The 57,671-nt window shown below is 35.7% G+C and carries 50 protein-coding genes and 4 pseudogenes (2 of these 54 only partly in view); 38 read left to right on the top strand and 16 right to left on the bottom strand.

The features are described 5' to 3' along the window. The 7 genes and pseudogenes from JI665_RS20115 to JI665_RS20080 all read left to right on the top strand — a co-directional run. Positions 1-607, top strand: partial view of a murein hydrolase activator EnvC family protein gene (locus JI665_RS20115; protein WP_206843079.1) — the end only. The gene continues 647 nt to the left of window position 1, outside the view; the window shows 607 of its 1,254 coding nt (coding positions 648-1,254); its start codon lies off the left edge, out of view; it ends in the stop codon at positions 605-607. A 642-nt stretch (positions 608-1,249) separates the two neighbouring features. Continuing rightward, entirely contained in the window at positions 1,250-1,957 is a 708-nt protein-coding gene (locus JI665_RS20110) for a cytochrome c biogenesis CcdA family protein (protein ID WP_206843077.1), read from the top strand. Between the two features lie 34 nt (positions 1,958-1,991). Next, the gene (gene resA, locus JI665_RS20105) at positions 1,992-2,522 is read left to right on the top strand and encodes a thiol-disulfide oxidoreductase ResA (RefSeq protein WP_206843068.1); all 531 of its coding nucleotides are present in this window, start codon (positions 1,992-1,994) and stop codon (positions 2,520-2,522) included. A gap of 12 nt (positions 2,523-2,534) precedes the next feature. After that, positions 2,535-4,197 (top strand): annotated as a pseudogene (gene resB, locus JI665_RS20100) (cytochrome c biogenesis protein ResB). A 9-nt stretch (positions 4,198-4,206) separates the two neighbouring features. Continuing rightward, positions 4,207-4,921, top strand: a pseudogene (gene ccsA, locus JI665_RS29265) (cytochrome c biogenesis protein CcsA); the annotation flags it as partial. A gap of 73 nt (positions 4,922-4,994) precedes the next feature. Then, positions 4,995-5,723, top strand: coding sequence for a sulfite exporter TauE/SafE family protein (locus tag JI665_RS20085; RefSeq protein WP_206843063.1), 729 nt, complete (start codon positions 4,995-4,997; stop codon positions 5,721-5,723). A 538-nt stretch (positions 5,724-6,261) separates the two neighbouring features. Continuing rightward, positions 6,262-6,645 carry a DUF302 domain-containing protein gene (locus JI665_RS20080; RefSeq protein WP_206843062.1) on the top strand — a complete coding sequence of 128 codons (384 nt, stop codon included), beginning with the start codon at positions 6,262-6,264 and terminating at the stop codon, positions 6,643-6,645. A 183-nt stretch (positions 6,646-6,828) separates the two neighbouring features. On the opposite strand, the gene JI665_RS20075 is transcribed toward JI665_RS20080, so the two are convergent. Beyond that, positions 6,829-8,376, bottom strand: a complete 1,548-nt coding sequence (locus JI665_RS20075; RefSeq protein ID WP_206843060.1) for a multicopper oxidase family protein — start codon at positions 8,374-8,376, stop codon at positions 6,829-6,831. Positions 8,377-8,570: 194 nt separating this feature from the next. Beyond that, positions 8,571-8,756, bottom strand: coding sequence for a hypothetical protein (locus tag JI665_RS29135; RefSeq protein ID WP_206843050.1), 186 nt, complete (start codon positions 8,754-8,756; stop codon positions 8,571-8,573). Positions 8,757-9,464: 708 nt separating this feature from the next. On the opposite strand from JI665_RS29135, the gene JI665_RS20065 reads away from it, so the two are divergent. The 12 genes from JI665_RS20065 (at position 9,465) to hutH (ending at position 25,085) form a co-directional block, all read left to right on the top strand. Next, on the top strand, positions 9,465-11,534 hold the full coding sequence (locus JI665_RS20065) for a heavy metal translocating P-type ATPase (protein WP_206843136.1): 2,070 nt from the start codon (positions 9,465-9,467) through the stop codon (positions 11,532-11,534). Positions 11,535-12,328: 794 nt separating this feature from the next. Then, the gene (locus JI665_RS20060; RefSeq protein ID WP_206843047.1) at positions 12,329-13,489 is read left to right on the top strand and encodes a D-alanyl-D-alanine carboxypeptidase family protein; all 1,161 of its coding nucleotides are present in this window, start codon (positions 12,329-12,331) and stop codon (positions 13,487-13,489) included. 54 nt (positions 13,490-13,543) lie between these two features. Beyond that, positions 13,544-14,155, top strand: a complete 612-nt coding sequence (locus JI665_RS20055; protein WP_206843045.1) for a hypothetical protein — start codon at positions 13,544-13,546, stop codon at positions 14,153-14,155. Continuing rightward, a complete protein-coding gene (locus JI665_RS20050; RefSeq protein WP_206843044.1) occupies positions 14,152-14,757 on the top strand; it encodes a redoxin domain-containing protein in 606 nt (201 codons plus the stop codon). The genes JI665_RS20055 and JI665_RS20050 overlap by 4 nt, the downstream gene beginning before the upstream one ends. Positions 14,758-14,976: 219 nt before the next feature. Beyond that, the gene (locus JI665_RS20045) at positions 14,977-15,834 is read left to right on the top strand and encodes a D-alanyl-D-alanine carboxypeptidase family protein (RefSeq protein WP_206843042.1); all 858 of its coding nucleotides are present in this window, start codon (positions 14,977-14,979) and stop codon (positions 15,832-15,834) included. Positions 15,835-17,102: 1,268 nt separating this feature from the next. Then, entirely contained in the window at positions 17,103-18,758 is a 1,656-nt protein-coding gene (locus JI665_RS20040; RefSeq protein WP_206843040.1) for a peptide ABC transporter substrate-binding protein, read from the top strand. Between the two features lie 131 nt (positions 18,759-18,889). After that, a complete protein-coding gene (locus tag JI665_RS20035) occupies positions 18,890-19,819 on the top strand; it encodes an ABC transporter permease (RefSeq protein ID WP_206843038.1) in 930 nt (309 codons plus the stop codon). A 3-nt stretch (positions 19,820-19,822) separates the two neighbouring features. Then, positions 19,823-20,740, top strand: coding sequence for an ABC transporter permease (locus tag JI665_RS20030; protein WP_019380921.1), 918 nt, complete (start codon positions 19,823-19,825; stop codon positions 20,738-20,740). A gap of 44 nt (positions 20,741-20,784) precedes the next feature. Further along, complete coding sequence (locus JI665_RS20025; protein WP_206843035.1) at positions 20,785-21,807, top strand: ABC transporter ATP-binding protein; 1,023 nt, start codon at positions 20,785-20,787, stop codon at positions 21,805-21,807. A gap of 116 nt (positions 21,808-21,923) precedes the next feature. After that, complete coding sequence (locus JI665_RS20020; RefSeq protein ID WP_019380923.1) at positions 21,924-22,874, top strand: ABC transporter ATP-binding protein; 951 nt, start codon at positions 21,924-21,926, stop codon at positions 22,872-22,874. 102 nt (positions 22,875-22,976) lie between these two features. Beyond that, complete coding sequence (hutP, locus tag JI665_RS20015) at positions 22,977-23,429, top strand: hut operon transcriptional regulator HutP (RefSeq protein WP_026041640.1); 453 nt, start codon at positions 22,977-22,979, stop codon at positions 23,427-23,429. A 150-nt stretch (positions 23,430-23,579) separates the two neighbouring features. Further along, positions 23,580-25,085: a histidine ammonia-lyase gene (gene hutH, locus JI665_RS20010; protein ID WP_019380925.1), complete on the top strand. Its 1,506-nt coding sequence runs from the start codon at positions 23,580-23,582 to the stop codon at positions 25,083-25,085. Positions 25,086-25,392: 307 nt separating this feature from the next. On the opposite strand, the gene JI665_RS20005 is transcribed toward hutH, so the two are convergent. Beyond that, positions 25,393-26,265, bottom strand: coding sequence for a LysR family transcriptional regulator (locus JI665_RS20005; RefSeq protein ID WP_019380926.1), 873 nt, complete (start codon positions 26,263-26,265; stop codon positions 25,393-25,395). Positions 26,266-26,396: 131 nt separating this feature from the next. On the opposite strand from JI665_RS20005, the gene JI665_RS20000 reads away from it, so the two are divergent. The 13 genes and pseudogenes from JI665_RS20000 (at position 26,397) to hepT (JI665_RS19940) (ending at position 37,530) form a co-directional block, all read left to right on the top strand. Continuing rightward, positions 26,397-27,554 carry a threonine synthase gene (locus tag JI665_RS20000; RefSeq protein ID WP_033196524.1) on the top strand — a complete coding sequence of 386 codons (1,158 nt, stop codon included), beginning with the start codon at positions 26,397-26,399 and terminating at the stop codon, positions 27,552-27,554. A gap of 56 nt (positions 27,555-27,610) precedes the next feature. Beyond that, complete coding sequence (locus tag JI665_RS19995) at positions 27,611-28,894, top strand: dicarboxylate/amino acid:cation symporter (RefSeq protein WP_019380928.1); 1,284 nt, start codon at positions 27,611-27,613, stop codon at positions 28,892-28,894. Positions 28,895-29,372: 478 nt separating this feature from the next. Further along, complete coding sequence (locus JI665_RS19990) at positions 29,373-30,779, top strand: fused MFS/spermidine synthase (RefSeq protein WP_019380929.1); 1,407 nt, start codon at positions 29,373-29,375, stop codon at positions 30,777-30,779. Positions 30,780-30,976: 197 nt separating this feature from the next. Continuing rightward, entirely contained in the window at positions 30,977-31,690 is a 714-nt protein-coding gene (locus JI665_RS19985; protein ID WP_026041641.1) for a response regulator transcription factor, read from the top strand. Further along, entirely contained in the window at positions 31,687-32,751 is a 1,065-nt protein-coding gene (locus JI665_RS19980; protein WP_019380931.1) for a HAMP domain-containing sensor histidine kinase, read from the top strand. Before JI665_RS19985 ends, JI665_RS19980 begins: the two co-directional genes overlap by 4 nt. 213 nt (positions 32,752-32,964) lie before the next feature. After that, positions 32,965-33,186, top strand: coding sequence for a hypothetical protein (locus JI665_RS19975; RefSeq protein ID WP_019380932.1), 222 nt, complete (start codon positions 32,965-32,967; stop codon positions 33,184-33,186). Next, positions 33,183-33,695 carry a DUF2269 family protein gene (locus JI665_RS19970; RefSeq protein ID WP_019380933.1) on the top strand — a complete coding sequence of 171 codons (513 nt, stop codon included), beginning with the start codon at positions 33,183-33,185 and terminating at the stop codon, positions 33,693-33,695. The genes JI665_RS19975 and JI665_RS19970 overlap by 4 nt, the downstream gene beginning before the upstream one ends. A gap of 192 nt (positions 33,696-33,887) precedes the next feature. Continuing rightward, the gene (gene mntA / locus JI665_RS19965; protein ID WP_019380934.1) at positions 33,888-34,295 is read left to right on the top strand and encodes a type VII toxin-antitoxin system MntA family adenylyltransferase antitoxin; all 408 of its coding nucleotides are present in this window, start codon (positions 33,888-33,890) and stop codon (positions 34,293-34,295) included. After that, positions 34,285-34,688, top strand: a pseudogene (gene hepT / locus JI665_RS19960) (type VII toxin-antitoxin system HepT family RNase toxin). Before mntA (JI665_RS19965) ends, hepT (JI665_RS19960) begins: the two are co-directional and overlap by 11 nt. Positions 34,689-35,061: 373 nt before the next feature. Next, a complete protein-coding gene (locus JI665_RS29010) occupies positions 35,062-35,301 on the top strand; it encodes a glutaredoxin family protein (protein ID WP_081757328.1) in 240 nt (79 codons plus the stop codon). A 600-nt stretch (positions 35,302-35,901) separates the two neighbouring features. Continuing rightward, complete coding sequence (locus JI665_RS19950) at positions 35,902-36,237, top strand: (2Fe-2S) ferredoxin domain-containing protein (RefSeq protein ID WP_019380938.1); 336 nt, start codon at positions 35,902-35,904, stop codon at positions 36,235-36,237. A gap of 491 nt (positions 36,238-36,728) precedes the next feature. Continuing rightward, positions 36,729-37,136: a type VII toxin-antitoxin system MntA family adenylyltransferase antitoxin gene (gene mntA / locus JI665_RS19945; protein ID WP_019380939.1), complete on the top strand. Its 408-nt coding sequence runs from the start codon at positions 36,729-36,731 to the stop codon at positions 37,134-37,136. Beyond that, positions 37,126-37,530 carry a type VII toxin-antitoxin system HepT family RNase toxin gene (gene hepT, locus JI665_RS19940; RefSeq protein ID WP_019380940.1) on the top strand — a complete coding sequence of 135 codons (405 nt, stop codon included), beginning with the start codon at positions 37,126-37,128 and terminating at the stop codon, positions 37,528-37,530. The genes mntA (JI665_RS19945) and hepT (JI665_RS19940) overlap by 11 nt, the downstream gene beginning before the upstream one ends. A 644-nt stretch (positions 37,531-38,174) precedes the next feature. Here the strand turns inward: hepT (JI665_RS19940) and darG are convergent. Together darG and JI665_RS19930 are read right to left on the bottom strand one after the other, a co-directional pair. Next, positions 38,175-39,215, bottom strand: coding sequence for a type II toxin-antitoxin system antitoxin DNA ADP-ribosyl glycohydrolase DarG (darG, locus tag JI665_RS19935; protein ID WP_019380941.1), 1,041 nt, complete (start codon positions 39,213-39,215; stop codon positions 38,175-38,177). A 32-nt stretch (positions 39,216-39,247) separates the two neighbouring features. Beyond that, positions 39,248-39,841, bottom strand: coding sequence for a DarT ssDNA thymidine ADP-ribosyltransferase family protein (locus JI665_RS19930; protein ID WP_019380942.1), 594 nt, complete (start codon positions 39,839-39,841; stop codon positions 39,248-39,250). Between the two features lie 464 nt (positions 39,842-40,305). Here JI665_RS19930 and JI665_RS29315 point away from each other — a divergent pair. Further along, positions 40,306-41,502, top strand: a pseudogene (locus tag JI665_RS29315) (IS110 family transposase). Between the two features lie 292 nt (positions 41,503-41,794). Here JI665_RS29315 and JI665_RS19920 read toward each other — a convergent pair. The 8 genes from JI665_RS19920 to ccsB all read right to left on the bottom strand — a co-directional run bounded on the left by JI665_RS19920 (position 41,795) and on the right by ccsB (position 49,143). Beyond that, complete coding sequence (locus JI665_RS19920) at positions 41,795-42,166, bottom strand: DUF6527 family protein (RefSeq protein WP_019380943.1); 372 nt, start codon at positions 42,164-42,166, stop codon at positions 41,795-41,797. After that, positions 42,156-43,322, bottom strand: a complete 1,167-nt coding sequence (locus tag JI665_RS19915) for a ThiF family adenylyltransferase (protein WP_019380944.1) — start codon at positions 43,320-43,322, stop codon at positions 42,156-42,158. The genes JI665_RS19920 and JI665_RS19915 overlap by 11 nt, the downstream gene beginning before the upstream one ends. After that, complete coding sequence (locus tag JI665_RS19910) at positions 43,297-43,542, bottom strand: multiubiquitin domain-containing protein (protein WP_019380945.1); 246 nt, start codon at positions 43,540-43,542, stop codon at positions 43,297-43,299. The genes JI665_RS19915 and JI665_RS19910 overlap by 26 nt, the downstream gene beginning before the upstream one ends. Before the next feature lie 227 nt (positions 43,543-43,769). Continuing rightward, positions 43,770-43,910, bottom strand: a complete 141-nt coding sequence (locus JI665_RS19905) for a hypothetical protein (RefSeq protein ID WP_019380946.1) — start codon at positions 43,908-43,910, stop codon at positions 43,770-43,772. 206 nt (positions 43,911-44,116) lie between these two features. After that, the gene (locus JI665_RS19900; RefSeq protein WP_019380947.1) at positions 44,117-44,695 is read right to left on the bottom strand and encodes a MarR family transcriptional regulator; all 579 of its coding nucleotides are present in this window, start codon (positions 44,693-44,695) and stop codon (positions 44,117-44,119) included. Between the two features lie 63 nt (positions 44,696-44,758). Then, a complete protein-coding gene (locus tag JI665_RS19895; RefSeq protein ID WP_019380948.1) occupies positions 44,759-45,631 on the bottom strand; it encodes an ATP-binding protein in 873 nt (290 codons plus the stop codon). A gap of 1,580 nt (positions 45,632-47,211) precedes the next feature. Next, complete coding sequence (locus JI665_RS19890; RefSeq protein ID WP_019380950.1) at positions 47,212-47,838, bottom strand: cytochrome (ubi)quinol oxidase subunit III; 627 nt, start codon at positions 47,836-47,838, stop codon at positions 47,212-47,214. A 129-nt stretch (positions 47,839-47,967) separates the two neighbouring features. Further along, positions 47,968-49,143, bottom strand: a complete 1,176-nt coding sequence (gene ccsB / locus JI665_RS19885; RefSeq protein ID WP_019380951.1) for a c-type cytochrome biogenesis protein CcsB — start codon at positions 49,141-49,143, stop codon at positions 47,968-47,970. 976 nt (positions 49,144-50,119) lie between these two features. Between ccsB and JI665_RS19880 the strand changes: the two genes are divergently transcribed. After that, positions 50,120-50,671, top strand: a complete 552-nt coding sequence (locus JI665_RS19880; protein ID WP_019380952.1) for a zinc dependent phospholipase C family protein — start codon at positions 50,120-50,122, stop codon at positions 50,669-50,671. Between the two features lie 119 nt (positions 50,672-50,790). Here the strand turns inward: JI665_RS19880 and JI665_RS19875 are convergent, their stop codons facing one another. From JI665_RS19875 to JI665_RS19865, 3 genes are all read right to left on the bottom strand, one after another. Next, positions 50,791-51,663, bottom strand: coding sequence for a peptidylprolyl isomerase (locus tag JI665_RS19875; protein WP_019380953.1), 873 nt, complete (start codon positions 51,661-51,663; stop codon positions 50,791-50,793). A 548-nt stretch (positions 51,664-52,211) separates the two neighbouring features. Beyond that, on the bottom strand, positions 52,212-54,338 hold the full coding sequence (locus JI665_RS19870; protein WP_206843022.1) for a heavy metal translocating P-type ATPase: 2,127 nt from the start codon (positions 54,336-54,338) through the stop codon (positions 52,212-52,214). Continuing rightward, on the bottom strand, positions 54,316-54,714 hold the full coding sequence (locus tag JI665_RS19865; RefSeq protein WP_019380956.1) for an ArsR/SmtB family transcription factor: 399 nt from the start codon (positions 54,712-54,714) through the stop codon (positions 54,316-54,318). Before JI665_RS19865 ends, JI665_RS19870 begins: the two co-directional genes overlap by 23 nt. Before the next feature lie 156 nt (positions 54,715-54,870). Between JI665_RS19865 and JI665_RS19860 the strand changes: the two genes are divergently transcribed. The 4 genes in view from JI665_RS19860 to JI665_RS19845 are tightly spaced (at most 52 nt apart) and all read left to right on the top strand, a layout consistent with a single transcriptional unit that may run on beyond the window. Beyond that, complete coding sequence (locus tag JI665_RS19860) at positions 54,871-55,434, top strand: copper resistance CopC family protein (RefSeq protein ID WP_019380957.1); 564 nt, start codon at positions 54,871-54,873, stop codon at positions 55,432-55,434. Between the two features lie 3 nt (positions 55,435-55,437). Next, complete coding sequence (locus tag JI665_RS19855; protein ID WP_019380958.1) at positions 55,438-56,532, top strand: copper resistance D family protein; 1,095 nt, start codon at positions 55,438-55,440, stop codon at positions 56,530-56,532. A gap of 52 nt (positions 56,533-56,584) precedes the next feature. After that, positions 56,585-57,265 (top strand): DsbA family protein, encoded by a 681-nt coding sequence (locus JI665_RS19850; RefSeq protein ID WP_019380959.1) that lies wholly within the window; start codon positions 56,585-56,587, stop codon positions 57,263-57,265. Continuing rightward, on the top strand, positions 57,265-57,671 hold the 5' portion of the coding sequence (locus JI665_RS19845; RefSeq protein WP_019380960.1) for a disulfide oxidoreductase. It continues 16 nt past the right edge of the window; the window shows 407 of its 423 coding nt (coding positions 1-407); its start codon is at positions 57,265-57,267; its stop codon lies off the right edge, out of view. Before JI665_RS19850 ends, JI665_RS19845 begins: the two co-directional genes overlap by 1 nt.

Genomic DNA, 57,671 nt, shown 5'->3' with positions numbered 1-57,671 from the left:
GAAGGATAAAATAATGATGTCCTTAAAGATGGAAGAAGAGGATATTGAAAAGTATAAAATGGAACTTGGAGAAGAAGATCAGTTATTATCATCACAGCAGTCAGTAATGCAAAAAGCAATTCAACTGGAACAACAGCGTAAAGCAAAACAAGCAAGAAATAACTCTGGCGGTGGGGGAGGAGCTTCTGTATCATCTCCTCCGGTTTCTAGCGGGAATTTTACTAGTCCTACTAGTGGCACCTTAACTTCTGGGTTTGGCAGTAGAAGTGGCGGTACACACTATGGTGTGGATATTGCCAAACGTGGAACGGTTCCAGTTGTTGCAGCTGCCGATGGGGTAGTTATGCGTTCTTATTATTCATCCAGCTATGGAAATGTAGTCTTTATTTCTCACTCTATAGATGGACAAATCTATACGACTGTTTACGCTCATATGAATAGTCGAACAGTAAGTGCAGGCCAAGCAGTTTCAAAAGGCCAGCAAGTTGGTTACCAGGGGAACACGGGTCAATCATTTGGTCAACATTTACACTTCGAACTTCATAAAGGCCCCTGGAATGCTGGAAAGACGAATGCTATTAATCCAGTTGGAATTGTTCCTTTATAACAGTGTTGTATTAAAATAAATACCGTAAACAAAAAAATAGGGGGAAAGTGAAAAATCAAATGTAACAAACAAAAATTAGGCGAACTTACTAAATAATTATGAGGTTTTGGAAACAGCTTGGTTAAACATCTACCAAGCTGTTTTTTTATTGTATAGAATACTGTAGATTGTATATCTTTGTGAGTAATTGAACTGCATCCAGCTCCAGCGCCTAGCCCCTCGAGATCATAAGCCAATTCGTCATGAATGTTAAAGAACAACCTTCCCGCTGACTTGTCTTATGCTTGTCGGGGCTGATCAAGGCACTTGTGCATCTGTTCTTAAACGAAGGAATTAAGATGGGGAAATTCAACAGTAAGCAGGTACTGCTCACTTGCGGCTTATAGAAAATGAATCAGATAGCCATACACCTAGTAAGCAACCTATAGGTGTACCGATCTTTTTTTACCTAAGAATCTTTCTTGGGATTTGAACTACAAAAAAACCCCGAAAAAGATTTAACCCTTTCGTTCATTATTATTGGTAATTTTGAATAATTTGTGTCTTTTATGTTATTTCATCTAAACTGCATCCTTTCTTGACAATCATATCCTATATTTACAGTAACTATGTGTAAAACACCATGAAAGAAGGTGAAATATTTTGGAGCAGATAAATTTATTTCTTGCATTTGGAGCAGGGTTTCTATCATTTTTATCTCCTTGTGCACTCCCTCTTTATCCAGCGTTTCTCTCCTATATTACAGGGATGACAATCAGTGAATTGAAGGCTGAACGAGGAATTTTAAGAAAAAAAGCTATGATACATACAATCCTATTTTTAGCGGGATTCTCAGTTATCTTTTTAGCACTTGGACTATCGACATCATTCATCGGATCATTTTTCGTAGATTACCAAGATTTGCTGAGGCAATTGGGTGCTATTTTAATGGTGTTTTTTGGTCTAGTTCTTACGGGGGTTCTTAGTTTTAAATTTTTACTCTCAGAAAAAAAATTTCAATTTCAAAATAGGCCATCCGGGTATTTTGGATCGATACTGATTGGCTTAGGGTTTGCTGCCGGGTGGACTCCTTGTACAGGACCGATTCTTGCTGGCGTCATTGCGCTAGGTGTTTCAAACCCTAGTATGGGACTCGTGTATATGACATTCTATGTTTTAGGATTTTCTATCCCTTTTTTAATTATGACTTTCTTTATCGACAAGATGACTTTCTTAAAAAAGCATGGAAATCGTTTTATGATATTTGGCGGAGTATTAATGATCATAATGGGCATCCTTTTGTATTTTGATTGGATGACTATAATCATTTCTATTTTAATCCCATTGTTTGGTGGCTTTACTGGATTTTAATATATTCATGGACTTTGTGAGTGGAGGCGGAAAAATGAAAAAGAAAAGAAGACTTATCGTTCGTAGTCTAATATTAGGAATTATGTTTGCTGCTGTAGTTTATACGCTTTATGCAAATTTTACAAAGGATGTAAGAGGACAAGTTGCAACTGGGGATAAAGCACCGGATTTTGTTCTTTCCGATATGGAAGGCAACAAGCATAAATTATCTGATTATAAAGGCAGAGGTGTATTTTTGAATTTCTGGGGTACCTGGTGCAAGCCTTGTGAAAGAGAAATGCCATATATGAATAATCAGTATAAAGTGTATAAAGATCAAGGAGTCGATATATTAGCTGTTAATGTAGGGGAGCCCGATTTCTCCATTAATAAATTTGTGCAAAGACATAAACTGGTTTTTCCAATCCTAAAAGATACTAACAAAGACGTTATGACTTTATATGATATTCAACCGTTGCCTACGACGATGTTGGTTGATCCCGAAGGAACCATTATAGAAATAGAAACAGGCGAGCTTTCAGAAGAGAAAATAATAGAAATGATGGAGAGCATCAAGCCTCAATAGGTGGTATTAAACATGAAAGAAATAAAATGTATATGTGGTCATGTGAATCCAAACGGGACTATTTTGTGCGAAGCATGTGGCATAGCTTTAACTGAAGAAGCAAAGATTGAAAAGCTTCACGATATGCGCTACGAAGGAAGCGCCCGCAGGTCGCAAACATATGACAAGACGGCAGTGGATAAAATATGGACTTTCTTTTCTTTCTGTAAAAGTGGGGGTGTGGCTGATTGTAATCACATTGATTGCATCTGCACTTGGGACGGCTTTACCTCAAGAAATGTATATACCTCCAATTGCACCTCCTGAAGTTTATTATGAAGAGCAATATGGCGTTTTTGGAAAAATCTTTTATCAGTTGGGCTTCAATGATTTATACAGTTCCTGGTGGTATTTAATCTTAATTGCTATGATTGGCGTATAAAATTAGTCATTTGCAGCCTCGATCGTGTAGTGCCGCTATATAGGGCGTTAAATGAGCAACGAGTAAATCGCCAAGAGAGTTTCCTGAAAAAACAAAGATTATTTAATCGAACGGAAGTCTCGGAGTCGGAAAAAGATTTTGAAATGATAAAGAAAAGATTGAAAGAAAAACGATATCATATTCGAGAAGAAAATGGCAACATCTTTGCAGAGAAAGGTCATTTTTCCAGATGGGGTCCATATGTTAACCATGCCGGACTGATTATCTTTTTAATTGGCGGAAAGCTGAGGTTCGTACCTGGTATGTACGTTGACGAAGTGCTATGGCTCCGTGACGGAGAAACAAAAACAATCCCAGGAACGAATGAAGAATACGTATTGGAAAGCAAAGGATTTAAGCGGGAATTGTATGATAAGGAAGTTGATAATGAACTATTTGATGAAGCAATAGACAGGGTGGGTCTGGTTATTAAAAACTTCCAATCGGATGTCGTTCTCTATCAAAGGGATCCGAATCAAACAGTCGGAGATGATAAAAGGCTAATTAAATTAAAAGATGCTGAAATACGAGTGAATGAACCATTAAAATTTGATAAATTTGCAATCTATCAGTGACTATAAACTTGACGAATTTAGAACGATGTCATTTTCTCTTCAAGATAAAATAACACAAACGGCAAAAGGTGGTTTGACAACCGATTTATTTGACCCGAAAAATGAGTATGATCTTGGTAATGGTTATAAGGTTGAATTACTTGGTTATTATCCTGACTTTTCTGGGTTGGAAAATGGTGAACCGCAAACAAAATCCTCTGTGCCGAATAATCCTGCATTTTTATTTAATATGATTTCACCTAATTATCCCGAGGGTGAAGTTATCTTTACAGCCATTAGGCAAACGCTTGAGCCGCCTGGAGAAGCGGAATATAAAATGAAACTTTCAGGTGTAACAACTCGTAACGTTACTGCATTGACAGTTAGAAAGGACCTCACACTTTGGACGATTGGTATTGGTGGTGTGATTTTTATGATAGGTGTTATTCAAGGGTCGTACTGGAATCACCGACGTTTCTGGCTGCAGAATTTGAACGGTAACCTCCTTATTGCCGGCCATACAAATAAAAATTGGTACGGCTTAAAAAGAGAAATTGTCGATATTGTAAAAAATACGTCAATACCAACTCCCATTGATCAGCAAGAGGAGAAGAAAACTGATAAAGGAGAAAAAAATGTCAAACTTTCTGCAAATAAGTAGTAACTTATCATAGCTGGTTTAATCTATCTTCTAAATTCGGTAGACCTGCACGTGAAAAGCAAACGATCTTTCTGGCTTGAAGCCATCATGTACAGCATCGTTTGTGTGATTGGCTTTATTACTATAACATCAGTATTTTCCATCGCTGATTACAAAGTTGACTTTAGTTGGACTGATAAAACAGACACTGAAAAATCATGAAGTATAAACTGCCTGCACTTGTAGGTCCAAATGAAGGAGAAATTCTGACGAAAGATAGATTTAGCCCCATCACTGAATTACCAGCAATTATTCATGCACAAAAATTAAACTCTGTAATTTGGACCCTTTTCACTGGAACAGTCCTTTATGCAGTGATTCGCCTTGTAACAATAAGAAGGGGGAGTGTACTTCTGCAACCACTAGTCAAAAAAGTAAATTTGGATTTAGTAGATGAAATCAGTTACAGACCGTCTTAATTGGTTTTCCTGTCTTCTCACTTGGCAGATTAATATTTGCAATGATTTGGGCACAAATTGCCTGGACACGATTCTGGGGCGGGGACCCAAAGGAAGTATGGGCTCTAATTACATTTTTATATTATGCAGCATTTCTTCATTTACGCCTTTCAAAAGGATGGCACGGAGAGAAAACAGCGTGGCTGGCGGTAATTGGTTTTATAATTATCATTTTTAATCTAATTGTTGTTAACCTTGTGATTGCAGGATTGCATTCATACGCATGATGAAATGTTGGAAATAACCAATATAATAATAGTCGCAGTGAAAATAAACTAAGATATTCTGAGGTAGATAAACATGTATCAGGAAATCAGCAAAATAAGCCAATTCTTAAGCGAACCCTTTTTTTCATTGTACAATGGGACTCAAGCACCTATTATCGTTGCTTTTATACTTGGACTAATAGGTGCGCTTGCACCTTGTCAGTTAACTGGAAATATAAGCGCCATCACTTTCTATGGCAATCGAAGCCTGCAAACTTACCGGTACTGGGGAGATGTTATTTTCTTTATTTTTGGTAAAATTGCTGTCTTTAGCGGACTTGGATTATTAGTTTGGGCGGTTGGCCAGAATTTTGAGCAGAATATAACAATCATATTTCCGCTCTTTCGAAAAATGATAGGGCCGTTCCTTATTTTATTGGGTTTATTTTTACTCGGATATATTCAGCTTAATATAATAAATAAAGTTTCAAGCCGATTTCCATTAAGACTAAAGAGTGGAAAAACAGGTTCGTTTATCATGGGTGCAAGCTTTTCAATCGCTTTTTGCCCCACAATGTTTGTTTTATTTTTTGTAACACTCATGCCTGTTGTTTTAACATCGTCCTACGGTATTTTTCTTCCTGCCGTCTTTGGAATTGGCACCTCCATTCCGGTCCTTATAATCATTGGGGCCATATCATTTCTTGGGCTAAATGGTACATTAATAAAAAAAAGCAAAAAAATGGGTCGTGGGATACAAAGCATTGCCGGAGTAGTTCTAATTTTGTTTGGAATTCTTGATATAGTGACCTATTGGTTATAACTTGTAAATAATAATAATAATAGAAATTAATTATTTCCAATTCGCGAATAATAATACAGCACTGTGAAGAAACATGTGAACATATGGTTATTATTTGTTATGTCATCGTGATGGCAGGAGAGATTTCTAAGTAAAATTGTTAAGAGATTATGCTGAACATTGCCGAAAATTGCTTCTTAATTAATGGTTCAACAAGTGAGATAAACTTTTATATTCACTTTAAGTGTAAATATATTTGACAATTTAGGTATTGAAATCTTTCCTTAATTTGTAAATCGTTTTGGCCAATCGATGGGAGTAGCCCACAAACATTATGCCCCTAAGCCGATTTGACTATCTCATTTTGATCCACTGATAAAATCAATATCTTTTTGAAGCTGACCATGTTCAGCCTGTTTGTGCATGGGAATTGTGCAACAATGGATTTGAAGTTGAGGTAAATCACCTAAATCCGGCAATTTAGATGAATTAGGCTAAAACTGTTTAATAAAAATTTGATTGAAAATAATAAAGAGGAATAAAGAAAGGAGCTGTTTAAATGTTTCACTACACGGTTGAAACTACTAAAACGATTGAGGAAGCCATTGCATCACTAGAGGAGAGCTTAAAGGAAGAAAAATTCGGGGTGCTTTGGGAATTTGATATAAAGGATAAATTACAAGAAAAAGGTTTTGATTTTGACCAAACCTATCGTGTGCTAGAGGTATGTAATCCACATGAAGCCCAACGTGTTTTATCAAAAAATCAAATGGCTGTTTATTTCTTGCCTTGTAAAATTGTTGTTTATGAGGATGCTGGTCTCTCAAAAATTGGGATGCCAAGACCGACAGCACTAATCGAAATGGTGAATGATCAATCAATTAAGGATCTTGCCAAAGACATTGAGGAAAGATTAATTAGATGTATTGATAAAGCAGTTTAGTTATTTAGGTGAACGACGATAATGATGGAGTCATATTGTCGTTTTTATATTTCTCATTTATTATATTTCCTCATTTAGGATACCACCAGATTATCTCGTATTTACAAAGCCCAATTTCTCAGCATTTAGAAATTGGGCTTTTTTCCATACATTTCGGACCACTAAATATTTTTTGATTGAGGTTTATTCCACCTTTACCTGAGCCATCATTCCGTTATCTTCATGTTCAAGAATATGGCAATGGAACATATACACGCCCTTATACTTAAATTGTATAGCAATTTTTACTCTCTCATCTGGTTTTAAGGAAAAACTGTCCTTCCAGCCCCTCTCATTTTCAGGTGGTTCTTCCCCATTTCTTGAGATTATTTTAAATTGAGTTCCATGAATGTGGACTGGATGAATCATTCCTCCCATAGCGTCCGGTTTGTTGAAAAATTCCCACACTTCAGTGACCCCTTGCTTTTGCGTGAAATCAATTCTTTCCGCATCAAATTTCTTTCCATTTATCGTTACCTTGTCCATCATCCCAAAGAATTCCACCTTCTTTGTAACTGACAAGTTCATCTCTTTGTTTGTTATTGAAAAATTATTCAACTTTGCCGGAGTGCTGCTGTCCTCTCCGCTTTGATCAGAAACCTCAAATGGTAAAAGGATCGATCCATCCGCATTTATTAACGCCAAGTCTTTTTCTGTATTAAGCTTTGAAAAATCAACAACTATTTCCGCCCGTTCAGATGGTGTCAGTGTAATTTCTTTCAATGTCACTGGTCCATTCAAGAAACCTCCATCAGTTGCAACTTGCACAAAGGAATCACCTGTATTCAATTTAAATGTGTAATTCCTCGCATTGGACCCATTTAATAGACGAAGACGAACCTTTTCTTTCTTTACAGTCAATTTCGGATTCATCGTCCCATTGATCAATAACGTTTCACCGATTGTTCCGTCTTCATTCATTGCAGCACTGTAATTCAATTGTTTCTTATCATCAAATGTTTTATCTTGGAAAATCAAAGGAATATCATTCTTCCCATACTTATTTGGTAATCCGAGACTCTTTGAATTGTCATCTTCAATATAAATCAATCCTGCAAGTCCATTGTAAACCTGTTCAGCGGTGTTTCCTTTTGGATGGGGATGAAACCATAACGTTGACGCTTCTTGTGTTACTTCAAATTCAATCACTTTTTCTTCTTCCGGTTTAAGTACATTATGAGGTCCACCATCTACTTCCCCCGGTACTTCCAGCCCGTGCCAATGAAAAGTTGTCACCTCATCCAGCTCATTTATCAATCTGATTTTCACATTATCACCTTTGCTAAGACGAAGCACCGGTCCTAAAAATTTCCCGTTGTATCCATATGTTTTCGTTTTGGTACCATCGAATATTTCAGTATTTCCTTCTTGGGCTCGAACAGTGTATAACACTTCTTTTTCATTATCGCTTTCAAGCACTGGAGGCATTTTCAATTCATTTCCCCCGGTGGAGTTGTTTAAACTCACCACCTTGTCGTGGCTCATATGCCCCTCCGTCGTGTCTTTATCCATCTTGGAATGATTCATTCCTTCCATGGACTCTCCATTCATATCCATATTTTCATTTGACTCATTCTTCGTTTCTGAGTTATTATTGGGTGCTGTTTTATTTTCGTTATTTCCAGTACAAGCTGATAGAACAAAAACTGTAATTAAAGTAACTAGACCTATAATTAGTTTCTTACTTCTCATTATCCTTGCCTCCATTTAGTTAATTTCACCTGTTAATCAATCTTTAATAATTGAGTATTTTTGGAACAAATAATAGTATTTAGCGACATAATAACTGCCTAAAAATTGCTGATGTAATAACGAATCCTAAACTAATCAGAGCACCTGCGGTAAAAGGTATGGCAAAAATGTTGTAGCCTGCTGTTCAAACTAAATTAAGGAACATCTTTCGTGAAGTAGGTTAAGAACTTGAGAATATTGAGTATATCGTTTTGATTAATATTTACTAAGAAGACATCAGCCGTTTCAATAGCAACATCCGTACCAGCACCTATGGCAATGGGATAATGTGCTGTAAAAACGTAAGCTGTTATATTTGCAAGGGAAAAAAGCATCATCATATCCAGAGGACATCCTTAAACCCTGCATCAACAAATTTTTTAGCCACCTTCTTCGAAGAATTACCATATGCCTCGAATCCTGCAAATTTCTTTATGATTAGGCATCTTATTAAGAACTTTTGATAGCCACTAGTTACTCTCCCTCAAAAAATGTAAGTTGTCACATATCCTATCGAAAGTGTTCCTGATCTTTGATTCATCTTCCTTTATTATTCTTTAAATGATGAACCTCATTCGTGGTTTCAATTTTTACTCCATTTTATATACTCAAACACCTTTACTTTTAAGACTACTAGAAACTCCGAAAAAGAATAAAGGAAGCGTCTATTTCAAAGCAGCCTGTTTGTATTTTGTTTGACACGATAATTTAATTATCGAAAATTTAGTTTGATGTATGTAAATTTATTACAATAAATACTTTCCATCCAATCCTGTATTATCTCTGTTTGTTTATAGTATACCTATATGGGGTATAGTAAATACACTTAACTGTATCAATTTAATTTAATTTGAGAAAAGTATTAGAAATCGCAATGAGAGAAAGGAGAAGAAAAAATGACAACAGAACATCGAAACCATAATTCAAACGCTAAATATCATAGTAGTAAGATTGAAGATCCTATCACTCCTAATCATAGAGGTCAATCCGATGTACACAAAGACAATCATGAACACAGCGATCATGACAGCAACAAACACAAAAGTCATATGACCCATCATGATCATAGCCACCACAACTATGTAATGAATGAAGAACATACTGAAATGCATGATAGCCATAAACATCAACACGGTAACAGCAATCATGAACATGGTGGTGGGAATGGAGGACATGGAGCTCACCATGGTCATATGGTAGAAGATTTCAAGAAACGTTTTTATATATCACTTGTCGTTTCTTTACCAATCTTTTTCCTCTCACCTATGATACAATCACTATTCGGTTTTGAATTCACTTTTCCATTTGATTCAATTATGCTATTTTCACTTTCATCATTTGTATTCATTTATGGGGGCTATCCATTTTTAAAAGGAGCCACTGATGAGATAAGACAAAAAAGGCCTGGAATGATGACTCTAATTGCTTTAGCGATAGTCGTTGCTTATCTGTACAGTACATTGACTGTTTTAGGATTAGAAGGAATGGATTATTATTGGGAACTGGTCACGTTGATAGATATCATGCTTTTAGGGCATTGGCTTGAGATGAAGTCCGTGATGGGGGCTTCAAACGCTTTAGAACAGCTTGTCAAATTAATGCCCTCTGACGCACATAAAATCACAGATGAGGAGACTGTTGATGTCCCTGTATCAGACTTAAAACCAGGTGACAAGGTGTTGGTCAAGCCAGGAGAAAGGATTCCAGTGGATGGTATCATTAAAAAAGGACGCTCCACGATAGATGAATCCATGTTAACTGGAGAGTCGGTTCCAGTGGAAAAATCACAAGAGCATGAAGTAACGGGAGGATCCGTAAACGGTGATGGCTCACTAACGATAGAAGTCAAAAATATAGGTGAAGAAAGCTATCTTTCGCAAGTCGTTAAAATGGTTCAGGAAGCACAAGAATCAAAATCAAGAGCACAAGATCTCTCCAATAGAGCAGCCAAATGGCTATTTTATATTGCATTAGGAACTGGTATTTTAACTTTGGTTGGTTGGCTTTTATCTGGTTTCACCTTTAACTATGCTTTAGAACGCATGGTTACAGTGATGATTATTGCATGTCCTCATGCACTTGGATTAGCAGTTCCTTTAGTTATAGCTACCTCTACAGCTATCTCAGCTAAAAAAGGTTTGCTCATTCGCAATCGCACGCAATTCGAGGAAGCAAGGAGAATTAATGCAGTTGTATTTGATAAGACAGGGACGTTGACTAAGGGTGAATTTGGAATAACAGACCTAATCGTTGCCGATGGCTATACCGATGATACAGTATTGAAAATGGTTTCATCAATAGAGGGACAATCTGAACATCCAATAGCCAGAGGGATATTGAACAGTGTAAAAGAAAAAGAGATAAAAATACCCGAACCTGAAGAATTTGAATATATTCAAGGTAAGGGGCTCAAAGGAAAAGTAAATGGAAAAGAGGTCCTTGCGGTTAGTCCAGGGTATATGAAGGAACATAACATTCCTTATCCTGAAGAAAAATACAAGGGACTTTCATCGGAAGGAAAGACAGTGATTTTCGCTGTCATTGAAGGAAAATTTGCTGGTATGATTGCACTTGCCGATAAAATTAGAGAAAGTGCAAAAAAAGCCATACAGGATTTAAAGGAAATGGGTATAGAATCCATCATGCTAACAGGTGATAACAAACAGGTCGCAAATTATGTAGGAAAGCAAATTGGATTAGACGAAGTTTACGCTGAAGTATTGCCTCATGAAAAGGCAAACAAAGTAAATGAAATTAAGCAGAAAAATAAGAAAGTCGCTATGACAGGTGATGGTGTGAATGATGCACCAGCCCTAGTGAATGCCGACGTAGGGATTGCGATTGGAGCCGGAACCGATGTAGCGATTGAGACAGCTGATGTAATCCTAGTCAATAGCAACCCACAGGATGTAGTGGAAATCATTGAATTATCCAGAAAGACATACAGAAAGATGGTTCAAAACCTTTGGTGGGGTGCGGGATACAATATAATTGCGATTCCGTTAGCCTCAGGATTATTCTATAAAGCTGGATTTGTGCTAAGTCCTGCGATTGGAGCCATTCTTATGTCTCTGAGTACGATAGTCGTTGCTATAAACGCAAGATTATTAAGAGCATAGTTAAAGGAAAAACCTATAAAGGTCAAGTTTCTTCCTATTCTGAAGTAATTAAAAGCTGTTGGGGACCATAAACGTAATGCCCGTGAAAAAGTGTATATTTTCCGTACCCTAGGATGGGTAGCCTTATCCAATTGTAATTAAAAGGATAAATCAGTTTATGAAACAAATGGAACAACACAGATTCAATGTTACCCTTAAGTCTGGAGGCATAAGTGTAGATTCACTATCTAATCAAACTTCAATAAATGTGGGATGAATGAGGATAAAGTAAAAATGGAAGGCATGGTTAAAAAGTAGTCGAATGAAAAAAATTTCAATTTAAACAAATAAAGACTTCTATTGAACTTACATGTTCGAATGACCTCACCAGATCTGTGGGAGAAAATTTCAAATGGTTGCGAAGAAAATATATTCCCTAATGTACACGACCTTGAGGGAGATGTATTTATTCGTGACATTGGCAAGTTGTATAAAATGATTATTGAACAAGAATGTATCTTAATTATTAGAAACCCTGACTCTTTCGTCTTAATATGAAAAAAAAGTCAGGGTTTATCCTCTACAAATACAAATGGATTCATGCGTGGTTTCCAAATATCAATGTAATTAGGGAATATCTCCAGCCCACATGACTAGATTGGAAATTTTTGTTCTCCACTAATTCTCCACATTTTTAAACTATAATCCCCTTTGTATCCTAGTCATATAAAAACGCCTTATTAGATGACAAAAGGTTTCCTGATAAGATAAAAATCCCAAACTCAAAATCTTAAAGATAGTAAAACAGGTGAATTATGAAACTTAAAATACTTTTATTAATACTATTTACGTCAAACCTTTATTTTTCTGATAAGACTTTTGCTGAGAATAACCCTGCTATTTTAAGTGAGTCAGCCATTCTCATGGACTCCAAAACTGGAGCAGTTTTATTTGAAAAAAACTCTAGTAAAAAAATGTACCCTGCAAGTTTAACAAAGGTTACTACAGCAATATATGCACTAGAAAAAGGAAATATTAATGATATTGTCACGGTCAGTAAGAACGCCAGACAAGTTGAGGGTACAAGGGTATATTTGGAAGAAGGAGAAAAGGTCCAATTAAGGAAACTCGTTCAAGGTTTATTAATAAATTCGGGAAATGACGCTGGTGTAGCAATTGCAGAGCATTTAGATGGTTCTGTAGAGATTTTTGCAAAAAATTTGAACAGTTATTTAAAAAGGCTAGGAGTGAAGAATACAAATTATGAAAATCCACATGGTTTATTTAACCCTAATCATGTAACAACAGCTGAGGATTTAGCAAAAATAACACAGTACGCGATGTATAATGAAGAGTTCAGACAAATCTTCGGTACAAAAGAGTTAGAATGGATCGGGGAATCCTGGAAGACAACTCTTTTTACTCATCATAAACTTATGAGAGAAAACCCATATGAGGGGATAACAGGTGGAAAAACGGGATTTGTTGATCAATCTGGACACACTTTGATAACGACAGCCAAAAGGGATAATATTAGTTTGATAGTTGTAACATTGAAAAGTTCTACGCAGGAGATGGCTAACAACGATACAATCGAATTACTAGATTACGGCTTTGATCATTATCAAACATCCTATATCCCTAAGGGCACTATATTTACAGCGAATGATAACCAGTATTCAACAAAAAAAGATTTTTATTTTACACAGGATTCCAAAGAAAGTGTAATAAATAAGGTGGATGAAAAAGGGATATTGGAAATTATGGATCAAAATCAAGAATTAGTAGCTTCCGTTCAGTTAGAAAATGTTCAGAAAAAAAGTGATGACTTGAACAGAAAACAAAAGGAGTCGACAGAAAGTAGTCTTGGGCTAGATGTATACAAAGGAAGCTTATTGATTTTATCTCTGGCTTACAGTGTTTTACTTCTCAGGAAGAAGGTTAATCAAAAGAGAAGGCGAAAAGGTTGGCTGTGATACAAATACCAGGATCGTTAAGTAATATACTATCGAGGAGGAGGGGATTGACCATTGAAATGGTTTTCAGTAGGGCCAGTAACGGTACCTGCCTCGTGGGCAGCTATATTGGCAGCTTTCATAGTAACATCGGCTTTTTTATTTGTAAACAAAAAAAAAGCTGTTGGAGATTGGTATGGAAATGTAATTTTTGCTTTTATTCTGACGTGGAAGCTGAGCGTCGTAATTTTTGATTTCAAGTTGACAATAAATAACCCCTCTAACATTCTCTATTTTAACGGAGGTATAAAAGGGTATTGGCTTGGGATTACGGTAGCAATTTTGTATACAATCTATAAAAAGAGAAAACTAATTTTATGGTATGGTGAAATCATTCTGTCTTGGATTTGGACTGTAACTGTTTATGAACTAATTATTGGGATTTTGAATCAAGCAACGATCTGGCTAACAATAAGTCAGTTTGTTATCAATCTAGTTTTTCTTTCATTAGCTATTTCAAAAAAAGAAAATCAACAATGGATGCTGCAAATAATTATTTTGTTTACATTCTTACAGGGACTTGCTTATTCGCTAAAAGCTGATTTTCTTTCTGTACCAATGGCTACATATGGATTGCTTGTTTTATTCATTACATTTTTAATGAAAAATAGGGGGGGTACTAAGTGAAAAAAAGTATCTTCGGCCTTGTGTTAATTACCATGCTTGTTGGAATCTTCATTGTAAATGTTTTTCAAGAAGTACGTAAGAATAAAGAAAATGCCAGGGAACTGGAAGAAAATATAACCCAAATAGCAAGTGTCGAAGGCTCCATAGCTCCTAATAGTGAGGGACTTTCAGAAGGAGATGCTCCACCGGATTTTGAATTAAAAACCCTTGAAGGAAAAACAATCAGGCTTTCTGATTATAAAGGAAAAAAAGTCATTTTAAATTTCTGGGCGTCATGGTGCCCTCCATGCAAAGCTGAAATGCCTCACATGGAAACTTATTATAAAACAAACGCAAAAAAGCAAAATATTGAAATTATTGCTGTTAATTTAACAAATTTAGAGCGAGGCAGCAACAAGCTCGAGCAAGTTAAAAATTTTGTCAAAGATTATCGTTTAACATTTCAAATTCCATTGGATGAAAATGGGGACGTAGGAAGAACCTATCAAACGCTCTCAATTCCTACGAGCTATATGATTGACTCCAACGGGTTGATCAATAAAAAAATCATTGGACCCATGGATGGAGAAATGATTGAGAAACTTGTGAAGGAAATGGACTAATAAAGCATAAATGCTAATTAGCTTCTTATAGGTTAATATACCTGTATAATGTTCGGGATACCAACAGCCACGGTTAATTTTTCATTTTTTGACTTAAAAAATCTAAGAGACATTGAATTCTATATTTTTGTTTGCCTTCATATATTTGAAAAGATAGAAATATATAAATTGGAGGTAACAAGTGATTGAATTTAATAAAAACCTAATTGGAGATTCTCTATGATCAAGCAAAAATTTATTTGTTTGTTATCATTACCATTTTTCTTGTTATTTATTTGGCGGAATGAACTGGCCAATGCAAAAGAGAATATTCAAAATGAAATTAATGCAGATGCTTGGGTAGTTATGGAAGCAGAAACGGGAAAAGTCCTTTTAGACAAAAATATGAATAAACAGCATTTTCCAGCAAGTATAACCAAAATAATTACAGCTATTATTTCCATCGAGGAAAGAGTATTAAATGAGATCATAACGGTTTCTGAACATGCGGAAAATACGGAGGGAAGCAGTTTAGCATTACAAGCTGGTGACGAAATTAGTCTGTTAGATCTCTTATATGGAATTATGCTCCATTCCGGAAATGATGGAGCAGTAGCACTAGCAGAACATATCTCAACAAATGAAAATGATTTTGCTCAGAAGATGACGTCCTTTGCAAAGTCGATCGGTGCAAAAAATTCCCACTTTACAAACGCAAGCGGCCTTCCTAACGATGAGCATTATACCACTGCCTACGATATGGCCATTATAACTCGCTATGCTATGAAAAACGCCATTTTTAAAGAGATGGTGCAGCACAAAACGTATAACTGGAATGAACAGTTATGGAGAGATACTTTAATGAAACATGAAAAAAGCGAAGCCAAAGAATATGGCATAGCTTGGGAAGGGAAACCGCAAGTTATCAATCATAATCGATTACTTGGTTTATACAAAGGGGCTACCGGTATCAAAAATGGTTTCACACACGAATCACGATATACTCTAGTAGGGTCAGCAAACAGAAATGGTACAGAATTAATCGCTGTTGTGTTAAGATCCGAAAACGCTGATACCGCCTATAAAGGCATCATCTAAACAGATCAAGGAGACTAATGAAGAGGTATCAACAAATATTGTGGACGACGAAATCATTTCAAAAAATAGTAGTTCAAATGAAGGCGGAAAAGAATCTAACGCTTCTATTCCAATTGAATATCAAATAATCTACTTTTTAATTTTAGGAACTATAGTTTGTCTTATGATTACTTTTTTGCTAAAAAGAGGACAAAAAAAGTGACTGTTTTTCAACTCAATTTTTCTTCTTAGAATACTTTGAATTTTCCTGATTACGATAATAGTACAGATAAACACGTAATTCCAGCGCTACCCAATAAAAGGGAGAAATTATTACAGAAGGAAGTACATGAGGAGTATGTCTTGCGAAAAAATTCAATATGAAAGTGTGCAAGTCCATTTTCTTATCTTTTAGAGAGTCCTGCTTAAGCATGGAGAATTATCTCTTGTCTATGTCATCTGGTATTCAATTGGAAGTTTTTTCTGGAAGGTCTAAGAACAGACAGTCTGATGCTTACAAAGCATTAAGGATTCCGCAGTTATTTTCCTTAGTTCTTATTGCAGCTGCAGCAATATAAATTTTTTGAGCGACGGAAGGGCAAAGCCATAAAAGGATATGCAATACGGTTATTAGTGGAATTTTGGTGAACGTTTCATGGAAATACTGTAATGAAATCATTTTAACCTTTGATGATGTTAAATATGATGTACAGACCTGACTGAACGCCAGGAAGCGAAAGAGTTTCTTTCGCAACATCAAATTGACTATATCCAAAAATATTCCAAAATGACATCCTGGTTGCGGACATGCTTTTTCTTTGGAAGTGAAAGCAGGTTCAAAATAATAGCCTCAAATGTACAAAAGGCCTAATCAATTATTTACCCATAATTAACAGTTGATCGTAAATGATTAGTTTTAATTCACTTAGCAATAATACGTTTATTTTTCTTAGTAACCTTTTATGAGTGTCAAATGTTCAGCAATAAGACTTCGAAGGATTCTACTTAAAATATCGGGAATCGAACTATTGACAATCCGGATATATTTACTTAATATTATGATTAGTTATTTGATTTTGAATTTTCAAAATTATAATCCGCAATTCATATATAGTCTACAGTTATTAGTTGAATTAGGGGGCTATATCGAATTTCTTTATGCATTATGCATAGGTTATTCGATATGCCTCCTTTTTTATTATTCAATTAGATGTCGGAGGTGATATTGTTAGAAGTTTCATAAATAACAAGAGTTTCCGCTGTTTAAAAAGAATATAGGGGGATATGTGATGATTAAATTAAGAAGTCGATTTGTATTTCTAACCTTCTTTATTGTAATTACCTTACTTATAAGTGCATGCAGTAATAATAGTCAGGTGAATAACCAGACAGATAATGAAACCAAGGATGCGAAAAAAGATTCCACCAAAGAACAGGTGATTACAGTAAATGCCTTATCTGAACCACCTAGTCTCGAACCTGCTTTAATTGATAACCAGGTTGCTGGGGATATATCAAACCAATTATTTGAAGGCCTCGTTCGTTTGGATAAAGAAGGAAAAATAGTTCCAGGTGTGGCTGAAAGATGGGAAACTTCAGATGATGGGACAATTTACACGTTCTACTTAAATAAAGATGCGAAATGGTCAAATGGTGACCCAGTGACTGCCCAAGATTTTGTCTATTCCTGGGAAAAGGTATTAAGGCCTGAAGTAGCATCTCCGCTAGGAAGTAATTTATTTTTTATCAAAAATGGAGCAGCATATAATGAAGGCTCGTTAAAGGATCCTGCTCAGCTTGGTGTTAAAGCTGTAGATGAATATACTCTTGAAGTTACTTTAGAAAAACCAACTTCCTTCTTCTTGGGACTAACAGCCTTTTTCACATTATTACCAATCAATGAAGAAGTTGATAAAGCAAATACAAAATGGGCATCAGAAGCTGACTCTTTTGTTTCAAACGGCCCCTTTAAAATCGCAAGCTGGAAGCACGGACAAGAATTAATAATGGTTCCCAATAAACACTATTGGGGGAAAGAAGTCGTTAAACTGGATAAGCTAAAGTGGGTAATGGTAAATGAACAAAATACTGAATATGCAATGTACCAATCAAATGAGCTTGACTTCTCTACGAACATACCAAATTCGATAAGAAATAAATTAATTTCTTCTGGAGAGGCAAATACAGCGCCAAGTGCAAGTTTAGCTTATTTACGTTTTAATCACAAAAATGACATTTTCGCGAACGAAAAAATACGCCAAGCATTGGGTTTAGGGTTGGATAGAAAACTTTTAGTTGAAAAGGTAACACAAGGAGGAGAAATTCCAGCTTTAGGCTTAATTCCAATTGGATTGAGCAGCGGCGCGGGAGAATTTAGGGATTTGGCTGGAGAATCCTTGTTTAAGGATAATGATATAGAAAAAGCAAAACAAATGCTGCAGGAAGGGCTAGATGAATTAGGCCTCTCCTCTTTACCGAAAATCAATCTACTATTCTATACAGATGATACGTACAATAAGCTCTCCCAAGCCATGCAAGAAATGTGGAAGAAAAACTTAGGGATAGAAGTTGAACTCCAAACAATGGAGCGTAAAGTATTTGTTCAAAATGTTCAAGCAGGGGATTATCAACTAGCAATTTATAGTACAGGTGCGGACTATGATGATGCAAGTAATTTAATGGGGCAATTCATGACAAGGGATTTCTATAACTATAGTAATATCTCTATTCCTGAGTACGATCAATTAATGAAAAAAGCAGAAGCTGAATTGAATTTGGAAGATCGTGCTCAGTATTTGGTGGAGGCAGAAGAGGTCCTGATAGACCAAATGGCCATTTCACCTCTGTTTTACCGAACGAAGGTATATCTGCAAAAGGATAATATTGATGGAATCTTTCAATATACTATCCATGCCATTGATTTCCGGGAGGCGTCTGTGAAATAAAGACTAACACCACTTAATCCGAAAAATGAGTTTAGGTTTTTGTTAGAAATTTCGCTGAAAGAGTGTACGAAAAGTACACTTTTTCAGTTGTTTTCAAGTAGTTCCTGCTAAAAGAATATAGGAGGGGAATTATGCGCCAATTTCTGGTTAGGAGAATTATTAGTGTCTTTATGACACTGTTCGTTATTATTTCACTTACCTTTTTATTAATGTATGCCATACCAGGAGATCCTTTTACGAGTGAAAATCGAATACCTGAACAGGTAGTCGAAAACTTAAAGCAGCATTATGGGCTTAACGATCCCATGTTAATTCAATATATTAAGTATCTTAAAGGAGCGTTATTATTCGACTTCGGACCTTCAATCAAATGGGATAATCAAACAGTAAATGAATTAATAGCAAGTGGTTTTCCAGTTTCGTCCATGATTGGTCTGCAAGCCATTCTTATTGCAACTTTTTTTGGTATTGTATTAGGAATATTTGCTGCTATTCGCCACAATAGTGCAATTGACTATTTTTCTATGATTATCGCTATTCTTGGCCTTTCTGTTCCCAGTTTCATATTCGCAACAGTTTTAATCAACTTTTTTGCAATTAAGCTACAATGGTTTCCAGTTGCAACCTGGGGGACATGGAAGCATTCCGTCTTGCCAAGTGTTGCACTCGCCGTTACACCAATGGCATATATTGCCCGCCTAACTAGATCGAGCATCCTTGAAGTTTTATCTATGGATTATATTCAAACTGCAATGGCAAAGGGTGTAACCGGTATCAGATTCGTATTTAGGCATGTGCTTAGAAATGCTATGATTCCAGTTGTAACCATACTGGGACCTATAACAGCCACTGTATTGACAGGAAGCTTTGTTATTGAACAAATTTTCGGTGTGCCTGGATTAGGCAAGTACTTTGTGGAAGGAATTACAGATAGAGATTATCCATTAATCTTAGGGACAACAGTTTTTTATAGCGCTATCTTAGTATTCTTTATTATATTGGTTGATATTGCATATGTTCTGATTGACCCAAGAATAAAACTTATGAAAGGGAGGGGATAACAGATGCAGCCAGTGCGGGATGAACTCTTTGTGTTTAGGAAACAAAACAAAGATGAGGATTTACTAAGTAAACCGAGTGTCTCTTTTTGGAAAGACGCATTGGGGAGACTAAAACATAACAAGTTGGCTATGACAGGTCTTGGAATCATAATCTGTTTAATCACGATGTCCATTATAGGTCCCATGCTTGTACCTTATTCATATTCAGACCAAAGTCTGTTAAATGCTAATCTCCCTCCATCAACAGATAATTGGTTTGGAACAGATGATTTAGGAAGGGATATATTTTCAAGGACTTGGGTTGGCTCCCGAATTTCCCTCTTTATTGGGATAACAGCGGTTATATTAGACCTAATAATAGGTGTTATATGGGGAGCGATTGCAGCTTACAAAGGTGGAAAAACAGATGAAATTATGATGAGAATCGTAGATATTCTTTATGGACTGCCTCATTTGCTTGTAACAATTTTATTAATGGTCGTATTAAAACCAGGTTTACTTACAATTATTATAGCGATGGCTGCCACTGGATGGATAGGAATGGCACGTTTAGTTAGAGGGGAAATTCTAAGATTGAAAGAGTCTGAATTTGTATTAGCATCACAGGTATTGGGAGGAAGTTTTTTCAGAGTACTTTTTAAACATCTTATTCCGAATGCGATGGGTCCGATCATTGTAAGCATGACATTATCTGTTCCTGGTGCCATATTTGCAGAAGCAACATTAAGTTTTTTAGGGCTTGGTGTGCCGGTTCCGCTTGCAAGTTGGGGAACTATGACGTCAGAGGGCCTTGTCACTTTATTAACAGGGGAAACATGGAGACTATTTTTCCCTGCATTGTTTATTTCCTTAACTATGTTTTCATTTAATGTACTTGGAGATGGTTTAAGAGATGCCCTAGATCCTAAGCTGAAAAAATAAAGATACCTCATAGTTTAATTCATATATTAGGGGAGGAGATAAATGTGAACAGACTACTTGAAGTGAAAGACCTTCACGTTAATTTTAATTCTAAAAACCAGCATATCCAAGCTGTCCGCGGGATTTCCTTTCATGTCAATAAAGGGGAAGTTCTTGCTATTGTCGGTGAATCGGGTTGCGGGAAATCAGTTACTGCAAAAAGCATTATGAAATTGCTGCCTGAGAAATCTTGCACCATTCCAAAGGGATCCATATTGTTTAACGGTGAAGAAATCACAACAATGAAGAAAAAACAGTTATCGAAGATTCGAGGAGCAAAGATAGGAATGGTTTTTCAAGATCCGATGACCTCATTAAATCCGACAATGAAGGTTGGCGACCAAATTGCAGAGGGTCTCATTATTCATAAAGGCTACAATAAAAAGTTGGCACGCGAAAAAACAATTGACATTATAAAGCAAGTGGGTATACCCAACCCTGTACATTGCTGTACCAAATATCCTCATCAGCTCAGCGGAGGAATGAGGCAGCGAATTGTCATAGCTATGGCGCTGATCTGCGAACCTGATCTTTTAATTGCGGATGAACCCACGACAGCTTTAGATGTCACCATTCAATCTCAAATTCTAGATCTATTAAAAGAACTCCAGCAAAAAATGGGCATGGCGATTATTCTTATTACACATGATTTAGGAGTAGTGGCAAGGTTTTCGGATCGAGTCAGTATTATGTATGCTGGAAAAATAGTCGAAAGTGGTACAAAAAGTGAAATCTTTTACAATCCTAAGCACCCCTATACTCTTGGATTATTAGAATCTATACCCAAACTTGATCACAGCCGAGACCAAAAGTTAACGGCCATTGACGGAACTCCGCCGGACCTTGCAGAACCTCCAAAAGGCTGCGCTTTTACTCCGCGATGTCCTTTTGCAATGGATGTCTGCGATGAATATATTCCGGAAAAAACGGTGCTATCACGTACTCATCATTTAAATTGCTGGTTAATGGACCCAAGAGCCCCGAAAGTCGCAACTAACAAAACAGTATCCCAAGCGGCTAATGAATAAGAATCCTTCCATGCATCCATTATTATATCTTGTATTTTTTAAAAAAGTGAAAACCAACTAACCCTGCCGATGCCGGGATTTTATTAAATAGGAATTAGTAATGAAGGGAGATCTTGATGGAAAAAATCCTGGAAGTAAAAAAACTAACAAAACATTTTCAAGTGGGAAAAGGATTCGAATTAAAAGCGGTTGATGATATTTCGTTTGATATTTATGAAGGAGAAACACTTGGATTAGTAGGCGAGTCCGGCTGTGGTAAATCAACAATTGGAAGGACTATTATTCGATTATACCAAGCAACATCAGGAAAGGTATTTTTTAAAGGAAAAGATGTGCACAAGTTATCTAAAAACGATAAAAAAGATTTTCATAAAAATATACAAATGATATTTCAGGACCCATACGCTTCATTAAATCCGAGGATGACGGTTGCAGATATCATTGCAGAAGGACTAGATATCCATCGCTTAAAAAAAGGGGAAGAAAGAAAAAAGGCAGTATATCAGTTATTAGAAACCGTAGGCTTAAAGCGAAAGCATGCTAATCGTTATGCACATGAGTTTAGCGGTGGCCAGAGGCAAAGAATAGGCATAGCACGGGCATTGGCTGTTGAACCACTGTTTATTATAGCGGATGAGCCCATATCAGCGTTAGATGTATCCGTTCAGGCACAAATTGTAAATCTTTTGATGGAGCTTCAGCAAAAGAAAAAGCTGACCTATTTATTTATTTCTCATGATTTATCCATGGTAAAGTTAATCAGTGATCGAATCGGTGTAATGTATTTAGGAAATTTGATGGAATTAGCACCTAGTAAAAGGCTCTATGAAAACCCGCTTCATCCATATACTACTTCTCTTCTTAAAGCGATCCCGATCGCTGACCCAGCTATAGAGGAAGCTAAAGAAAAGATAACTGTTTCAGGAGACTTACCGAGTCCAACCAATCCTCCCTGCGGTTGTGTTTATCAAACAAGGTGTTCTCTAGCAACAGAGATGTGCTTTCAGCAAAAACCTATTCTAAAACAAGTAGACAAACAGCATTTCGTAGCTTGCCATTTAGCTTGAAAAATTGTTAGAAAATTCGATATTGACAAAATATTAATCTGTTAATAAGATTAATATAATCCTTTAGTCATATAATCTAACAGAATTGTGAGTGTCTGCCCTATGGACGTAAGACCTGATTCAAGAATTGGAAGAAACGCAATGCTATTGGCTCTTTTAGGTAATGAGAAGCTAGAACCTGAATTTATTAAAGATTTAAGATTACAAGGTTATATATATTGTCAGGGTAAAACCGGCTCGATGGAAACTCAGAAGGTGGTTGCTGCAATAGAAACAGCTGCCAGGCAAAATCAAGTCATTGAAAAAGACTTATACCGTGAAACGCATGCTTTATATCATGCAATCATGGAGGCGCTTCATGGGGTTACAAGAGGGCAAGTACTACTAGGAACTGTTTTACGAACCGTAGGATTAAGTTTCGCTGTAATAAGAGGCAAGCCATATAGTTCCGAGGAAGAAGGAGAATGGGTAGCGGTGGCCCTTTACGGAACAATTGGTGCTCCAGTAAAAGGTTCTGAGCATGAAGCAATTGGTTTGGGTATCAATCATATTTAAATTAGTCCATAGTGATTAAGTTATCAGGGGACTATATCATCAGATTTCAACAGTAGGAATCTGGTGGTATGGTCTCCTTTTGTTTTTAAATATTTCTTAAATCTACTACTATCTCACGGATAGTTAATTTACCAGAAGGGTGGAATAGTTTTGATCGAATTGACAGGAAATTCATTAACCATGGAAAAAGCATTTAAAATTATATTCGAAAATGAACCCGTTTTTGTCCCTGATTACATTTGGGGTCAAGTAAATGCAAGTAGAAAAGCTGTATATGATATTGTAGCTAACCAACAGGTAATATACGGGATTACAACCGGGTTCGGTAAATTTAGCGATGTTTATATACAACAAGAGAATGTAGAAGAGCTACAATTGAATTTAATTAGGAGCCATGCATGTGGGGTTGGTGAGCCTTTTTCTGAAGCTGTGACAAGAGCTATGGTATTATTCCGCATAAACGCTCTGCTGAAAGGTTTTTCGGGCATTCGAAGGGCGGTGATTGAATTATTAATAAACTTATTAAATTATCAAATTCACCCTGTTGTACCTCAACAAGGATCACTAGGTGCGAGTGGGGATCTTGCTCCTCTTTCCCACATGGCACTTGTTTTAGTGGGAGAAGGGGAAGTAATTTATCAGGATAAAAGAATGGAAACACTAGAAGTATTTAATAAAACTGGGCTACAGCCTATTTTTTTAAAAGCTAAGGAAGGGTTAGCGCTTATTAATGGTACCCAAGCAATGACTGCAATGGGAGCAGTTTCTTACATTGAAGCAGAAAATCTCGCATTGCAGGCAGACTATATCGCCTCGCTTACTTTAGAAGGACTTCAAGGTATTATAGATGCATTTGATGAGGACATACAAATAGCAAGAGGGTACAAAGAACAAATAGAGGTAGCCGCAAGAATCCGGCAGGTTTTACATGGTAGCCAGCTTGTAACAAAGCAAGGTGATCTGAGGGTTCAAGATGCTTATTCATTGCGTTGTATCCCTCAGGTCCATGGAGCAACATGGCAAGTATTGTCCTATGTTAAAGATAAATTAGAAATTGAAATGAATGCAGCGACAGATAATCCGCTCATTTTCGATAACGGTAAAAAAATTTTGTCCGGTGGAAACTTTCATGGGCAATCAATTGCCTTTGCAATGGACTTTTTGGCAATCGGAATGTCGGAACTCGCAAACATCTCAGAAAGACGAATTGAACGTTTGGTGAATCCTCAATTAAATGATTTACCGCCTTTTCTTAGCCCTGAACCCGGGCTGCAATCCGGTGCAATGATCATGCAGTATTGTGCTGCTTCTTTAGTTTCTGAAAATAAGAAATTAGCTCATCCGGCTAGTGTAGATTCTATCCCTTCATCTGCTAATCAAGAAGATCATGTTAGTATGGGTACAATAGCTTCCCGGTACGCATATAAAATTATTAATAATACAAGAAAAGTACTATCAATTGAATACATTTGCGCTATGCAGGCAGTTGAATATAGAGGTATTTCAAAAATGGCACCGTTTACTTACCAGTTATATGAATTCGGCCGAAATATGGTTCCATCGATTAAAAAAGACCGAGTCTTTTCAAAAGATATAGAGCATATGGCATCCAGGCTAATAGCTTCGGATTTCAAACAAAATATCTTATGCAGGTAGAGAAAGCTGTATCAATAAAAAGGGGTTAGCTTTTGCCCATCCAACAAAAGTTTAACTAGCTTAAAGTATATTCCTCAAGTGAGGCCAGAATCAGATCTCACTGGCTAAAAGGAAAAACAGTTATCTAAAAATAGAGCATCTATATATAAGATTAATATAATAAAATCCCCCCTGTAAGAATGAAGTGCTTATCTTACAGGGGGTTGCTATATTAAGCAAAGATTTTTTATTCCGAAATTATAAAGGACTTAACCATTGAGACTTCATCCAATTTAATGCGGGAATGAGCTCCAAAATAAAATTGAAATCACAAAAAAGCTTCCTTTAATACGTTTGTAAGTAATTCAGAGCTTTCCATTGATTTTGTCATTTTTCTTTTCAGTAGATATATTGATCTTTTCGGCACAGCTATGTCTGTATGAAAGGGAACAATAACTACTTCATCTTGCTGGATCAAACGTTTAGCAACTGCATTGGGAAGAAAACCAAGTCCATTTCGTGTTTTCAAAAACTTTAATAAGAGTGAAACATGGTCAACTTGTAGATGGCAATCTTGATTAGAGGAAACTTCTCTAAACCATCCTGTAAATGTTCCACCCCAATTCAGATGTATATAATTGTAATTCTTCAGGTCCTTTCTTAAAACGAAATGATCAGGAATAGTAAAATTCGAGTCGGCAACCAGAACAAAGGAATCCTCAATAATTAGCTCCATAATGATATTTGCATGATTAATTGGATAGAAAACGATCGCGACATCGATTAATCCATCAATCATTTTTCTAATTAGGATATCGGAATGTTCCGTTACTAAGGTTAATGAGACTTCAGGGTGTGTTTGTTGAAAATTATCAATGGATTCAAATAGCACGTAATCCCATAATGCGTGCGTTGTGCCTATTATTAAATGATCTCTAAAGCCATTTTCTAATTGGATAGCCTTTAGTCCTTCATTGTTTAATTCTAATATCCTCTCCGCATAAGGGAGAAAAACACTTCCGGATTCTGTTAATTTTATGTTTCTCTTATCCCTTTCAAACAAGTCTTTTCCTAATTGCTTTTCAAGCATTTGGATTCTAGATGTAACAGTGGACTGTACAACATTTAGTATCTCTGCTGTACGGGTAAAGCTTTTAGTATTGGCAACAAATATAAAGGCTTTAAGCTGTTCAATATCCATCAGACTCCCCCTAAGATTAATTCAAAAACCAAATTACAGTAATTAAAAATATTCGTTTTACAAATAAATAGCTACCTATTAAGATTATCATATATTCAAATAATTCTAAATATTTTAAAAATATAGGAGGGATGGGTATTGTGCAGACTTGGAATAATTCTGTGAAAGTCTTTGAATGCATCAAATGTAATCAGCAATTTTCTCCCAATGATTACTTTACAGGCTGCCCTGTGTGTTTGAAAAAACAGCAACCTTCAAGTCTCAAGTTTTTGTATGAACAAGACATGCCATGGAAAATAGACAAGTCAGCTAAAGGTATGTTTCGGTACGCAGATCGGTTACCCTACAAAACTTTTCCTACTCTTGGTGAAGGAGAAACTCCCATTATTAGTATGAACGGCCTTGAAAAGGAACTTGGCATACCCGAAATTTGGTTAAAAAATGAGGGGCAAAATCCTACTGGATCCCATAAGGACAGGATGAGTCCACTTATCGTTGCAAGAGCTGCCTCGTTGAATCGTTCGACGGTTATTGCTGCTTCTAGTGGGAATGCTGGTGCATCATTGGCAGCTTATGCAGCAGCTGCAGGATTACGTTGCAAAATCGTGACAACCCCTAAAATTAATGGACCGTGGGAAAAAGCAATTCGTCTTTCTGGAGCAGAAATTATTAAAGTCCAGAATTCATTAGAAAGATGGGAGACAGTCCGGAAGTTGGTGGAAGAAGAAGGTGACTATCCAGCTACGAACTACAACATTCCCCCAGTGGGTAGCAATATGTTTGGAGTTCAAGGGTACACAACGGTGGCATATGAAATCGTTGAGCAATTGAGAGAATGCCAACCTACTGCTGTTATTATACCTTGTGCAAGAGGGGATCTACTTTGGGGAATTTGGGAAGGATTTGTTGAATCGCTGCGGCTAGGATGGATTGAATCCATACCCCGTTTATATGCGGTAGAACCTTTTCCCCGCTTGGCTCATGTTCTTCAAGGACGCGATTACAGAGGGGAATTTAGAGGCGATTCAAGACTATTACCTTCTATCGGAGGAGAAACGGTAACGTACCAATCTTTAGATGCAATTAAATCTTCGAGAGGAGACGCTATAGTAGTTACCAATACTGAAGTTGAAAAGGCTCAATGGGATTTAGCTAAAAGAGGGATTTTTGCTGAAGGGTCAGCAGCTATAACATGGCCGGCTGTCTCAAAACTGGTCAAAACAGGCAAGATTGATGAAAATGACCGTGTTCTTTTGATGATTACATCACATGGATTTAAAGGAGTGTAATTGTATCAGGTTATTAATACTATTTTAGCAAGCTTATTCTAAAGGGGGAACAAGGGGTGAAATTAGCAACCAAAACGCTTATTGCTATTATGTTAGGAGTCCTGGCTGGATTATGTTTAAGCATCTTTTCTCCAAATATATACGGAATATTAAACACCTATATTTTTAGTCCAATCGGTGAATTATTCATTAAAGCAATAAAAATGATTGTCATTCCGCTTGTATTTTCTGCAGTTGTTTTAAGTATTACCTCAATTGGAAGTCCAAAGAAATTAGGACAATTGGGAGGGAAAACAGTTGCTTTATTTGTAGTGACCACCATGATAGCCTGTACCATCGGAATTACAACTGCAATCATAATTGGACCCGGTAAAAATATTGTAATCCCTGAAACTTCATCTATATTACAAGATGAAGACCATAATGACCATGGTGCTTCGTCAACTGACACTTTAGAAATACCAACATTGAAGGACACAATTTTAAACATTATTCCAAGTAATCCCTTTGAAGCTTTTGCTTCGGGAGATATGTTGCAAGTCCTAACATTTTCTATATTTTTCGGATTTGGATTGGTACTTCTCGGCGATAAGGCAAAGACTATAAATCAGTTTATTCATCAGCTTAATGAGCTAATGATGAAGCTTGTTCAAATTATTATGAAGGTGATCCCTTTCGCGGCTTTCTCACTTGTTGCTACATCAATGGGCACTGCAGGCTTGGAGCTTGTTGGATCAATGGTAAAGTATCTTATTGTTATTGCTGTGGGATTAATTGTTCATGTGTTAGTTACTTATAGCTGCATGATATCTCTCTTTACAAAGTTTAAGCCAATTCATTTTTTTCATAAAATGACACCGGCCATTGGGACTGCTTTTGCAACAAGCAGCAGTGCTGCCACACTCCCTGTTACAAAAAGCTGCTGTGAAAATGACCTCAAAATATCTCATGATGTAAGTTCTTTTGTTCTCCCTCTTGGAATGACTATAAATATGAATGGTGCTTCTTTAAGTCATGGAGTAGCTGCCGTTTTCGTCGCACAGCTTAATGGGATAGATTTAGGTCTAGCTCAATATTTAACAATTATTTTTATATCTTTATTGGCTTCAATAGGTGCACCTGCAATACCAGGAGGCGGAATAGTATCGCTATCAATGGTTTTCCTCGCAGTAGGCTTACCGATTGATGGGGTAGGAATTGCAATTATTTTAGGTCTATTTAGATTGGTTGATATGGCATTAACCTCCGTAAATGTGCTCGGAGATGCTGTTTGTGCAAGTATAGTGGATAAGAATAAAGGAAAATCCAGTGACGTTATCAATCAGAATTTTGTGTCTTAATTCAGCAAGTTCCATAGGTTAACCTCTTTTATACCGACACAAGGAAAAGGAACGGTGACTTTTACAGGGATATGAATATGATCCTCTGTCCTGCAAAGTTAACCTATTTTGGTGTGCATCGATAAGTAAAAAATTAACTACATTTATTTCAATTAATCCTTTTGGACCTTAATGGCCCAAAAGGATTTTTTGTAAGCAAAAAAAATCTAGCCAGCGTTTGTTAATTTATCGAATAGGACCCCAACGAAACAGTCATAAATTCATGCTTTTACTTATATTGTAATCGAACTATCTAGATAGTAAAAAGGATTTTCTTCATCTCCATACTTTCTCAAAACAAATGTGCAATAATATTTTTTTCTGAAATATAAAAAGGAGGATTTACATGTTTAAATAAAATTCATTAATGCTTCTAATCTAGTTTTGTAAAACGAAAATAACACTATTTGAACATTATAACGATAGAACGGAGATGTGTATGAAGTCAAAAATCTACTTTACGCTATTTGTTGTCAGCTTTGTAATAATGGGACTAGAAATGACCGCTACAAGACTGATAGCACCTTCATTTGGTAACACAGTTTACACATGGGGAATAATTATATCGATATTCCTGATTGGATCAAGTGTAGGATACATAGTAGGAGGATATCTAGCTGATAAAGCAAACATTCGCGAAATCATGTTGTTTATATATCTTTTTGGTATTCTTTCGATAGCCATTATTCCATTGATTAAAACTACGCTTTTTCCATTACTTGAATCACTTTCAAGTACCCCCGGTACTACGCTCGGTGTGCTTTTGCTTTATTTAATTCCTAATTTTCTTCTAAGTGTAATTGGGACTGTACTTATGAAGGATGGTATAGGAGAATTGGCAAGTGGAAAAGTCATTGGTAGCTTACATTCAGCATCAGCTATCGGAAGCGTTCTTGGAACACTTGTGACAACTTTCTGGCTAATACCCTGGACTAATATCAACTCCATTATTGGCCTTCTAGCTGGCCTGGTATATTTAACAAACATTATTTATTGTGATACTAAAACCAAGATGCAAGGATTTTTATTAATTATCCCTGCACTGTTTATTGCTCTTCCTTTTCTTTTAGTTGGAGAGAAATCCCAAGATATTCTTTTGAAGAAGACAAGTCTTTACCATGATATTTATGTATTGGAAAAGGATTTCTATCAAGGGAGAGAAGGAAGATTCCGTTCACTCACCTTTGGCAATAAAACTACTATTCAGGGAATGATGGATATGAATCAACCTGACAAACTTCTCCTTGATTATTCAAAAAGCGTGTGGGAGATTTCTAAAACATTTTCTCCAGAGAGTAAAGAAGTCTACATGATTGGCCACGGTATTGGAACATTAACACGGAAGTTTGAAGATACCAATAAAAATGTTCTCGTTGCGGAAATCGACAAAGAGGTAGTAGACGTCAGCCGCCAATATTTTCAATACAATGGTAATAGTGTAGAGATAGGTGACGGGAGAAAAATTCTAAAAGAGCAGAAAAAAAGATTTGATCTCATCTTTTTGGACGCTTATAACAATACAACTCAAATTCCCTTTCATTTAATTTCAAAAGAGTTCTTTGAGCTAACAAGTGAGAAGTTAAATAATAATGGTATTTTAATTATTAACGCAATCGGCAAACAGAAAGGAGATTTGCTGATTGAATCAATGAATAGCACTTTAAAATCAGTTTATCCCTATGTTTACATCTATGGGAGAGAAGATGGAAAAGGAATTCAAAACTTTACAATTATTGGAAGTAAATACCCGATTGAGGATAAAAAAATAAAGGGCCATAACTTGATCAAAGTTGGAAAAGGGAAAGTAATTCTAGATAGCGACACGAAGTTAACTAACCTAAATTAATTTTATAATTCCAAGCTAGTAATTGTCATATTAATATACCCAAGAATAATAAAGAATGTAACAGATATAATCATCCAACAATAACAGAAAGCCCTTAGGTTTTTTTATTTTTTCAGTGATGACTATTAATAAAAGAGCGACATAAGTGAAATTTTTTTGTTACCATGAGAGAAAAAATAAAAAAAGCTGGTGGAAAAATGGGGAAAACAATTTTAGTTGTCGATGACGATCATGATATTGTACGGCTAATTACAGAAAGCTTAAAATTTGAACAGTTTAATACGATACAAGCTTATTCTGGAAAAAAGGCTTTTTACTATTTGAAAGAAAACAAGATTGATTTTGTTGTTTTGGATATCATGATGCCGGAAATGGACGGTTTTGAAGTTTGCCGGAAAATTAGAAGTGAATACAATATCCCCATTCTGTTGCTAAGTGCACGCAGCAGGGATATGGACAAGATTATCGGACTGGAAATTGGAGCAGACGACTATATGACGAAACCTTTCAGCATTCAGGAGCTTACCTCACGGATAAAAGCTCATTTCAGAAAGGTTGACCGGTTGCATCAGGAATGGAATGGCATTATAAAGGAGAAGGAAGTGAAGTTTCTAAATTCAAACTCGCCTCTTGTGTTAAATGACAAGACTTTTGAAGCTTTTTTAAATCATCAAAAGTTAGAGTTATCGACTAAGGAATTTCAAATTTTATCCTTTCTGAAGAATCATCCCAATAATGTCCTCACCCGTGAACAAATTTATGATAGCGTCTGGGGAGACGAATACGGAGATTTAAACACCGTCACCGTTCATATAAAAAATATCCGAAAAAAGATTGGCGTACAGCATGATTTCATCAAAACCGTCTGGGGTGTTGGTTACAAATATATTGAAGGGAATACATCAACATGAAGCTAAAAACCAAGCTTCCATTACTATTTCTCTTCATATTTCTTCTAACGCTTCTGCTGATTGCTGCCTTTTTTGTTTTTTATATAAAATCGTTATCAGCAGATGAAGGACACGTATGGCTAGAAAATATATTTAGTCCGGTTCATTTTCAAATGCTCTTACTTCTAAGTATTTTAATGGGCTTGTTGTTTGTTGTTTTAACAGTGTTTTTTCACTTCAATATTACTAAACCCATCCAAGCACTCAATTTAAGACTGAAAAAAGTAAATATAGGAAACTCCCGAACCCCCTTGCATTCAAGAAGGAAGGATGAAATCGGAGACCTGTATAATCATTTTAATGAGATGGAAGAAAGACTATATCAAGCCCATAGGGAACAGGTTGATATGATAGCAGCTATTGCTCATGATTTGAAGACTCCATTAACTACAATAACAGGTTTTGTTGAGCTTCTCTCTATACAGAAAGATCTGACCAGAATGGAGACACAGGATTATTATGAGCTTATTATGAAAAAAACAAAACACATGGTGGAGCTGATTGATTCTTTCTCAATGTATACTAAGAATGAGGCAATGTTTGAAACCATAGCTATGATACCGATAGCAGCTCATAAGTTGTTTGACACTATATCATCTGAATATGAGACCGAGTTATCTAGCTTCGAGTTCAGGCTTACATGGAAACATACTTTTAACCCGAACCAGCTCATTAGTATCAATGAACACATGATACGGCGTGTATTTGGAAATCTTTTCAGTAATGCTGTAAGATACAGCAATAGTAATGAACTTCATGTCTATTTGACCGGTTATGTACAGGAAGGTTATGCATACTTTCTAATAGAGGATAATGGCGTTGGAGTGCCTAATCAGGACCTGTCTTTACTGTTTCGTAAATTTTACACGGTGGATAAATCTAGACAAATGAGTAATGGCGGTTCTGGACTAGGTCTAGCAAGCTGTAAATTAATAATTGAACATCATGGCGGTCAGATTCATGCGTTTCATTCAAATCATGGGGGATTGGGAATCCGTTTTTCACTCCCACTATCAGTATAGGAATGTGTTCTGAAAGACTTTCAGTTGAAAAACTGAAGGTTTTTTTGTTTAAATGCCACTTCATAATTCTTTATATTTTTTCATAACTTTTTTATTTTCTTTTTATAGGAGTTTTAGTTTTCTTTTTTACAATAAGACTGCCAGGATCCTATAGAGCTTTAAAGGATTTTACAATAAGTATTTGACCAATTAACTAAATAGGAGGAAACCCCAATGAGTAAATTATCAAACTCCAATCACGACAATGGCGGGAAGCAAGCTAAGGAGCGGCAGCCAGTTATGCCACGCTGGGTAAAGGTATCATTAATCATTCTTATAGCTCTGTTCCTGCTTTTTGTCATCATAAACATCACAGGCATAGGAGGCAAGCACGGACCTATGCGGCATTTTGGCCAGACACTGCCCACAGAACAAATGGAGGCACAACAACCATGACAATGAAGCCTGGACTCCGTAAGTTCGCCCTCACCGCGCATGTCACTTGCTCCGTTGGCTGGATTGGAACTGTTATTGCGTACATAGCTTTAGCCATCGCTGGTCAAATCAGCCCGGATATCCAAACGGTACGTGCCGTTTGGATCGCGATGGAATTGATCGGATGGTACGTCATCGTCCCGTTGGCGCTCATCTCGCTACTCACTGGAATTATCATGTCACTCGGCACCCCATGGGGCCTTTTCCGTCATTATTGGGTTATATTCAAACTTTTACTAACGGTATTTTCTACGTTCGTCTTGCTCCTTCATATGCCGTTAGTGAGCTCCTTGGCACGATTGGCAGAAGAAGCGGATCCTACAGGTCTGAGCAGGCTACCGAATGAAATATTTCATCCCGCTGGCGGCTTGCTATTGTTGCTGCTTATCGTGACATTGTCGGTGTACAAGCCGCGGGGTATTACCCCATATGGTTGGAAAAAGCAACAGAAGCAATATAACCATTTGTAGAAGCAGAAGCCTCCTCTATAGCATTCGGTGCAGCAGCCAACATATTTTTAAAAAAGAATAACCTAAACTGAAGAATGGTTTTGATGTTTAATTGACAAATTCCTGTTGAATATTGTGATTACCCTTAGACAAACTGTTTTTATCCTAGATATTTGTTATATAATTAAAAAAAAGCATGGAGGTTTTTAGACGTTGAATACTAATGCGGAACAAATAATAACTGATCTTTTAATTAAAAAAGTTTCACCTTTTTTAATTGTTTTATTTGGTTCAACCGTCAATGGAAACATCCATAGAGAGAGCGATATTGATATTGCTTTTTTAAGCGATGAAAAAAACTTAGATAAATATGAATTGTTTATGATCGCTCAAGAACTGGCCGCAAAACTAAACCGAGAAATAGATTTGATTGATTTAAATAAAGCCAGTACGGTTTTTCAAGCTCAAATTGTCCAGACAGGTAAAACCATCTATTGTACGGATGAACGAAAAAAGGAGGAATTTGAGTTAAAAGCATTAAAGATGTACGTAAAGCTAAATGAAGAACGTTCTGAGATAATAAAAAAGATAGATGAAAGCGGGACCATATATGAAAAGTGATGTGATTCTAAACAAAGTAAGTATTATCGAACGTTGTATTAAAAGAATACATGAGGAATACGATAATAACTCGAAAAACCTAGAGAATTACACTAAACAAGATTCAATAATATTAAATCTTCAGCGGGCTTGTGAAGCGAGATTGATCTAGCCATGCATATAATTGCTAATAAGAAGCTAGGGCTTCCGCAAAATAGCCGGGATGCATTTTCAATATTAGAGAAAGAAGGGATTCTACAAGCAAATCTATCTCAAAAAATGAAAGCGATGGTTGGTTTCCGAAATATTGCAGTTCATGACTACCAAGAAATTAATTTAGAGATATTAAAAAAAATACTTGATGATCATTTAGCTGATTTTTTTGAGTATACCAAAACAATTTTAATGTTTTAGCTTATTCTACAAAATACTAAATTAGGTTTTACTACAATACTGAGTAAATTAGTATATTAAATCCTCTCATGACAAAGTCAAGGGGATTATTTTTTTGTTGTTTATAACATAAAGGTATAATCATGGTTAAAATGAACTCACTAAAAGAATAAGATGTTTGCTATAGCATGAATTAAGGAAAGAGAACAAGAAAGGTTTTTTATGTGTGGATATTTTAAGTTTTTTCTACATTTTAATGGGTGAAGCGGTGTATCATCTGGTTTATTTAAAATGAATCTTGAAGGGGTAAAATATCTAATGAAAAATAGATTATTTAAAGGAGTAGGTAAACATGCAAAGAGTTCAAATAGAATTATATTCAAGACCAACTTGACTGGATTGTAAAGAAGCGAAGGAGTTTCTTTCGCAGAACGGTATTAAATACATTGAATATGATTTAACCCGGAACCCTGATAAAGAGGAAGAAATGAAAAAAAGAACGGGCTCTCGCATTGTGCCTGCTTTTGTTATAAGAGATACAAGACTCCTAAGTATTATGAAACGTCCTAAAATTTTTATTGGTTTTGAAGTGAATAAGGACAAAATTATTCAGTTACTTAAAGTGCAAAGATAAATTTTAAAACAGATAAGAGTGTGGAAGGAGTTCTGCTGACAACATGCAGCTGAGACTAATCCAAGATTTTGGGCATACTTGTAAAGTGATGAAATAGTGAATTTGAGAAACCAGACTCAAAAGTTAATTCCAAAAAAATACAATTAATGGACTTTCTTTTTTATGAAAGTCCTCTTTTTAATTATCAAGTAAGGCCTTTTTGAGGGTTTTGTAAAAATATATTCCGAATAGTAAAACCTCGATTACACCACCCAAGTATTATTAAGTAAACCAGCATAATTTTTAATTTAATGAACCTATATGCCAAACACCTATTTTTAATCTTAATAAAAAAATCCTTCACATACTATAGAGGGGTATAGTATTATGTGATTAAAGGGAATGTTGATAAATTCAAAAAGTCTTGAAGAATTTATTTAAATCGAGAAATGCTAAGAAGTTGCACTGACTAAGACTCAATCAGCTTTAAATAGTGACGCTTGTGATTTTCTATAGAGCATGTAATAAAGACTTATGTTTTAGGAAAAAATCTAGAAGGTGATTGAACGCTTTCCATTGTTATAGAGGTTAAATAAAAAGGGAGAACAAGGGGGAATTCTTATGAACTTAGATGGAGTTAGCAAACATCTATTAATTTGCAACGGGAAAACATGCATGAAAAATGGAGCTGAAGAAGTAACAGAGACCGTTAGGGGAGAATTGAAAAACTTAGCGCTGCAAAAGGAGATTCATACAACAAAAACATTATGTAACGGCCAATGCAAACATGGTCCTATCGTTGTTCTATATCCAGATGGAGCCTGGTACAAAGAAATGAATAAAATTAAAAGTGAAGAACTTATTCGTCAATTAAAAGAAGAGAGAACTGGTAATTTAAGTTCTAAACTTTACTACCATGATGGAAAAACATTTAAGAAGGATGAAAGTGAAATATAACATTATACTAATTCATCGAAAAAGCGTTGCTGTAAAACAGGACGCTTTTCTACTTTCAGTGACAATTACACTTAAGTAAAATCTATGGCGGTATTTTGTTTCTTCAAAACTAGTAACCGATTAATTGTTTAGTTGTTTATAAGGGAAAAGAGAGATTTTTAGTAACCCCCTGGATAAATGCAAAATTGCTGGTGCTCACGTTAATGAGGATTCTTTGTTAACAGAAGGGGAGCGTATAAATTCAAATCTCAGCCTTAAACTATAACTATTCGTATAATACTAATTTTACGAATAGTTATAATCGACATGTAAACAGTGGCTTGCTATAATTAACATACATAGTATTCATTATATTTTTGAATAAGAAATAAATTCATTAGTATTACTACGATAAGATTATACATAATTGGAGTTATACCAGTCCGAGTACATTTTCCACCTTTAAAGTTAAAGATCAAACCTAGGATTTTTAGTAAAGGAGCGGTTTAAAATTGAATCCACACCTTGAAGAAACCATTATAGATGTACTTCGTGAAAAATTATCCCCCGATTGGATAGTTATGTTTGGTTCAACCGTTAGTGGAAATACCCATAAAGAAAGTGACATTGATATTGCATATTTGAGTGACACAATTAAAGCAGATAAATATCAAATATTTATGATTGCTCAGGAATTAGCAGCAAAACTCAACAAAGATGTGGACCTCATTGATTTAAATCAGGCCAGTACAGTATTTCAAGCCCAAATAGTTCAATCCGGAACAACTATTTATTGTACCAATGAGCGAAAAAAAGCTGAATTTGAAGTTAAAGTATTAAAAATGTATACGAAGCTAAATGAGGAGCGATCAGAGATATTAAAAAAAATTGACGAAAGCGGGACAATATATGAAAAGTGATGTAATTTTAAATAAAATAAATATAATTGAACGCTGTATTAAACGAATTCACGAGGAATACGACCAGAATCCTAAAAATCTAGAGAATTATACAAAGCAAGATTCAATTATTTTAAATCTGCAGCGGGCTTGTGAGGCAAGTATTGACTTGGCCATGCACATAGTAGCCGTAAAAAAACTGGGACTCCCACAACAAAGCCGGGATGCATTTACCTTATTGGAAGCTGAGGGTATTATTCCCTCCTCTCTTTCAGATAAGATGAAAGCTATGGTTGGATTTCGTAATATTGCAGTTCATGATTACCAAGAGATTAATTTAGTGATCCTTCAAAAGATACTTGATAATCATTTAGTGGATTTCTTTGAATATACAAAAACCATTTTAATGCACTGATATAGTTTTAAATAATATAATTATGTAAACTACTATTCGTAATAATTGTATTATACGAACATTAGTTCCATTATTTTACACCCATAATCATACAGTTCTTTTCTTGCCTCATGATTTAAACGAGCATACAGCTGCGTTTGTTGTGGGCCATTATGCCCTAAAAGAACCTGTATACAGGCTAACGGCATTCTATTCCGTGCTAAATGCAGAAAAGGTAGGGCGAAATATAAACAATTCGCTCTTTTTTACGTTTCCCTTTTGGTATTGTTATCATACGTTCCGGTCAATTAATATCCTCTTTTTTCATGTCAACTAACTATATAAGGCACACAGTCCTGGCATATTGTCATAATGATAGTAAGTTGCACTCTAGAATAACCAAAGGAATGTCTCAATTCTGAAGACATTCCCTTTTCTATCAAGATATATTTAGTTCTTACCATTTTTATTTAAATACAACTCTTCACAATCTTTAAACTCATTTTCAATAATTACAGGAATGCTGATCTTATTGTCAAAAAAGCTGTCTTCTGACTGCTCTTAGAGTTTTCCCATTCAAACATTTTTATAAATCAAACTTTAGCTTCACATCTTACTAAGTCATAAAATAGCACCTCATGTGAGATGCTAAAAAGTTTTGCTATTTAACTATGATGGGAAGTACGCCTTTGGCTAAGCGTGAACCCCATTAACGTTTTTTCAATAATATCCGTTTCGAATAACTTTTCAATTCCATTGATGATTTCCTCTTTAGAAAACCTATTTGCCTTATCTTCTGACCAGCACTTAAACTCATCGACAATTTCTTCCTGAGATAGTTCTCCTTTCTCCTTTAATAAATAAGTAATTGTCGATAAGCATTCCAGTTCATGGTTAGAACTTAAATTGTTAACGTACTCTGCTGCTATTTTGATAAATGGCACTAAAGTTCCCAATTTAAATTCTACCTGACCGCTCACAATTTTATTGTAGAGAATCCCATATGCTTCTTCAGTATTCATCACACCATGATATTTCTGAAATTCTTTGATATTCCTGCTAATGATGGCAATAGAGTTATCGTATGGACCGTATTTATGTCTAGTGAAATTGAAGTAACTTTCCCTAGAAAACACATCCATATAGAAAGCTGTTTTTTGAAGTCTTAACGTATCAAATTTATTAAGGTGATGTTTAATACTCATTAATATAAGCGCTGATAAACTTAGATTAGGTTCTGCTTTTGGTTGTGATACGTAATTTTGAGATGGTTCAAAAATGTAAATTTGAACCTTTTCATCTACTACTGCCAATTTTTTCTCGATTATCGTTTTCACTTCGCTCCAAACTAGTCCTCCATTACCAGCTCCTAAAGGCGGAATAGCTATGGATTGAATACCTAAATTATCAATTAATGGTATGAGTTCATCCAGTCCTTTTTCTACATATTCTATTTTGGATTTTGCTCTCCATTTATTTTTAGTTGGGAAATTCACTATAATTTTACCGTCTTCTATAAAATAGTGAAGCTTTCCAATCTGTAGCTCACCTGTCTTACAAGCTTTGACATAATCCTTATTGTTCTCCGGAAATTTCAACTTAAATTGATATGCAATACCTTTTCCCATATACCCTTCACAGTTTACAGTATTAACCAGAGCCTCAGCTGACGATTTTAGTAAGTCACCTGTTGTATAAATAATCACGTTTTCACCTCACTTTCTTTTAGCAGATTTTTCTATAACCACCGTCCAACATCCACAAACGGTGGCGTTTTGTTAATACCTTTAGAATGCAATTTATTCATAACAACCGACCTTGTTCCTTCATTTTTCACATAAATGCAATGAAAGAGCTTAGCAGGAACAGTTAAAGGCGTCAAACATTCAGCCATTTTTACATTCTTAGTATATCGATCTTCCGTACCTAGTTTGTGCATCGTATCCCAATCGATTGCTTCAAAACCTTCTTCATAGTCATATAATTGATAATTTTCTTCAATATTAAGTGGATGTCTTGGTAATATTTTAAACTTATTATGTTTAGCTAATTCTCTTGTAATACAAATATACATAAAGTCTTCATCTTCATATGTGCTTTTTACAGCAACATCAAATGAAGAATAGGGATGAAAGTGAAATGGAGTATATACATCCAGTCCAAGTTCTGTACGTTTAGAAATAATCTTTGAATCTGCAATATCAAAGAAACGAACATCATTATCCTTAACTAATTTCCTTGATATTAAACCATGCTCCAATATGGAGTCTAAATTCGACAATCGAGTCAAATGATATAAGAGTTTTCCCTTTTTTATATTCCCTATCGCCATGTTAAAATTCCACCTTAATATAATACTATCAATATAGCAAGCATGTTAGTTTCATTCTATAATTATACCATATTGTGGAATAGCCACATTAGCAATTTTATAATAAAGCTAAGTACATTCCTTCCAGAAATAATTTTTTTGCACAGTATAGGTCTAATACGCCATAACAGATTAATTTATCTTATTCAACAAACCTGCCCCGTTAGCCATCCATGAAGCACAAAAATCAGTGCTTCACCACAGAGAATGAAAATGGTTTTGAACCGTCAATACTTATTCTACGGCTGGAGAGGAAGGTCGCTGAACTATAGTGCGTTAGAGCCCATCCGTTAGTCTAACTCCACCGACCACGGTGCACCACTGACTGTAGCTCCCTTACGGGAAGCACACATGGTAGATTAATCCTATTTCTGGTTGATGCACCAGCCTCTACTTTAATGATTGCCGTAGAAAGGATGTTTTCAATGGATGTAGTCAATGAAAGAGCTTGTGGTATGGATGTCCATAAGGACAACATTACTGCCTGTATTATCACGCCTGAAGGAAAGGAGGTTAAAACTTTTTCTACTAAGACTGTATTTCTATTGAAGTTGATTGACTGGGTTAAGCAATATAACTGTACACATGTAGCATGGAAAGCACGAGCGTTTATTGGAAATCGTAAAATTACTGGAAGCTGAGGATATCGAGTTTTTAGTGGTGAATGCCCAACACATGAAGGCTGTTCCAGGACGTAAGACAGATGTAAAAGATGCAGAATGGATTGCCAAACTGCTTCGCCACGGGCAGCTTAAAGCCAGTTATATTCCCGACCGGAATCAACGTGAACTTCGCGAGCTCGTTCGTTATCGCCGAAGCATCATTGAGGAGCGTGCAAGACAACATAACCGGATTCAAAAGGTGTTAGAAGACGCAAACATTAAGCTGGGATCAGTGTTTCGGGTGTACTAGGTGTTTCGGCGAGACATCCTTGACGCAATCGCAGATGGCGAAGAGGATCCTGAGAAACTAGCAAACTTCGTACGACGCACCATGAAAAAGAAGAAGGAAGAATTGAAACTAGCTTTAAAAGGCTATATTAACTCACATCAACGGTTAATGTTGAAAACCATTTTGGGCCACATTGATTTTCTGACTGAACAGATCGAGATGCTCGATCAAGAAGTTGCGAAAAGAGTAAGCTCTCATCAAGAGGATGTGGAAATACTTGATTCAATTCCTGGCATTGCGACAAGAATGGCTGAACAAATCCTTTCTGAAATCGGAACTGATGTAAAAAAGCAGTATCCCACTGCAGCCCATATGTGTTCCTGGGCAGGCTTGGTTCCAGGACAGAATGAAAGTGCAGGAAAAAGGAAATCGGCTAAAACTAAAAAAGGAAACAAGTATTTAAAGTCCGCTTTGACTGAGGCAGCTCATTCGGTAAGGGGATCCAAAAACTATCTCGGAGCACTGTATAGGCGTACAGCCTCAGGAAAAGGCAAGAAACGCGCTGGTATTGTCGTCGCTCACGCCATATTACGTATCTCTTATTATCTTCTAACTCGTAAAGAATTGTATGTAGACTTGGGCGAAGACCACTTTGATAAACAGAGACAACAATTAGACGACTCGAAAGCTTAGGATACACAGAAACGTTGGAAGAGCCTAAAGCATCCTAATTCCAGTCAAACTAATTACCATAGATCCTAATGTGGCGCTCTCCCCTTAAAAAAAACAAATGAGCTGCGTCTTCTTCAGTATTGCCTTTTTTTGAGAATTGCAGAAGTTAATTTCATGGTAGTGCATAATTCTATAGTACTATTTAGCGAAGAGTTCACTGTGAACACATCTTGTCTTTACCCTTAGCTGTAACAAAGATAGGTATATTTCATTTTTAACTTTCTTCAATTTAAAAAGACCTGGTAACATAACCAAGTCTTTAAATTGTTCTTATTAAAATAACATGAAGAATTAAAGCTTAAAAAGTCTTTTAATCTTATCAATTAGACGATTACTCTTTTGAACATGCTTTTTTACAGACTCTTGATCATTATTTATAACTTCTTGAATGGCAGTTTTTGATATTGATCCTGCCCAAACTATCTTATCATTTGTAATAAAGTAATGTGATTGACAAGGGTGACTCCAATTTCCTATAGATGGGGAAAGTGATACCGTTTCGCCGTCATATGTTAATTTCCATCTCGATGGTGAAAGCGAAGTGACAATGTTAGCTCCGCATCCACACGCACATTTATGTTTCGCGATATCATACTCAATCGAAATATATAATACATTTTGTTCAATTTCTGATGGGATAAACTCAACAAATTTATGTTGCATGACTTACAGCTTCTTCATCAAGAATGAATGTTGAATGATAAATTGTTTCATCGCTAAGATAAAAACCAAACATCTTCTTCCATGTAACTATACCCATTACAGCATTTAGAGCATTCAACTCCGAAATTTGAATGTTTTGAGCATACACATCATCATCTGCTGCTTGTCCCATTGCAATTTTATTCAATGATGAGCTATTGTCAGGGGTAATCAGTGTTTTTCTAACGGTTCCCCTAATGGAATCTCCTACAACTGTTAGCCCTATGCCCAAGTCAACAAACGGAATATTAGTCTTGGTAAGATATTCAGTAATAATCCTTTTAGGTTCTGCTAGGTCCAGAGCAAGAAAAACAAAATCATGTTCACCTAACATATGCACATTTGACTCATCAAGATACTCCTCATGTGCAATGATGCCATTTCTTAGTTGATCATACTTACTCTTAAGAAATGCAACTTTACTTGGTTTTTGCTGAAGCTCATCTATAGCTACTGCACCCGGCATTCTAAAGACATTATGATTGAATAAAGTATCACCGTCAAAGAGAGAAATCTGTTTTACCGGTGTTTTGCTAACAAAATCCAAAATAAATGATCCTGTGCCTCCTAATCCTACAATCGCAATTTTCTGTTCCTTAAATTTATTGGCAATATGAGATAAACCTGCTCTGGCTGTATTGGTATCAGGATACAGAAATACACTTTCGTTGTTATAGTCCTCAAAATCAAAGTTCTGTGCTGTTACGCTTGAATCGATGGACTTTGCTGGGGCAGATAACAGGTTTGCGTACTTTAGAATTTTTGTATAGAAATCCGGATATTGACCGCTTGGTGGTTTTGCCGAGAAATAGTAATTTCCCACAATATCTTGATTTAAAGGATAATGCGACTGTGAATTTACGTATGATTTGTCTTCGTTTCCAAATTGATCGCAAGGATGCTCCCCTGCGAATCGAACTGTGTGATCTTGGGGAGCTACTGTATTTAATCCAGATAGCGTCAAAGGACAAAAAATTGTCCCAAACAGGACTTTTTTATCCTTGTTAACATAAGGAATTCCTTTTACGACAAGATTATCTTTTACGAATGATACGTTATATCCTTCATCAACCAACCTTTTCAAATCTTGATTATGATCTATTAGTTGAGTCGACATTTATCCTCATTCCTTCCTTCATCTTTATTGAATCTCCGAAGGAATAATCCCGGCTGTGTTTTTCACCTTTATCGTTTTTTAGCGTAGACACCATAGTGTATGATTTTTGTGAATCATCGTAGCTTCCATATGCAAGAGTAACTATCTCTTGAAAGGAATAATCTCTTTTCTCAACTTCCTTTGGTTCACCGTTAATAATGACAGTAAAATTTTTTTTCATTTTGCTTGCTCCTTCTCAATTTATTAGAAGAAAGAAGCTCCACTTTTTAGAAGATATGAATTTGATTTACATCAAAATTTACGATATAATTTAACCGACTAAAGTTTTTATTTCATATCTTTCTAAGGTGGAAAAGCTATTTTTAGCTTCTTTCCACTTTTTTCATTATATGAATTTTTATTCAAAAATACTAACAATTTTACTTTTTTTTCATTAATTGTTCGTGTTTAGTCAATAAAAGATCCGTTGATGATCTTGAATGTTGGTGTAATATCGATTCCAATAGTTTTTAAAGCTTCGTGAAGAAATAGTAAACATAGAACAAAACCGGTTAGTTTCTTTACTACATTCTCATACAAAACAGTCATTTACCAAATCACCCCTTTAAATTGTAAAATACTGCTTGTTTTTTGATCCATAAATCGACTGGTAAAGGCTTTTATTTTATCCAATTTCCATTACTACGCCAATACGACCATTTCCTGTTTTTCCTTCGTTTCCATGTTTCTCACCTTCTTCTATGACCCGTTTTCAATTTCAAAATTGAAGTCCTCTTTTTAAAAAAGCCTGCTATTTAAAACAAGCTTTTGTAAACAAATTGTCTTCCGCCTTCAGGCATCTGTATCTCTTCCCGTGCAATCAAACGTTTTTCATATAATTTTGAAAGTTGAGTGCTTGCGGTATTAATCTGTTTGTCAAATGCATCCACAACATCTCTGGCAGTAACTTCTTTTCTCGTATACACAAATTCTAGAATTTGCTTTAATGATCCCTTAGATCCACCGAGATAGCCTAGTATGGAGAAGGAATCCTCCTCTTTCGCCATAATACATAACTGTTCGATGTTTAACGTACTATCAATGTTATAGGCATGATCATGTACTTCTTCTGGACTTAAATTTACTAGATAAATATATTTCTCAACTTTTTTATCTATAAATTCACTAATAAGCCACTTTAATGGTTTAGCGATTACTTCGTCGATACCAGATCCATTCGTATCCCCAATATAAGACATGTCCAATACAAAGACTGTATTTATTTCTGCGTCATTCATCTTATTCATTATTGACTCTTTGAGATTTTTTAGTTGAGTACGATTTAATAATTGAATAGGTTTTTCATGAATTCTTAATAGTAATTCAGTTTTCATGTTTTTCGCCCTCTCGATTTCAATTTCAATTTTGAAATCTATAATGTTATTAAAAACTATTGTTTAAAGCCTGTCAATACTATAATTTACTTTTATGGAAAAAAAGGTTCCAAATGAAGTTTTGCCTTCTAAAGTAGGATTTACTTCATCCTTTGTAATTTCATATACAGAATTATTAGTTCGTAATGCAACTGATGCTTCAGACCACCTGAAAGCTCTTTGTTTTATATCCATTAATCCTTTACCACGATCTTCTTCACTAAGTCTAGAAGCTTTGGTAGTGATGGCCGCTTTTACGATATCATGAGGAGAATTTTCGGATAAAACATCTTTTAAACTATTGTAAATTCCTTCTCCACGATCCGCGACTGCTATTTCTATTTCGTTTTCATCTTCATTGTTTTTTACTGCAATGAAACAACTAGAATTTGTATGATCAATCACATTGTTGCCCAACTCAGTAATAAAAGATTGAATATCTGAAATACGATTCCCCTTTAGACCTTTGTTTTTAAAAATCCTTTTAATCAATGTACTTATTTCTACAATTTGAGGGTGGGTTGTTGCTACTCTAATCTCTAGCAATTTATCCTCTAGGCTATTACGGTGTCGATTATACAAGGTTGTCATATCCTTTTGTTCTTCAAATTGTTCTTTTACATTTTTACTGCAGACTTTAAAGAAATTCATTCGTTCCATATATTTAATAGGACTGATATTAAAAGGAGCGACAATACCAACTTCAAAATGGTCTTCAAGATAATCTAGCACTGACAAAAGTCCGGTGAAGCCAATAGGCGTAATATACCTCAATCTCTTCATATTTAAGGTTACAGCAGCACGTGAGTTTAATTGATCAACTACTTCCATTGTTTTATTTAGCAATTGATGAATGTCATCTATTGTTGATAATGTTCTATTTATCATTATTTCCATCTACATCAAACGCCGCCTTTAGCCTTTAGCTTTTTGTTCCAATAATTATATCACGAGTTGATAATCTGGTTAATATTTCTCATAAAATTCGGGTTAAATATTGAACCAGCCCCCAATTTAAAACATATCTAAGTAGTTGAGCTATTTTACAACCCTACCTTAGTAACACGTATGGAACTGTCGTATTTGGCTTGTTCATACTGCCCAATAATTAAAACTTACTTATTTAATATTAGCAACGAGATTGTTAAAGATTTTGTTATTATACAAATTCCTTAATATTGATACACAGTATTAGTCAAGAATGCATAAAGCAGTTTACCCTGGAAAAAGCATGGCCAATCTCTTGTCCAGAGATTACCTCAATAAGGTCCTTGCTCGCAACACCAAGCTTATTTTGTTTGGCCAAAAGTGTCAACAATGCACATAAAGCAACTTAAGCTAGGCAAACTCTTAGGAGATTTCCACAATACTAACTCTATGCTGAACATTAAATCCTTTATTTTGCAAAAAGATGATGATAAAACACTTCTTTTATTAGTACAATACACCCCGGAGAAATCGGATTTTTTATTAGAACGACTATCCGGGATATATTCTTATCTCACTCATTAGTACCCTAGTGTAGAACTTCGTCCTTTAGAATTGGTTTTACACTTTCTTCAAGTTTATGAACCCAAGTAACCCCGTAACTATATAATTACCTTTGCCCAGTTTTCTCCCTATAGGTATGTACTTAAATACTATTCAGCATAATCCACCTAATACTCCTGGAAATGAATTACCCTTAAATCTACCCCTTTAACTCTTGTTTCAGGATCTCTAATCTCCATATAACCAGATGGGTAGACAAAAAGTATCTTGTAGACTTTATCTTTATGTATCACTCTATAATTCTTCATAACTCCTCCATGTTTGTTATCAAGGTCTTATGTCTTTTTTTTCATTATACTATTGATAGCCAAGTGACTTTCGTATGGACGAGTAAAATTTCATGATCAACTTCCAATGTGCTCATAAATCTATAGAATGATTAGGTGAATATTCGAAAATTATAAAGAGGATTACTGGGTACCAGAAGGATTATTACCTGGAGAAAATATGTTAATAAAACTACTTGAAATAAAAAAGACGGTTGAGATATTTCTTAAATAAGAAGAACCCACAAATTGTATCGTTAAGGTGGATTTTGTGTCGAGCTTGTAAATGTTACGGATATTCAAAAAATAAATGATGATGAAGCCCCTCTCGATTGAGGAAAGCTTCTTCATCTATTCATTTTTTATGTTTATTATGTTCAAAATTAATAAGCTGGTACTTTACAAGCTGCTTAAATGTCGATATTTTTATCAGCATTTCCATAAGTAGGTGTTATCCGGAAAGTAATGTATCAACCCCTAGCTGTTTCCTTTTTACTCTATGAAGCAAGAGTTTACTAAAAAAAGGATTCCAGAGAGAAGGAATCCTTTTTAAACCATTCGCATGGTTATAACTTCACGCGTTACATATTTATATGTGTTTCAAGTAAATTAGCATGTTTGAATAGAAAACCTTATCATTTTAAAATAAAACAATAACGATTATCCTACCAGCCCCATTAAATATACAACTGTAAAAATGAATACCCATACAACATCAATAAAATGCCAGTATAAGCTTGCTATATAAAATTTTGGAGCATTGTATAGGTTTAATCCACGTCTCGCATTTCTAACCATGAGAGTCACAATCCATAGAAGTCCAAAAGCAACGTGTGCACCGTGGAAACCAACTAGTACATAAAATGCAGAGCCGAATGCACTGCTTGTAAAAGTATGTCCCTTATGAAAATACTCTGTAAACTCGTAAATTTCCAATCCTAAAAATGCAACACCTAAAAGAACCGTAATCCCAAGCCATAATTGCATTTTCTTAAAATTAAAATTTTTCATATGATACATTGCACAAACACTTGTAAGTGAGCTAACTAGTAAAAGCATAGTCGCAACAAAAACTATTTCCATGCTGAAAAGCTCATTTGTCAAAGGGTGGTCCCCATTTGGAACCTTGTTTTTTAAAGCAAGATACGTTGCAAAGAGGGAGGCAAAAAGAACTGTCTCTCCACCTAAGAAAAACCAGAAACCTAAAAATTTATTTTTTGCTTCAAGCGTAGCTCTTTCAGGCGAAGTTGGCCATGTTTCCAATGTGAATTTCTCTTCAGTTTGCATAATATAAATTCCTCCCCTATTACTTCAAATATTTTAATTTTGATTAGTCTACCTTCTTAGCTGAGAAATTTTACTTCTTTTATGTCCCGAGCATTTATAATGCATATTAGGCCGTTTGAAAATTACACCTTACGCATATGAGTGTAGACCTGCTATAATTAGATTTACGAAAATCAAATTGAAGATAATAATTCCGAATCCGATAACTCCAAGCCAAGCTGATTTCTGACCGTGCCAGCCCTTAGAGAGACGCAAGTGTAAATACACTGCATAAAATAACCATGTAATTAATGCCCATACCTCTTTTGGATCCCATCCCCAGAAACGAGTCCACGCAATTTGAGCCCATATCATCGCAAAAACAAGAGCGCCTAGAGTGAATATTGGAAAACCTATTGTAACCGATCTATACCCAATTTCATCGACTAAATCAAGGTTGACATTCTTCGTTAATGGCTGTATAGCAGCTGAGATTCTTTTTCTTAAAATCAGTCTTAGCGACCCGTATAAAAGTAAACCAGTAACAACTGACCAGATGACTGTATTTAGTCTTCCTGCTGCAATGATTGCAGGCACCTCAACAAACGCTTCCATTTTACCTTTTGTAAGTAATTCACCTTGATTTGGCCCTATAATAGAAGGCAGATTATATATCATTTCAACCTCTTGATCATTTTTATTAACCCATTTATAGACTGCTTCATACTCCATCCCTCTGAAAATGCTTGTAATTACTACAAAAGAAAGAGTCGCCACAATCGTGTACATGATAACCTCAAGCCCAAAAGTCCCTTTTGAGCGTTGCGTCTGATCAACAGAACGAAGTAAATAAATGATCCCTGCAATGAAACTGCTAGCCAAAATAGCCGAACCTAGTGCAGTGGTTGTTACGTGGATAGCAAGCCAATCGCTTTGCAGCGCTGGTATTAATGGGGAAATGTCTCTCGGAAACATACTCCCATATGCAATGATCAATAATGTGATTGGTAAAGTAAATAAACCCAATATAGCTGCCTTATATATAAGGTAAAGAATTATGAATGCCAAGACCATCATCATGCTAAAAGCTGTAATAAATTCAAACATATTACTAACAGGAGCTTGTCCAGAAGCGACCCATCGAGTAATAAAATATCCCAAGTGAGAAGCAAAGGCTACTATAGTGACCGTTATTGCAACTTTTGCCCATTGACTTGGGTTTTCGTATTGTTTTCTCTTATCTCTAATGGCTCCTCCAAATAATAGTGTTGCCAATAGATATAGGTAGAATGCTAGGTATAATAGGTTACTGCTAAGAGCTACCATCTTTATCTCCTCTACTACATTTTTTCGATTATTTGATCGGAAAGTTATTGTATGCAATTTTTTTAATGGAAAAAGTAGGTTTAAGTACCTGCCTAAATCTGTATTTAATTAAAAATGCTTTACCACTTTTTCTGGTATGTCTTCGGAAACTACTAACAAGAGAGCTTTCTCTACAACACATGTATGTCCATATTTTAGTGAATTTTTAATATGAAATCTTCATGTTTTCTTCTTAATTCAATATATTTCTCCACCTCAAAAAAATAAATAATAAAGTGAATAATTTAATTTCGGAGAATTTTAGGATTTTCATAAAGCCATTTCTCGAGATGAAAGCAAAATACTGGGTAAGAGAAATAACCGGCCTGTATTATTTGTGGAAAAAGTACAAATAGGTGTTTTACTCTTGTGAACTTGCCAAAACTAACCTACAACTAATAGTTCTATCAAAGCAAAAGAAAAAGGCTTTTTAATTCTATTGGTTAACACCCTTTCTTTACAGATGACATAAGTATAGATTATGAATTTGCAAAAACTGTGGAGATTTTTAGATAAAAACAAAAAGGAACCTAAAAGGCTCCCTTCTGTTTAGTTTGTTTACCATTCATTTTATGGTTCAAATATTAATATATCCGAAATGTATGCAGTTTATGTGAAGAGTAAGAAAATAACATTTCTTTCTTTATAGCATGCTTATTTCATACACATTTTTCAAAATTAGTAAGTCAGACCCTACAATATCTATCGCTTCCCCTTTATGTTATACTTTTATTAATCAGATTACTTAACATATATCTCTAAGAAGCCTCTTTTTGGGTAATTTTTTTCTATATATATTTAAGGGATTTAGAAATACATGATATATTCAAGTAATTTTTTTAACTTGATTTTTTTACAATTCATATTTTTGCATTGAGATAATAGAATTCTTTATCGAAAGGAATGTTTCATCCTGTTTGCTTATTCACATCATGTTATGTCTCTACAGATCCAATCGTTTGTTAAGGAAAATTCACAATACAGTGTAGATACACCCACTTTTTCTTGGGCAAATATGAAACCTGACTTTATACCTAATCTTGCAAAACGGAAACATTATATAGAAGAATCTTTTGACTTTGTTGTAGATAAAATTCTATCACTCCTTAAGTTACCTTCTTACAACCTATTAGATAAAAACAAGCGAAAAAGAATTGATGTTGAAATGGGTATTATCTGCCATTTCCTCACAGACTTTTTTTGCGTCCCTCATAATCAGAGATGGGAATTTAAGCATCACATGATACCGCATGTGAAATATGAATCTATACTCGACCAAAAAGCAAAATCACTTAATATAGTAGAAAAATTAAAAATGCCGCTAATTTTGCATAACTCAAGAGAGAGTATTTCAGATTTTTTAAAAGAGCTTCTTGAAGAGTATGAACAGAAAAAAGATTATATGAGAGATGTTGTTTTTTCTGTGAATGTAAGTACAGCTATCTGCAGCTATATAATTAAAAGTATTATGTCAAATGATAAAATGTAAAATCGGTCAAAAAGAACCCCCATGTTAAGCTTTTAATGCTTACAAGGGGGTTCTTTTATAATGAGAGCGATTTATTAATTACAAGTAGGGTATTGGCCTGGATTATTAAGTAAATTATTTTATTTTGAAGCACTTGACGTTTCAAGGATTCCTTTCAAGTCCTTGTCATTGATCTTCACTTTAGCATCTTCAAATTCTTTTTTCATGACTTCTTCAATTTTAGAATTATCTAACTTAGATACCTTCAATTGATATTCAAGCTCTTTTTTCATAGATTCAAAGGACTCTTTCTCTTTCTTTTCAGTAACTTGAATAATATGGTAACCATTTTGAGTTTTTACCGGATCGCTAAATTTATTAACTTCAAGGGCATAAGCGGCCTCTTCAAATTCTGGAACCATTTTTCCCGATCCAAACCAACCTAGATCTCCACCGTTTTCCGCAGAACCTGGATCCTTTGAAAATTCTTTGGCTAAATCTTCGAACTTCTCTCCATCATCTAGCCTATTTTTGATATCTTTTGCAGTTTTTTCATCCTCTAAAAGGATATGGCGTGCTTTTATTTCAGGTTTATAGTTTTCATAACTATCCTTTAGTTCTTTATCTGTAACTTTTATATCTTTAATTGCCGCTTTTTCTACAAGAAGTTGTTCCTTAAGGATTTCTTTCAGTTCCTTTTCATCTTTAATATTATTTTGCATTAATAGTGCTTCAAAGTTTGATCCTGCCTGGTCCTTGATTTCCTTTACTTTTTTATCCAATTCCTCTTTTTCCACTTTATATTTATCTTCTAGGACTTTTTTGTATAACAGCTCCTGAAGGGCTTGCTCTCCGTACTTTTCTTTCATAGCGATGTAAAGGTCATCGCTGGAGATATTGCCTGCTTTTGTTTCTGCGATCACTTCCTCGTTATCGATTCCTTGTGAGCTGCTGCATGCACTAAGTCCAATAAGCAACCCAGCTGTTGATAAGGATATTAACAGTTTTTTCATATTGTCACTCCTAGTATGGTATTAATTTTTTTACGAAGATAATTCTGGTATATAAAGATAATTACCAAATCATAAAAAGTTATATTAAATTTTATCTTACAATTTAAATATGACGATTTTATGAATAAACTATAAATTAAATAAAATATTTTTGAATCTCATTATAATTAAATCTATGTAATATAATTGTTATGCTTCTTGCATGATTTCTGCAGATTTTTATACTATATTTTAACCCTAGGACACTTTTCACCCCTTAAAATATTTACAGCGAAGTTTCCTTTTATAAGGTACTTCGCTGTAAAAAACTAAATTAAAATTTAAGGAGATTTGGTATTGCTATATACAGTAATAGTTTGTCTGGTGTTATCAATACTTTCTGTTGGAGTTATATATATTTTTAAGAAAAAATCAGATAAAGAGCTTCAGGAACTAAATTTGCACAGCTATAAGGGTGAGAATAAAACCAAAAATTAAGTTGAGCATTCAGGAATAATAAAACGGGTGGAGCTAAGGCCTTCTACCCGTTTTATTTGTTCATTTCTTATTTACTCTTTTACTTTTAAAAGTCTCATAGAATTTAATACTACTATAAGCGTTGCACCCATGTCTGCAAAAATAGCCATCCACAGGGTCAGCCAGCCGGGAACGATTAAGACTAATGCAAGAAGTTTTAAACCTAACGCAAAGGTGATATTTTGTTTAATAATCCCTAGGGTTCTCCTGCTAAGCTCGATGGTATATGGAAGTTTATTTAAATCGTCAGCCATTAATGCAATGTCAGCAGTCTCTAATGCTGTATCTGTACCTGCTCCGCCCATCGCAATTCCAACTGTTGAGCTTGCTAAAGCTGGAGCATCGTTTATTCCATCCCCGACCATAGCGACTTTCCCGTGTTGTTCCCTTAATGAATTAATGGTACTTAATTTATCCTGAGGCATTAGTTCAGCTTTTACTTCGGTTAAACCAACCGAATTACCGATAGCCTGGCCAGTTGCCTTATTGTCACCTGTCAACATAATGGTTTTCTCTATACCAATATCGTGTAATTTTCGAATCACGTTTCGGCTGCTGTCCCTCAACTGATCTGCAACGGCAATCAGTCCGATGATAGTTGTCTCAGTTCCTAAGAGCATCACTGTTTTCCCTTGGGTCTGCAATCTTTTTATCTCTTCTTCAACAGAGGAGGTGAGGTGTATTATTTCTTTAAAGAGTTTGGGGCTTCCAATAAAATAACTTTCACCGTTCACCACTGCTTTTGCACCTTTTCCAGTTATTGATTGAAAATCTTCGGCCTTAAATTCATTTGAAAAAATCCCCATCTGTTCTGCCTTCCTGATGATAGCTGATGCTAAAGGATGCTGTGAAAATTTTTCGATGGCCATAGAAATCCCTACTAATTTTCTCTCGTCTATTTCACTTAAGACTTTAAGGTCTGTTACTTCTGGTGTTCCTTTTGTTAGGGTTCCAGTTTTGTCAAATGCAATGACTTTGATGCGTCCTGCTTCCTCAAGATAAATACCGCCTTTAATCAATACTCCCTTTTTGGCAGCATTTCCGATTGCAGTAACGATAGCAACCGGTGTTGAAATAACAAGTGCACATGGGCATCCGACAACAAGTACAGCTAACCCTCGATAAATCCATTCGGACCAGTCTCCTCCCATAAATAACGGTGGAATAATTGCGATTAAAAATGCGAGCGACATGATGGCCGGCGTATAGTACTTAGCGAATTTCTCCACAAATGCTTGAGATGGAGCGCGCTCTGCCTGTGCTTCTTCTACCAAGTGGATAATTTTCGCAATGGTAGTATCTTCAACTCGTTTAGTCACCTTAACTTCCAGTGAGCCTTCTTCGTTTAAAGTTCCTGCAAACACTTCGTCTCCAATAGTCTTAAGAACCGGAATAGATTCTCCTGTAATGGCTGCTTGATTAATGGAAGATTGGCCATTTACTACTTCTCCATCCATAGCTAGCTTTTGGCCTGGCTTAATGATCAGGATGTCGCCTACAACAATATCTTCAACATCCATTTCCATTTCTTGATTGTCCCTACGGATTAATGCCTTTTTAGGTGCAATGTCCATTAGAGAGCGGATAGATTGACGGGCTTTATCCATTGAATAACTTTCCAGTGCCTCGCTTACGGCGAATAAAAAGACAACAACAGCGCCTTCACTCCATTCCCCTATAAAAGCTGCACCTATAACAGCAATCGTCATAAGGGTTTTCATATCGAATTGAAGCTTAGTAAGGTTTTTGAGACCTTCTTTAATTAATCCAGAACCACCTACTAAAATGGATGCCGCAAAGATTGCAATTGTACTTATATGGCCCTCCCCAATGGTGTACAGGGAAAAGTATCCGGCAATTAGCAAAAGTAGTGACAACAGTGTTTTTTGATTTTCGCTTTTTTTCCAAAAAGACTCATTTTCTTGAACTACTCTCTGACGTTCAGGATACACCTTGATTCCGTCAAAGGATCCTGCCTGTTCTAGCTCCTGGATAGTCGCATCACCAAAAATGGTTATCTTTGATGCTCCGAAGTTTAATTGCACATCATTAACTGTTTCAATCTCCCGGATGTTTTTTTCAAATTTAGCTGCACAACTCGTACAGGAAAGACCTTGTAATCGATAGGTTTCCTTGCTACTTGCCAGTGCTTTCCCCATCTCCTTCACCTTCCTTTGAGTGTATTAAAGCAATAGAAACTAGTTGATGGACGTGCTCATCTGATAAAGAGTAAAATACCATCTTTCCCTCTTTCCGATATTTAGCCAAGCCCATTTTACGCAGTAAACGCAAATGGTGGGAAGCGGTGGCAGTACTGGATCCGATAATATTAGCCACATCACATACACACAATTCTTCTTCAAGTGTAAGTGCGTATGCAATCTTTATTCTTGTTGAATCGGATAGCGCCTTAAACAGTTGCTCTACTCCCATTATCTCATCTATCCGCCCGCTTACTCGGCTAACCTTTTCTTCATCGTAGCAAAACGTCTCACATGTATCTTGGGAAGATTTGTTCAATACTTTATCACTCATATTTGTCACCCTTTATTCAAATATTTGTTTGAATATGTTATATCGTTAGTCTATGCTGATTTAACAAATTTGTCAAAAATTTATTCAAATGTACTTTTGAATAATTATATTTACTCTGTTAAAATAAAGTTCGTTAATACTATTAGGAGGTTTCTTATGATTAAAAAGCTATTCTTAATTACCTTTATACTTTTTATCGTTTCTGTAAACAATGCCTTTGGGCATACAGGTTTAGAGAGCTCCAGTCCACAAGATGGAGAAGTCATTACAGCTGGACCAAATGACATAAAAATGACATTTGAAACAAAGGTTGAACAAGGGAGCACATTTGAAGTAACGAATGCAAATGGTGATTCGATTTCAATCGAGAACATCACTTTAAGCAATAATCAAATGACCGGAAGACTTTCAAACGATTTAGCTAACGGTGCTTATAAGGTTAATTGGAAGATAATTGGTGCAGATGGACATCCAATAGAAGGACAATTCTCATTTTCTGTAAACGCGCCAACAACGGTGGATCCTACTGAGGAAAATGAAGATAGCGGGCAAAAGAGCACAGAAAAAAATAAAGATGACTCAGATTCACTTAATGAAGAAGAAGTTCAAACAGGACAAGAGCAGACAAAGCCAAAAACTAATTGGATCCCTTCATTAATTGGAATTTTAATTATTGCAGTAATCGGAAGCTTTTTATGGATTATGAGAAAGGGAAAATAACAAATGTTTATTGCAGGTATCATAACTGAAACCCTTTTATATCTATGTTTTTCCATTTTAATTGGAGCCTTTCTATTATCCTTAGTGCCATTTCAGTCTAAACCTGATATAAAAGTGCCTAAAGGTATTTTGATGGCTGCGACAGGTGGGGTAGCAGTATTTTCCTTTGTTCCAGTATTGCAATTGATTTTATTTCTTTACCAAGACATTGGAATGGGACAAACCTTTCAATCTGTTCTTTTTACTTTTGAAGTTGGCAAAGCATGGATTGTAACCTATCTTCTATCGAATCTATTATTTATTTATATCATCTGGTTTGACTATAGAAGGAAGCGATTATTTGCGTTAATCGGTATTTTCATTACATTCTTATTGATTTTAGCGCTTGGGTGGTCAAGCCATGCTAGCTCCCTGGACCAGTGGAAAGGTTTTATTGCACATTCGACCCACTTTACTGCTGTTAGTATCTGGATTGGAATCCTGATTACTGTCAGCTGGTTCTCAAAAAATCATCATAACTGGCTGAACTTCTTAAAATGGTTTACGCCTGTTGCTCTCGTATGTTTAATGGTAACCATAGGAACTGGTCTGGTATTAACGGCGTTTGTAATTGATTATAGAGATTATACAAATGCCTGGATGGTTCCATATGGCCAAGCGTTGTTAATCAAACATTTACTGATTATACCTTTAGTATTGTACGCGGGCATTAATAGTGTCCTAATCAGAAGGAAATTAAAAGCAGATGCAGAGTTTAACCCAGTCCCCTGGACAAGGGTTGAAAGTGCAGTGATATTAATGATTTTTGCAGTTACAGCCGCATTGGGACAGCAATCGCCTCCTCATGATATTGAGGTGACAGTTAAAAGCGGCGTCTCCAAACTATTTGCCTTGTTCTATCAAGGCCAGATTGATTCTGCCATGCCTGTCCAAATGACGGCAAACATAACTGGTATATCTCTCGGAGTAGTAGCTATTCTGTTTCTTGCTTTAACTTTACTTTCCTATATTAAGAGGTCTTCAGCTGCCCTTTCATTTCTAATGAGCATATTGTTTGTTGTTTCTGCCTATCTATCATTGCTTTTAAGCATTAAATAGAATTCTGTCTTGATAGAATACAAAAGAAAAAAGATTATTAGGAGGTAAAAGTATGTCAAAGAAAATTCAGTCCCCTATGAAATTGATTATGGTTATAACTTTGCTGGTTTTTGCGATGATTGCAGCTTTAGTGGTCATCAATAATATGAAATCTGAACAAAATGCTTCCCCTAGTTTTGAGGAAGGCCCATCCATTGAAGGACAGCCAGTATTAGGAAAATCGGATGCTCCTGTAACGGTCGTAGAGTTTGGTGATTTTAAATGTCCCGCTTGCAAGGCTTGGGGACAAAATATCTTTCCAAAGCTTGTAGAAGACTATGTTGACACTGGTAAAGTTAAGTTTTCTTACATCAACGTTCTATTTCATGGAGATGAATCCAAGCTAGGTTCAGTAGCCGCGGAAGCAGTTTATAAACAAAATCCAGACAGCTATTGGGAATTTAATAAAGCCCTTTTTAATGCGCAACCTGATGAAGACCATGATTCTTTATGGATAACAATGGAAAAAATTAAGGAGGTTGCTAGCTCAATTCCTGGGATTGATTCTGACCAGTTAGAAAAAGATATCCAAAGCCAAGAAGTCATTGATGAGGTAAATAACGATTCAGCGCTTGTGGAGAAGTTTAAAGTAAAGCAGACACCAAGTATTATGGTAAATGGCACAATGCTTGAAGATCCATTTGATTATGAGAAAATAAAGAGTCTAATAGACCAGGCATTAGAGGATAAATAATGAAAGAACTTAACGTAAATCAAGCAAACATGTATTTGGCATGGATTGTTGCTTTGACTGCAACCCTTGGCAGCCTTTATTTTAGTGAAATACGGGGGTTCATCCCCTGTGAGCTATGCTGGTACCAGCGAATTCTTATGTACCCGCTCGCCTTGATTCTGGGGGTAGGCACTTTCCAAAATGACCTTTCTGTCAAAAAGTTTGTGCTCCCGATGGCGGCTATTGGATGGTGTATTTCCTTTTATCATTACCTTGTTCAAAAAGTGCCGGGATTTGCCCCTATCAAGCCTTGCGTGAATGGAGTTCCCTGCAGTGCACAATATATTAACTGGTTTGGGATTATCACGATTCCATTTTTAGCCCTTACTGCTTTTACAATCATCATCTATCTAATGATTTTTATTAA

The organism is Bacillus sp. NTK034 (assembly GCF_017303275.1).
GTDB lineage: Bacteria > Bacillota > Bacilli > Bacillales > Cytobacillaceae > Cytobacillus.
Note: the sequence above shows the minus strand (reverse complement) of the source record. Positions and strands in the feature narration are given on the sequence as shown.

Excerpts from the sequence above, each read along its gene's own strand:
- resA (WP_206843068.1), top strand. The coding sequence starts at position 1,992 with ATGAAAAAGAAAAGAAGACTTATCGTTCGTAGTCTAATATTAGGAATT.
- JI665_RS20085 (WP_206843063.1), top strand. The coding sequence starts at position 4,995 with ATGTATCAGGAAATCAGCAAAATAAGCCAATTCTTAAGCGAACCCTTT.
- JI665_RS20080 (WP_206843062.1), top strand. The coding sequence starts at position 6,262 with ATGTTTCACTACACGGTTGAAACTACTAAAACGATTGAGGAAGCCATT.
- JI665_RS20075 (WP_206843060.1), bottom strand. The coding sequence starts at position 8,376 with ATGAGAAGTAAGAAACTAATTATAGGTCTAGTTACTTTAATTACAGTT.
- JI665_RS29135 (WP_206843050.1), bottom strand. The coding sequence starts at position 8,756 with ATGATGATGCTTTTTTCCCTTGCAAATATAACAGCTTACGTTTTTACA.
- JI665_RS20065 (WP_206843136.1), top strand. The coding sequence starts at position 9,465 with ATGACCCATCATGATCATAGCCACCACAACTATGTAATGAATGAAGAA.
- JI665_RS20060 (WP_206843047.1), top strand. The coding sequence starts at position 12,329 with ATGAAACTTAAAATACTTTTATTAATACTATTTACGTCAAACCTTTAT.
- JI665_RS20045 (WP_206843042.1), top strand. The coding sequence starts at position 14,977 with ATGATCAAGCAAAAATTTATTTGTTTGTTATCATTACCATTTTTCTTG.
- JI665_RS20040 (WP_206843040.1), top strand. The coding sequence starts at position 17,103 with ATGATTAAATTAAGAAGTCGATTTGTATTTCTAACCTTCTTTATTGTA.
- JI665_RS20035 (WP_206843038.1), top strand. The coding sequence starts at position 18,890 with ATGCGCCAATTTCTGGTTAGGAGAATTATTAGTGTCTTTATGACACTG.
- JI665_RS20030 (WP_019380921.1), top strand. The coding sequence starts at position 19,823 with ATGCAGCCAGTGCGGGATGAACTCTTTGTGTTTAGGAAACAAAACAAA.
- JI665_RS20020 (WP_019380923.1), top strand. The coding sequence starts at position 21,924 with ATGGAAAAAATCCTGGAAGTAAAAAAACTAACAAAACATTTTCAAGTG.
- hutP (WP_026041640.1), top strand. The coding sequence starts at position 22,977 with ATGGACGTAAGACCTGATTCAAGAATTGGAAGAAACGCAATGCTATTG.
- JI665_RS20005 (WP_019380926.1), bottom strand. The coding sequence starts at position 26,265 with ATGGATATTGAACAGCTTAAAGCCTTTATATTTGTTGCCAATACTAAA.
- JI665_RS20000 (WP_033196524.1), top strand. The coding sequence starts at position 26,397 with ATGGGTATTGTGCAGACTTGGAATAATTCTGTGAAAGTCTTTGAATGC.
- JI665_RS19990 (WP_019380929.1), top strand. The coding sequence starts at position 29,373 with ATGAAGTCAAAAATCTACTTTACGCTATTTGTTGTCAGCTTTGTAATA.
- JI665_RS19985 (WP_026041641.1), top strand. The coding sequence starts at position 30,977 with ATGGGGAAAACAATTTTAGTTGTCGATGACGATCATGATATTGTACGG.
- JI665_RS19980 (WP_019380931.1), top strand. The coding sequence starts at position 31,687 with ATGAAGCTAAAAACCAAGCTTCCATTACTATTTCTCTTCATATTTCTT.
- JI665_RS19975 (WP_019380932.1), top strand. The coding sequence starts at position 32,965 with ATGAGTAAATTATCAAACTCCAATCACGACAATGGCGGGAAGCAAGCT.
- JI665_RS19970 (WP_019380933.1), top strand. The coding sequence starts at position 33,183 with ATGACAATGAAGCCTGGACTCCGTAAGTTCGCCCTCACCGCGCATGTC.
- JI665_RS19950 (WP_019380938.1), top strand. The coding sequence starts at position 35,902 with ATGAACTTAGATGGAGTTAGCAAACATCTATTAATTTGCAACGGGAAA.
- hepT (WP_019380940.1), top strand. The coding sequence starts at position 37,126 with ATGAAAAGTGATGTAATTTTAAATAAAATAAATATAATTGAACGCTGT.
- JI665_RS19930 (WP_019380942.1), bottom strand. The coding sequence starts at position 39,841 with ATGGCGATAGGGAATATAAAAAAGGGAAAACTCTTATATCATTTGACT.
- JI665_RS19920 (WP_019380943.1), bottom strand. The coding sequence starts at position 42,166 with ATGCAACATAAATTTGTTGAGTTTATCCCATCAGAAATTGAACAAAAT.
- JI665_RS19915 (WP_019380944.1), bottom strand. The coding sequence starts at position 43,322 with ATGTCGACTCAACTAATAGATCATAATCAAGATTTGAAAAGGTTGGTT.
- JI665_RS19910 (WP_019380945.1), bottom strand. The coding sequence starts at position 43,542 with ATGAAAAAAAATTTTACTGTCATTATTAACGGTGAACCAAAGGAAGTT.
- JI665_RS19905 (WP_019380946.1), bottom strand. The coding sequence starts at position 43,910 with ATGACTGTTTTGTATGAGAATGTAGTAAAGAAACTAACCGGTTTTGTT.
- JI665_RS19900 (WP_019380947.1), bottom strand. The coding sequence starts at position 44,695 with ATGAAAACTGAATTACTATTAAGAATTCATGAAAAACCTATTCAATTA.
- JI665_RS19895 (WP_019380948.1), bottom strand. The coding sequence starts at position 45,631 with ATGGAAATAATGATAAATAGAACATTATCAACAATAGATGACATTCAT.
- JI665_RS19890 (WP_019380950.1), bottom strand. The coding sequence starts at position 47,838 with ATGCAAACTGAAGAGAAATTCACATTGGAAACATGGCCAACTTCGCCT.
- ccsB (WP_019380951.1), bottom strand. The coding sequence starts at position 49,143 with ATGGTAGCTCTTAGCAGTAACCTATTATACCTAGCATTCTACCTATAT.
- JI665_RS19880 (WP_019380952.1), top strand. The coding sequence starts at position 50,120 with ATGTCTCTACAGATCCAATCGTTTGTTAAGGAAAATTCACAATACAGT.
- JI665_RS19875 (WP_019380953.1), bottom strand. The coding sequence starts at position 51,663 with ATGAAAAAACTGTTAATATCCTTATCAACAGCTGGGTTGCTTATTGGA.
- JI665_RS19870 (WP_206843022.1), bottom strand. The coding sequence starts at position 54,338 with ATGGGGAAAGCACTGGCAAGTAGCAAGGAAACCTATCGATTACAAGGT.
- JI665_RS19865 (WP_019380956.1), bottom strand. The coding sequence starts at position 54,714 with ATGAGTGATAAAGTATTGAACAAATCTTCCCAAGATACATGTGAGACG.
- JI665_RS19860 (WP_019380957.1), top strand. The coding sequence starts at position 54,871 with ATGATTAAAAAGCTATTCTTAATTACCTTTATACTTTTTATCGTTTCT.
- JI665_RS19855 (WP_019380958.1), top strand. The coding sequence starts at position 55,438 with ATGTTTATTGCAGGTATCATAACTGAAACCCTTTTATATCTATGTTTT.
- JI665_RS19850 (WP_019380959.1), top strand. The coding sequence starts at position 56,585 with ATGTCAAAGAAAATTCAGTCCCCTATGAAATTGATTATGGTTATAACT.